The organism is Chryseobacterium indologenes, assembly GCF_002025665.1.
In the GTDB taxonomy this organism is placed as follows: Bacteria; Bacteroidota; Bacteroidia; order Flavobacteriales; family Weeksellaceae; genus Chryseobacterium; species Chryseobacterium metallicongregator.
The window spans coordinates 57,672-115,342 of sequence record NZ_CP018786.1; the positions used below are offsets into that span (position 1 = coordinate 57,672).

Below are 57,671 nucleotides of genomic sequence, written 5' to 3' on the forward strand. Positions count from 1 at the left end.
GATGTAGGTTCTATGCTAGTGTTCATTGCATTTTTCATCGCATTATATAGAGAAGGATTGAGTGGTCTTTTATTCGGTATAGGATTTATTTTCGCTGGAGTTTTTCTAATCTCCCTGGCTATTCCTCCCATTTATGTTGCGATCGCAGTTTTAGTGATTGCCGGTGTTCTGATCGCCATGAATTATCATAGAATGTCATGGGATGTAATTTCTATTTCAGGAATTGCAGGTTCTGTTCTTATATTGTGCGGACTGGCTTTCGGGTCTCCTTATATTTTAGAAAAACTGCCAAAACACCAGAGAGAAAGAATTGAGGTTCTTTATAAGGGTGAAAAGGCGTTCAGAGATACTTCCGGGTATAACTTATTATATTCAAAAACAGCCATCGGATCAGGTGGAATCTGGGGAAAAGGATACCGTGAAGGATCAGTTACCCAAGGGAAATTCGTTCCCGAACAGGAAACAGATTATATATTTTGTACCGTAGGAGAAGAATGGGGCTTTGTAGGAAGTGCAGTTCTTATCCTGTGTTACATGGTTTATATCGGACGAATCTACTATCTGGCAGAACAGCAGAAGTCTACTTTTAACCGGGTATTTGGATATTGTTTTGCCTCAATCCTGCTGATGCACTTTTCGATCAATCTAGGGATGGTTATGGGGCTTTTCCCTACCGTTGGGATTCCTCTTCCGTATTTCAGTTACGGAGGAAGTTCTTTATTGGCTTTCTCGATGATGACCTTTATCTTCTTTAAGCTTAATTATTCGGATAAGAATAGTTTGGTGTAAAGGAGTGAGGTTGGAAGCTGGATGATGGAAGTTTATCATTGTTCTGCTGACCATTCGTTTTCAAAATCAACTTCATCAACACATCTTTTATGAAACAATCCTATTTCTCAGACGAAGATTTCGAGAGCAAAGATTTTACACAACTTCCTTTAGAAAAAGGTGAGTACGAAAACTGTACGTTTAGAAACTGTAATTTTGAATACGGAAATCTATCCGGTTTCAGCTTTACAGATTGTGAGTTTATCGAATGTAACCTCAGCATGGCAAAATTGGTAAAAACAGCATTCCATAACGTGACCTTCAAAGAATGTAAAATGTTTGGGCTTCAGTTCAATGAATGTAATCCCTTCGGATTATCTTTTAGGTTTGATGGAAGTGCTTTGAATAATTCAGTTTTTTATCAGACATCCATTAAGAAAACAGGTTTCAAAAATTCCAAATTAATTGAGGTAGATTTTAGTGAATGTGATTTGTCCAATGCTGTCTTTAGTGGTTGTGATCTGTCAGGCGCTATTTTTGACGCTACAAACCTTGAGAAGGCAGATTTCCGAACATCGGTTAACTATTCGGTAGATCCGGCTTTAAATAAGCTTAAAAAGGCTAAATTTTCCCTTTCTGAAATCTATGGACTATTGTATAAATTGGATATTGAAATTGATAAGAACGGCTGATTTCTTGGAAGCTGCCATGATTAATTATAAAAATATAGGTATTGAATCAATAGGAGCGGGTTTTAGCCCGCTTTTCTCTTTAACAGCTATTTCCCATTGGTTTTAGCCAAAACTTACCAAAAATGAGTACATAAAAAAGCCATCAGATTTCTGATGGCTTCATTATTTAAATCAATTATTTATAAAATTAAAAATTTGCGGGTGTAGCAAGAGTAGTAGCTGCTAAGTTATTGTAAGCTTCTCCTTCTTCGTTGATCACTCTTTTTGCGAATCTGAATTTAGGTCCCCAATAAGAATCATTCAGTGAAGAAATCATTACTCCTTTTGATGTTGCTGCGTGGATAAATTTAATCTCACCCTCTTCAGTAACACTTTCTACAATACCTACGTGAGAAATTCTTCTTCCGTGAGAAAAGAAGATTAAGTCTCCTTTCTGTAGCTCTCCTTTTTCAATTCTTTCCCCTTCCTGAGCCTGAGAAGCTGCTACTCTAGGTAAGCTAAGACCTGCTGCTGCTCCGAATACAGAAAGAACAAAAGCTGAACAATCTATACCGTTTCTGGTTGTTCCTCCATATCTGTAAGGAGTTCCAAGGTATGTTTCAGCTTCTTCAAGGATACCGTCAATGGTTTTATTATGTTTGATTGCTTTTGCAATCTCAGAATTCTTAACTGCTTTTTTAGCACTAGCGATAGATGCTGCCTTTTCAGCAAGGAATGAATCGATAAGTTTTTGCTTATCCTGCTCCATTTTTTTGTTATCTATAGAAGCTAGTTTGGCATCTGTTTTGTATTCTTTTGTGTAAGTTGCTGGTTTTGAAACCACATAATTTGTAGCACACGATTGCAAAGAAACTGTAGTAACTAAAGCAACTAAATAAAACAAAACTCTTTTCTTCATATATATTTGATTATCCGTGTTAAAAAGGAATATTTATTTTCAAAAGCATTACAAAAGTAGAGATTCCGAGCAAAAGACCCCTGATATGATAATTGTCAGGATCTTATTTTAACACATTTTAACATATAATTTACATATGTTAAAGAAAAATAAACCGCAACAGCCTGTTTTTGGTAAGTGTGCGGTTTTTTTTATTAAGATTCTTTAACAAACTCAATCGATTTTCTTCTAGATATCAGGTTCTGTGATATAAGACTCTAATTTTCAGGGCTGTTAATAAAACAAAAAAAATTCCCCGGAAAACCGAGGAATTTAAACTAATATGGAACTTTACAGGACGTTATTTTGTAAACAACATTTCTCTGTATTTTGTCATCGGCCAAAGCTCATCGTCCACCATCATTTCCAATGCGTCAGATGCTTCTCTGATCGGGTCGAATAATGGTTTTACTTTATTACAATAGCTTTCTGCCTGTTTTTGGCTGTCTGAAATACCTTTGGCGGTTTCTCTGGCTTTTAGAAGTTCTTCAACACCAAGTTTAATTTTAGAAACATTTTCAGAAATGCTTGTAATTAAACTCATTTGTTCTTTTGCCAAAGATTTGAACTCTTTATCACCAAAGATTTCTTTAAGACCTTTTACATTTTCAATTAATCTGTTCTGATAATTTAATGCAGAAGGAATGATGTGGTTTCTTGCGATGTCACCTAATACTCTTGATTCGATATCAATTACTGTAGAATATTTCTCTAATTTGATTTCGTTTCTTGCCTCAACTTCTCTGTGGTTGAAAATTCCCATTTCTTCATATAGATCTAAGAATTTCTTATCCATTTCCTGTTTTAAAGCTTCAGGAGTTGTTTTAAGGTTGTTTAATCCTCTTTTCTTAGCTTCTTTCGCCCAGTCATCAGAGTACCCGTCACCTTCAAACATAATGTTTTTACACTGTTTGATGTATTCTCTCAATACATTGAAGATGGCTTCGTCTTTCTTAAGACCTGTTTCAATTAAAGCATCCACTTCTTTCTTGAAATCATTAAGCTGTTTTGCTGCAATAGTGTTCATTACGGTCATAGATTCTGCACAGTTTGCAGAAGAACCTACCGCTCTGATTTCAAATTTATTTCCTGTAAATGCAAAAGGAGAAGTTCTGTTTCTGTCAGTATTATCTAACAAAATTTCAGGAATCTTTCCAACTACATTTAATTTTAATTCTGTTTTCTCTTCCGGAGATAGTTTTCCGTTGGTTACTTTTTCAAGTTCTTCCAATACACTGAACAACTGACTTCCGATAAATACGGAGATAATTGCAGGAGGAGCTTCGTTAGCACCAAGTCTGTGGTCATTGCTTGCAGAAGCGATACTTGCTCTTAAAAGATCTGCATATTCGTGAACTGCTTTAATTGTGTTAACAAAGAATGTTAAGAACTGTAAGTTTTTCTTTGGATTTCTTCCCGGGCTTAAAAGGTTTTCACCAGTATCTGTAGCTAAAGACCAGTTGTTGTGTTTTCCACTTCCGTTTACTCCTGCGAATGGTTTTTCGTGGAAAAGAATGTGGAAGTGGTGCTTGTGAGCTACTCTCGCCATGATATCCATCAACAAAGAGTTGTGGTCTACAGCAACGTTCACTTCTTCAAACATTGGTGCAAGCTCGAACTGGTTAGGTGCAACCTCGTTATGTCTTGTTGTTGCTGGAATTCCTAATTTCATACATTCGATTTCCAGCTCTTTCATGAAGTTCATTACCCTTGTAGGAATAGAACCGAAATAGTGGTCATCCAGCTGCTGTCCTTTTGCAGGAGAATGTCCTAATAATGTCTTACCTGTTAGTACAAGATCCGGACGAGACTGATATAATGCTGAATCTACAAGGAAGTATTCCTGCTCCCAACCCAAAGTAGGAGTTACCTTCGTAACGTTTTTGTCAAAATACTGCATTACATTCGTTGCAGCTTCATCTACAGCATTCAAAGCTCTCAATAGAGGTGCTTTGTAATCTAATGTCTCTCCTGTATAAGAGATGAAGATAGAAGGAATACATAATGTAGTTCCCATAATGAATGCCGGAGATGTAGGATCCCAAGCTGTATAACCTCTTGCTTCAAAAGTATTTCTGATACCTCCGTTAGGGAAAGACGATGCGTCTGGCTCCTGTTGGATAAGCATATTTCCGCTGAATCTTTCAATTGCTCTTCCTCCTTCGATTGGGGTAAAGAAAGAATCGTGCTTTTCTGCAGTAGTACCTGTTAAAGGCTGAAACCAGTGCGTATAGTGGGTTACACCTTTGCTCATTGCCCAGTCTTTCATCGCTACAGCTACCTGATCTGCAATATGTCTCTGGATTTTAGTTCCTTTTTTAATAGCGTCGATAATAGAACCGAATGCTTCTTTTGTTAAATATTCTCTCATGGTTTCTTCTGAGAAAACATTTTTGCAGAATAGCTCTGATAATTTCGCAGGGATCTCAACAGAGTTGTCTTTTCTGAAATCCTTAAATGGAAGGGTTTCTAATGCTTTGAATCTTAAGGTTGACATAATTGGGTTGATTTTTTACAGGGCAAATTTACAAAAAAAATGAATTGAAAACATTTTGACCCTAAAAAATTTAGGGGTGTTTTGAAAATTTATATAATTTAAACGTGTGTTTGGCGTTTTTTTAACGGGGTGTTTTTTGATTTATTGTTTAAAACATGAGATTCTGAGCCCGTTTTCTAAGGTAGAAATATAAATGTGTTATATGGAGTACAATTTACAATAATTCTACGAGATTAAGCTACTTATTAAAAGACAGTTAAAATAAAGTGGGCAAAGATTTTGTATATTTGTGTGAAATTTATTTTATGACAAATTCTAGAGCAAGAGAAACCACAGAGGCTATTGAAAGACTATACATCTCTATGAGACACTTATTTTATAGAGGATTTTTCAAGCCGGGCGGAGTTTCAGGAGAGAGTATCAGAAGTTTGTTAAAGACCATCAATCCGGAAATTTACGGAACCATGAATATTCCAAGTAAATTAGAACTTGACGGTTTGATGTATGTATTAGACAGGCTTCCGGAAGGAATTGAAGAATGCGCTTTTATTCATCTTACATCTGATGAAGGGTTTGATAAAGGAAGTTTCGAACCTATTGTTCCCAAGAAAAGAAGAAGAAACTGTTATAGAATAGACGAACACCAGATGAATATTGAGGTTCTTTTGGGCCGTTCCGAAATTTATGACATTCTTACCCACCTTACTTTCCTTTTTATAGAAGCTGACAAAATCCGTAATCTGGCATTCATCCAGGACGAAAACTGGAAGCCGACACGTGCCTTCAAAATTATTGAAGAAGTAGTAAAGGGTGAAAAGAAATACAGCAGAAAAGAAAAAGAAGTAGCACTTATTCATCTTTCTTCTTTAATAGGAAGATCTTTTGATGAGACTTTAAGAGCTTATAATACTTTTGGTGATGATCACAATCCTGATCGTCTGTTCAAAATCATTTACAACTTAGCAAAAGTAAGTCTTGATGATGCAAAAGGAAGCAGAGAGAGAGAAATTCATTTCAGTTCTATATTAAAAGAAAGAGTGGGTCACCACTATTTTGGAGAAAAATGGGCAAACAAAGTGAAAGAAGTTTTATTTGAAAACAATCTTCACATGCGTCCGTTACATATTATTTCAGCCAATATGCACTCTGTGAAAAATATGCTGTATGCCAATAATGCACTTAAAAAGAAGCAGCATCATGAGGTGGATTATAAACTGTACGAAGAGATTTCAAACAAGAAAGAACTTCGTGATAAAGTTTTAAAATATGCTTTGGAGGAAGGAATGATCCATATTGCAGACAAGAGTGGAAGTAATATTGATGTTCAAATCATAGACCTTAGCAAAACAGACCTGAAGAATACACCATTTGCAGACTGCAAGTTCGGAGGAGATGATGTAGTAATGGTTTTTGACTATGCTTTCGGAGAACAGGCTTTTGAAGTAATGGATGAATTACTTAGACCTTTTGAACATAAAGGAGAAGTATATATGATGCATGTAAAATCTGTTTCCATTATGGGTAAAGCAGGTATTCTTACCGGAGAGAAAGGTGATATCATGATTCCTACTTCTCATATCTTTGAAGGAACTGCAGATAATTATCCTTTTGAAAATGCGTTAAAACTTGAAGACTTTAAAGATGATGAATTAAAAGCTTTTGAAGGGCCGATGATTACTGTTTTAGGAACTTCTCTTCAGAATAAAGATATTTTATTGTACTTTATGAATACTTCATGGAAAGCAATTGGTCTTGAAATGGAAGGAGCACACTACCAGAAAGCGATTCAGGTGGCATCCAAGATCAGACACCATATTTCACCGGATCTGTTTGTAATGTATGCTTATTATGCATCTGACAATCCATTGGAAACGGGAAGTACATTATCTTCAGGAGGGTTAGGTCTTACAGGAGTAAAACCAACGTATCTGATTACATTAAGAATCCTTGAAAAGATTTTAAGAAGTGGTAAGAAAGAAACTTCTGCTAAAAAATAATTGTAATTCAATATTATAATATCAACCTCAGATGTATTTTGCATTTGAGGTTTTTTTGTAATTAGTTAAACACGAATATCACAAATTTATTTGCACAAATTGCACTGTTTTATTATGTTTAAAATAATGGTTTTCATTGGTGTAATTTGTGTTTAAATAAAAACCTATCTTTAAGAAACATAAATAAAATATCCATGAGCTCAGTTTCACAACTTGCGAAAAGATTCAGAGAGGTTCTGCTGGATGGTTTCTGGATCGCTAATACGAATTTTAAAGATCAGCTTTCAGAGGTGAGCTGGGAACAGGCGGTAACAAAAGTAGATGCTTTCAATACCATTGCGATGCTCACTTTTCACATTGATTATTATATTGCAGGAATTGTCAATGTCTTTGAAGGAGGAGATCTTGAGATCAAAGATAAATTCAGTTTTGATCTTCCTCCCATAGAATCTCAACAACAATGGGAAGATTTGTTGAATAAACTCTGGACGGATTCTGAAAAGTTTGCTGCATTACTAGAACAAATGCCGGATTCTAAACTTGATGAGGTTTTCGTAGATGAAAAATATGGAACTTACCGAAGGAATATCGACGGAATGATTGAGCACAGCTACTATCATCTGGGGCAGATTACTTTAATTAAAAAACTGTTGAAAAGCAGATCAAACTAACCATTCATATTTTCAAAAAAGAATTTAACAACCCGAATTAAAATCCATCTAAAACCATAACAAACAGAATAAAACCTCAGAATAACTCCTATTTGAGGTTCTTATTTAAATTAACTACCTTTAGAAAAAATAAAATTTTAAATGAGAAAATCGGCTGCAATCATTTTTGCGTTTATCATTTCACAATTTCAGGCTCAGCAAGGAGCTTATTATCAGCAGGCTGCGAAGTACAAGATGGATATTGATGTCAATGCTGAAAAATTTACCTATCAGGGAAAACAAACTTTAGAATACACCAACAATTCTCCGGACGAGCTGAATGTGGTTTATTTCCACTTATACTGGAATGCTTTCAAACCTAATTCTATGATGGATCAGAGAGTAGCTTCCCAAGGCAAAAATGGTGATGGGAGACTGCAGAAAGACGGTATTTCAAGACTGGCTTCTATTCCTAAAGATCAGGAAGGAGCTCAGAATATCCACTGGATTAAACAAAATGGAAAAGACCTGAAATTTGAAGTTCAGGAAACCATTATGAAAGTATATCTGGCAGAACCTATCAAGCCAAATTCTACCACTACATTTACAATGGATTGGGATTCTGTAATCCCTCAGCAGATCAGAAGAAGCGGAAGAAACAACAGAGAAGGTATTGATATGACCATGACGCAATGGTATCCTAAAATTGCTGAATACGATTATGACGGCTGGGCAACTTTCGATTATCTGGGAAGAGAATTCCATGCGCCGTTCTCTGATTTTGATGTTACCATTAAAATCAACAAGGATTATGTAGTGGGAGCAGGAGGAATTCTGGAGAACCCAACAGAAGTAAAAGGCTATGATGCCAATGCAAAAATAAAAACAGAAAAAGATAAAAAGGCAATCTGGAAATGGACGGCAAAAAATATTCTTGATTTCGCATGGAGTGCAGACAGAGATTATTCTGTAGAAAGCTTCAATGTTCCGGAAGGTCCGAAAGTATATCTGGTTTATCAGAAAAATGATAAAACGAAGGCATGGGGAGAATCACAGCCTTATATCACGAAATATTTCCAGATCATGAATGCTCACTTTGGAAAATATGTGTATCCAACTTACGCATTTATCCAGGGAGGAGATGGCGGAATGGAGTACGGAATGTGTACCATGATTTTAGGAGAAGCTAAAAACGTTAAAGATTTAATGGGCTTAATGGCTCACGAAGGATCTCATTCATGGTATCAGCAGATGCTGGCTACGAATGAATCTGTACGCCCATGGATGGATGAAGGTTTTACAAGTTATGCAGAAGGCTATACTATGTATCAATTATTTCCTGAAGATCTGCCAAATCCTTTTATGGAAAGGCTCGATGCATACAGAAAATTTGTTAAAAAAGGAATCGAAGAACCGGCTGTTTGGTTAGGTGATCACCACGATAACGGGACGTCTTACACGTTTGCATCATATGTAAAAGGTGAGTTATACCTGGTACAGCTCGGATACATTATGGGAGAGCAGAAACTAGCAGAAACCTTAAAGCAATATTATGATCAGTGGAGTATGAAGCATCCTTCAGACAGAGATTTCCTTCACATTGCACAGAAAGTATCAGGAATGGATCTGAAGTGGTTCCATAACTATTGGATCAACACAACCAAGACGATCGATTACGGAATTAAGGATGTGAAATACGATGCCAAGTCTACTACCATTACCTTAGTCAACAATGGCCAGGTTCCGATGCCAATTGATTTTGGAGTGATGACTACGGATAAGAAAGTAATCACTTATCAGATTCCAATGAATATGACTCATACATGGAAAGAAAAAGACATCTACGGAGAGTTTAAAACAATGCCTTACTGGCCTTGGACTCAGAAAGAATATACGCTTACCATTCCCTACACAAAATCTCAGTTATCTGTTCTGGGAATTGATTTCAGCCAGAGAATTGCAGATGTGAATATGGAAAATAACTTTGTTGAAGTGAAATAACAATAGACCTATACAACGAAAAAATCCACAGACTTATCTGTGGATTTTTTTTATTTTATTCCAAATTGCTGTACCATCCAATGATTTGGATGATTTTGGGTAAGATCTTTCCTCAAAGCTTCATCTTTGGTATTTAAATAACTGTAAACCTTTAAAGGAACAGAATCCGGGTATTCTTTTAAGCCGTTTACAATTGTAGTTTGTGCTTCTTCTTTTTTTGAGCCGCTATCTAAGGCCTCTGCCTTAAAAATGTAAATAATTGCCGGGAGTTTTCCATATACTTCTTTTGTTTCACTTTCCAGAAGATGCATCGTTTCTATCTGAAACACAGGATTGGGGTTTTTTCCTTCTGCCACTGCCTGGCTGATGTGCTGCTGATACATCAGAAAAAGATAAAGCAGATGCATATTTTTGGTATCCGGATCAGAAACTGCTTTTTGAAATTTGTGGGTAAACTCGGGAGTTATTTCATCATTATCTGCCTGAAGATTTTTTTGATAAAACTCATCCATCAGATCATACACTGTCTTATCCTGAGTATCAATTTTTGACTGACTCTTTATTTTTTGTAAAATGCTTGCCATTGAATTGCCGGATTGTGCAAAAACAGAGATGCTGAGGCATAGTAAAGTACCGAGGATCAGTTTTTTCATGAGATAGTCAGAATAATTATATTGTGTTATTAAATATAGTGATTTGTTCCGGAGAAAGAAAAAATAAGTGAGCCATTGTAATTTAGTTTGATAATGGCAGGTTCTTTTTTTTAAAATTATTAAATTTATTGCCTCAAAATCAAGCGGGAATTTCAAGTAGATTTAATGAATTTCTTCTGAAAAATATGTCAATGAATTCAATTGTAATAAATGTAGGAAACAGCAATATCAGATTTGGTCTTTTCAATGGGGATAATTGTGATATTTCGTGGGTAATCAATACAAAGCCTTACAGAACGGCAGATGAACTTTATGTACAGATGCTGATGCTCTATCAAACCTATAAAATTGATCCCAAAGAGATTGATAAGGTAATTATAGGATCCGTAGTACCTCAGCTTACCAAAGTCATGAGTTCCGGGATCAAAAAAATTCACGGAACTACTCCTGTGATTGTTGACAGAAACACCCCTTCCGGAGTACAGGCAAAATCCAAGCAGATGGGAACAGATATCTATGCAAATCTGGTAGCTGCACACAATTTGTACCCGAACAGAAAGAAGATTGTCATAGATTTCGGAACAGCACTTACTGCAAGCTGTGTGACAGAAACAGGGGAAACCTTAGGGGTAATTATCGCTCCGGGAATTGTGACTTCTCTGAATTCATTAATTAACCAGACCGCACAGCTTCCGGATATCGAACTGAAGAAACCAAAATCTGTTTTGGGACTGGATACGGTAACGTGTATGCAAAGTGGTATGGTATATGGTTTTCTCGGTATGGTAGAAGGTTTTGTAACCCGTATCAATGAGGAAGTGAATGACGACTGTTTTGTAGTGGCAACAGGAGGTGTTTCCCATGTCTACAAGCCTTTGACGGATAAGATTCATGTGATGGACAGGCTTCACACCCTTAAAGGTCTTTATTTTCTTGGTAAGGATTTATAAATTACAGAGTAAGAGTCGAGTTGAATCAGGATACCTTAATTTTAGTATAATGAACAAGTTTCCTATAATAGAAACCGAAAGATTGACGCTTTCACAACTGGAAGAAAGAGATATTCCTTTTATAGTTGAATATCTTCAGCATAGAATTTTTTCTGATCTTACTTCCAATATTCCTTATCCATATGTGGAAAATGATGCGAGATCCTGGGTGAAAATGTCAAAAGAAGCTTTTGATAACCATACCGGATATACTTTTGCAATCCGGAATAAGGAAAGTCAAATCATAGGAGCTATCGGGCTGCATGACAGGGATGATGATAAAGCTGAACTTGGATATTGGATAGGAATTCCTTACTGGAATAAGGGATACGTTACTGAAGCTGCAAAAGCAATTGTAGATTTTGGTCTTAATGAAATGAGGTTTAACAAAATTTTTGCTACTCATTTCCTTCACAATCCGGCTTCCGGGAGAATTATGGAGAAGATAGGAATGGAGCAGGAGGCCATATTAAAACAGGAGATGAAGAAGGATGGTGAATATTTTGATATTGTGAGATATTCTATTTTTAAAGACTGATCAGAAGGAATATAAAAACTTTCGGATTTTATAAAAAAAACAAAAGCCAGAGAAAATTATTCTCTGGCTTTTTATATGTTATTATTCCAGCCCAAATACACTTGATTTTTTGAATGGATCAGGGTTATCTTTTATTTTTAAAAAAGTCTTTAACGATAGAAGAGCATTCGGCTTCCATAATTCCTGTGATAATTTCTGTTTTAGGATGCAGAGAAAGATGTTTATTGATAAAACCTCTTTGTTCATCCCGTGCTCCAATCACTACTTTCGAGATTTGAGACCAGGAAAGCGCGCCTGAGCACATCACACATGGTTCCATCGTTACATAAAGTGTACAGTCTTTCAGGTATTTTCCTCCCAGGAAATTAGCTGCTGAGGTGATGGCCTGCATTTCTGCATGGGCGGTCACATCATTTAATGTTTCTGTGAGATTATGAGCTCTTGCAATAATTCTGTTGTTGGAGACTACCACACATCCTATAGGAACCTCATCTTTTTCTAAAGCGGTTTCTGCTTCCTGCAGCGCCATTTTCATGTAATATTCGTCGGTAAACATTAGTCCGTTATTGTTAAAGTTAAAGGAAGTCTGAAATGATAAATGGTAGGGTTGCCTTTCAGTATTGCAGGAGAAAATTTTTCCGCCAGAGAATATAATGCAATTTCTGCCTGTCTGTTGAAGGTGAAATTATTTCCTTGCGCATGAACATTGCTGACAGTTCCATCTTTCTCAACAATAAAAGCGACATCGGTTTTCACCATTTTTTCTTCAGAATAGACACCGTCAACATACAAAAGATTGGCAACTTCCTGCCTCAAAGAATTAATTCCACCAGGATAATCTGCAATTTTTTCAGCATCTGAGAATTTTTCAGATGAGGTAAAGCTGGGATTTTTGATGGTCTGCAGATCTTCAAGGTTTCTGACTTTTAATAAAGCTCCAATCAGAGCATTATTTTCAATGCTGTCCATTTTTTTCATAAAAAAAAGAAAATCGCCTTTTATAGCAGCTTTTTTAACTGTATTGGATTCTGCATCAAATTTCTTTTTGAACTCTTTATTCAGCATATTTCTGTGCTGGTTATAGTAGCTCTTCACCAGTCTGAACTCTTCTTTCTGCTGTGCAAGAAAAAAGGAAGAGATAAAGCAGCTGATGCCAATGAATAAAGTTTTCAATAAGGGTTTATTTATGTAAATATAACAAAAAATATGAAATACTTTCTTTATGATCAGCTTTCAAGATAACGGTTTAAAGATTCCTGCAAATGATTGCGAATATCATCAACTAAACCTTTCGGTTCCAGAACGGTTACCTCTTTTCCAAATGAAAGAATTTCCTGCATGAAATCATAAGTAGGGTGGAGGAAGAACTCAAAATAGATCTCTTCCGGCGTTTCTTTGGTTTCTTTCTGGGATTGATGAAGAGGGAAACTTCTGATGTATTCTCCCTGATGGCGGCTGCATTTCAATACAATGTTTTGTGGTTTCTGTTCCGCAAGGTTCATCACTCCGAATGCATTTTTGAAATGCTCTCTGAAGTTGTATTTGTACTTCTCCCTGAACTGATTTTTGGCTACATCCAGATAGTTGATTCTGTCCAACCCAAATGATTTTAAAACTTTATCTTTTGTATCAATGGCAATAAGATACCATCGGTCTTTAGATTCTTTTAAAGCCAGAGGATGAACTTTTCTGGAGGTCATCAATTTGTTTTTATAATTGTAGTGTTCAAAACTTACAACCCTTTTATTTCTGATCGCGAAGAACAGATCATAAAAATGTTCTACACCGGTAGGTTTTCGACTTTCAAAAAAGATAAAATCTGAAAAATCGGGGTGGGTATTCATGGCGTTACTTACCTGGAAAGATTCAAGGAGTTTTTGGTTGTATTCATCCACTTCCATGATGGGGCGGCTCTCAATATAATATCGGTTGTCTCCCTTTTTTTTGTTGTGAATAGAAAGGTTGAAAAGATCGGAAATCTCCCGGATATCCCTCTGCAGGGTACGGATAGAGTAGCTCTTGATTCCTGCATCCTGGAATTCAAAAGAGTTTAAAAGATAGTCCTCCAGCTGTGAATAGGTCGCCGGAGAACTTTCTAATCTTTTAATTATTAAGGCATATCTTGTCAGATAAAAATCTTTCTTCATTTCTCTATTTTTAGGGTGCAGCAACGCTGCGTTTCATGGTAAAGTTTTATAAGACAAATATATGCGGTTCATGCGACAAAACGTGTCGTGTTTTATTTTTTGTTTTTAAATAGATCCTTTTAATAGGCATTTATTTTTGGTCTTCAATAGTAGCTACCGTAATATACAAAGGGAGACCTTCTTCGAAACTACTTTTTAGATGATTGTAAAAAAGTTGAAAATAATACAAGTTTTTATCTCTGACATTTTCCCGAATATTATAATGATATAATTCACCAAGGAATTCTTTTATATCTTCATAAAAAACAGAACGATTTGCAATGGGATCAAAATGTTCGTTTTTGTAAGTTTTCAAATATTCCATAGGATTTTTGGTATGCTCTTCCGGTACTTTTTTCATGGTTTTCAGCACATTTCTAATTTTATTCTCCAGTGCATCAACAACAAACTCCCATGTGTTGGGTTCATAGTAAGAGTCTTTCTTCCCAAAGCCTTCTCCTAAAAGCTCTTCAAAAACTTCTTTTTTGAAATCAAACTCATTCCATTCAGGATTTTCTTTATAGTTCTCCGTGCGTATATCAAAGCCTAGATAGGTGCCATATGGGTTATACAATCCTTTTTTTTTACATCTGTTAATGAAATTATGATTTTATCTATTTTTTCTTCTTTCATAATACAGTAATTTTTATAAGTCTCATCATATTCCACGTTATTATGGTGAAGACTTACCTTTTCAGTTTTAAATTTTTTTGAAATCCTGTTCTTGGAAGTCTTTATCATTAATACTATTGTAATTAATATTATGGCGTTTTAAATAATCAACTGCATCTTCCTTATTCCCTTTTATAATTGTTTTTCTCATTAAAAGATTCATTTGCCTATCAACCTTCTCATAAATAATAATTTCAAACTTATTTTTAGCGCTGTTAGAGGTTAATGATAAAGTGTTGTAGTACAATATATTGATTATTTTAAAATCTTTGTTAATATCAATATATTCATTAGATATTACATGGGTTTTGCATAGGAAACTTTTTGAAATCCATGTTTTTGTGTTATCATTATCACAGCTACTACTTAGCATAAAAGAGTTTAAATATGTATTAATATACTTAACTCCTGAATTATCTTTTTGTGATTGTATAAATAATTTATTTGTATCAATTTCTAAAAAATTCAAACAGTTTTCCTTGTTGTTCTCATATTGATCAAATTTGAATTTTATATTATATTGATTGGGGAAATCTTCAATTTTTATTGTGTAATTTTTATTTTTACTTTCTTTATGCTGAGTGGCAAACTTTAAAGGTAGAATATCAGACTGAATATATTCTTTGGAATTACTATTATAATTGGTTACAGCTTCTTGGAAAGCCTCATATAGAGAACCTTGAAAAACATAATTCACCTGTTTTTTAAAATCATATTGTAAAGCGCCTTGAGCTGAAAATTGTAATGGAATAAATATAGAAAGTATAAATTTAAATAGGGTTTTCATAATTTATTTAGAGTTTTGGTAATTTCATTAGCAAAAATAGTCAAAATTTTATCACTAGAATTTTTAATTTCTGAATAATCACCATTATATTTTTTTTCCATTGCTCTCATGAGGAAATCCATTAAATTTCTGCTATAATCCCACATATAACCTGTTTCTTTTGTGAAATCGATGAGGCCGGATTGGTTTCTGTCAGTATGTTGCTCAAAATTAAGTTCTGCAACTGTATTCACATGCGAAGAAACACTCTCTCTTATTTTATCCCATTGGTATTTAATAAAGGACCTTCTATCAGCATCACCATTTTTAGGGTAATCCATAATATTTTCAAGAGTTTTTTGCTGAGGAAGTTTCAGATCCCCTATTTGTGGACTGCTTCCTGAAATATCAAAAGTATGCCTTACACCGAAGCAGTGTGCAATTTCATGAGCTAAAGTCATTGTTTTTCCAATAGCATTATTGGGAATAATGATTTCTTTTGCATCGAGAAAAGCCATTGCTTCATCACGGGAAGTAGTTGAAGTAGTTGCTGTTGTAGTTGTAGTTACCTTTGTTTCGATGTTATGACATATAAATGCAAAAAGATAATTTATTTTAAATTCATGATGTAAATAACCATATAATCTATCTTTAATAAAATCATATCTTTTCATAACACTACCTCCTGAATTGAAAGGCTTTGTAATATCCAGGTCATCTAATGTTCCCTTTAGTGAGGAGGATGGATCAATTAGCTTTCTTGTAGCAGTTCCGTCATTTACATCGAGATTTTTTAATTCTGTTTCAGTATTTATTATAATTTCATTAATTATTTCTTCATAGAATCTGGACGTTATTATTCTTAAAGCTTTATTTAAATCATTGAGTTCATATGGCTTTCCAGCTCCCTTATTTGTCAAAATATTGGAAATTGGCTGCCCGTCATATTTTCCATCTACAAGTTCTTGATCATTAGCTTTAATAAACATTGTTTTATTTGCTCCTCCGGAAATTAATTCCACAGACGATTGATTTAAAGCTTTCATATTTAAATCATTTATCATTGTTGTACCATTGAAGGGAGCAGTTGGAGTCGTAGTATTATAAAAAACATCAATAAAGAAGGATTTTGCTTTTAACAATTGATTAGGTAATAGATTTATTTTGCCTATTTCCAATTCTTTTCCTGTGCCATCATTGATAAAAGCTGTTACTGTTGTTTTGTCAGCAATAAATTCGCTGGCCTTAGTTTTAATAATAAAATCTAAAACATCCTCATTATTATTAAATGTAAGAGAGGGGGTAAAAGTTTCAATACCTTTATTATTAGATAATTTGAATGAAACAATAGCACCTAATTTTGAAGCATTATCTGTGTCGAAAAATTTGGCAGACAATACGACTTGTTGACCTGGCTTAATAAGTACATTGGGAATATAATAACTGATATCTGTCATTTTTTTGTTCCTTTTTGATAATGTGTATGTTTCATCAATAAAGTAAGATACTGGCGGAGCTTTTGGGTCTTTTAATTCGTATGTAAGATTAGGATCTTTTTCATAAAAAGATTCAAGTTTTCCTACAATTTTTTCTCTTGATTTGTCGTCAACTGTTTTTCCGCCAACTACCTTTTTTTCATAGTATCCGTTTTTGTAGACATCAGTATTATTACCATATAGATGCTGGCAAAACATATCAAAACCAAATGATTGATTATATTTCATATCGTTGTTTTTACCAGATGAATCTTTAGGAAGACCCTTCGCCTGATCTGAAGATCTAAAAAACATTAATAATTTGGGAGATGTGGCACTAAATTTCCTATGATTAGCCTTATAAACATCTACATCTGCCACACCAATTTTCGCGAGGTTTCTAATATCTATATTTTTCATTTCTTAAGTTTTTTGAAATTAAAAATTGTAAAAAAAGCGGTGATATTTCACACCGCCATTAAGGTAAATTCTATCCAACAATTGTGGTAGGCAATGTCGTAGCCCCATCACTATGTGACAATTGTGCATCTTCATCTAATCTGAAGCTTGTTTCAAACTCCAATTCTGATGGGTTTTCACAATTTTTAGGATCATTTTCCGGGAAAATCGGTAATGGCTGATTTACCGGAAGTCCTGTAGATTTATCCTGAAGGATTGTTAAGGTAGTAGGGATTCTGGTAATCCAGTATTTACCTTGAGGTTCTCCGGTTGGCTGTCTCATTTCGTCCACGATACTCATGTACATTGGATCTCCGATTACCGGAACAGAACCGCCATTCCAGATTATTCCTGTTTCAAGGAAGAACTGAACGGCTGCTTCGAAACCTGGTTTTACGGTCACAATAATTCTTGCCATACCCGCCTGTAAGAAGCTTCTGAACAATGGATCCATACTTTCACTGATGTAGAATTCCTGCCAGCTCTTACGGTTAGCCCAATAGTATGGATAGAAGGTATAATCCATGATTTCCCATTCGAATGCCTGTTCCATAAACTTAGCAAGGGCTGTATATCTGTCCAGATTTTCATTCAGGTATACCTGGAAATTATCCATGGTTGTTTTCTCATCAGCACCGTTTGTTGTTTCCTGGCCAAGTGTATAAAGGTAATCCTGTAATAAATAAGCGATACAGTTGTGCTTTAAGACATCATGTTCCATATAACGATAGAAAGTATCCTGTCTTTCTTTAAGCTGAGCTTCTTTTTCTTTTTGCTCTGCGTCTAATCTGGCCTGATCTTCCTGGAATTTGGCATAAGCAGCTTCATAAGCTTTAATAATTTCGTTGAAGCTATCTGTTTTCCATTTATTGATGAAAGCATCACTTAATTCACAATTTACAACTACTTTGATGGTATAACTTCTTACATTGTGTCCTTTCACCTGGAAAGTTACATTACCTGTGATATTAAAACCGGATGATCCTTCGCTAAAAACAAGGTCTCCACCACGTTCAGAACGGCCAATCATATCTCCTTTTAAGTTAGAGAAGAGTACTTCAGAATAACGTGATCCTGACCATCCGCCACCTCTGTTTCTTGTTGATACGCAGTTGAAACTTGCATTTTTTCCGGCATAGTTATCCGGGATGGTAAATTGGGTATGATCAATTCCAAAATCGTCATTTGTCTGAGGAACGCTAGACGCAGTATGAATAACTTGTTTGGTTGCTTCCGGGAAAGCTTCTAAAGTTACTCCATATTCCTGAGCCCAATGCTGGATCTGTATAATCGTTGCAGATTTTGGATCTGCCATTAACCATGGTTCCGGTGCTTTTCTAGGATCTACAGGGGCTTTAAGTACCTGAGCTTTGGCAACAGTAAGAGCCAGACGGTGTAATCTTGAAGGTTCAGGAACCATAAATTCAAACATGGTACGTTTACCATAGTTGTAGATCTGGTTTTTCATTTTCTTGTCGATCCATCTGTAAACTCCGGTAATGTGCTTAGGCTGTGCTGCTTCAGCATTATCAGTATTGGTTACTTTTCCTCTGTTGTCATATTCATGAACATTGGTTTCTGTATATTCTTTGATGATTTTCTGAACTCTTTCTTCCGAAATTTTAGTAAGAACTCTTTCCATTGCTCTTTCCGTGATTTCCTGAGATTTCATCACAGCTTGTCTTGTACTGTCGTGCTGTGCCGTATTATTGGCATAGTCTGCTCCGATTTCAAACTTCATGGCACTGTCATTTCCATAGCTGAACCTTGTGTAGGCAGAAATACTTTGCTGCTTCTCAATTTCTTTAGCAACTTCGGTCTGCATATCTGTTCTTGACGTTTTGGAAGTATCAGACATCTTCTCTGTTTCCTGAGATTTGGAAGTTGTATCTGTAACTTCAGAATATTCTCTGGAAACGGAAGATTTGTGTCTCAGCTCACTTGCCATAACGTTCTCAATATTGGAAACCTCTCCAGGAACGTAAGCATGAACACTTTGCACTACTTTCATATAATCGGCTACTCCAAGTCTTTTGATCCCGAAATTTTTACGTTTTTGGATGGTACCTGGCTCAGGTGTACCTGGGTTTTCAACGGCTGCACGCTTCAATGTAAGCATTCCTGTAAGGTTCAGGTCTTCTTTTGGATATTGTGTAGCAATCTCTCCATAGGCTACGCTTCCGTTATCAAAAATGATTTCTATTTTGAAACTAAAACTGCCTCTGAATCTGTCTACTAAAGCTGCAGGTAAGGTAATCTTATTATCTATCACAGAAATATTGCTGTAGTTTTCTTCAAAGGTTCCGGCAGCATCTGTTGTGGCTGTAATTTTAGCATTAGCAACACTCCAAGAAACATCTTCGACTTCAAAAGAAAAATTAACAAATCCTCTGCTCCCTGACACCCTGTAAGAGCTGTGTGCATATAAGCTGTATGCCATCGGCGTTCTGGCTGTATTTTGAATAAGGGGAATTGAGGCTCCACCAATATTCGCGTACTGTTGTTCGGGAAGCGGACTGTTTTGAAGAGCAGTTTCCATGGAAGAAGAAATATTACTTTTTACAACAAGTAAAGCATCTGCATAGCTTTCTATCTCATCATCAAGAACAATAGTCTGAGCACCCATTCTCAAAGTATCATGTGAAAGGATCTGAAGACTGTCTGTATCTTCAGCCAGAGCAACTAATCCCGTTGTAGATTCACCGAAAAGCTCAACAAAAAGGTCGAAAGATTCCGGAGAAAGTTTTGCCTGCAAATCCTCTAAATTGATTTCATTTTTGTACGTAAATACAAACGGAATAACTTCATATTCCTTTAAAGTGCTGTAAAGACGTTCTTTTTCTTCCTCAGACATGTCCGGAGTAATTTTGCTGTCTACTTCGGCTAATTTTCTGTCATAGAGTTCTAAACGCTCTTTGTTTTCTTCCATATATCTTGAATACGCATCCTGATAGGCCTGATGTCTGGATTTATGGAATTTTTTCTGAAGTTTTTCCAGCTCGGAATTTAGTTTGCTCAAAGATTCTTTTCTGTGGATCGCTTTACTGGATACAAAAGAAGCTCTTGCTTCAGATTCTAATCTTTGAATCGTTCTTGCTGCCAAAGCTGGTTCAGAACCTTCAGTACTTCTTGAAGCCACTGAAGAAACGTTTTCGGTATCTTCTGAAAACAGGATAGTTGGTAATATAATTTTCCCATCCAATGCTTTTTCCAATGGTTTTTCTCCATTAATCTTGATAATTTCCTGATCCGTAAGATCCTGATTGCTGGCAAAACCAAGCTGAATAGCCATGAGAACGTGGCTGATTGCTTCTTTAATATAGAAATCTTCCTGGGTAACAATTTGATGAATATAATTATTCCAAAGCTGGGAAAATATAGCAATTCCTTCTGTGTTTAACTGTCTGTTGGTGTTAATAAGGCTTTTGTAATAATCTGTAACGAAAGCTAAGTCGGCACTGTCTAATGTTTCTTTTTTAGAAAGCTTTCTTCCAATCACAAGAAGATCTTTAAATGCACCTTCCTCAATTTTCTTTTCACTTTCGAACCCTACATTGTTAAACTCCCCTGCAACCCTTTTCATTGCAGCAAATTTTAACGTTTTGGCAGGTCTTCCTGCTACTGCTGTATCAAAAATACCCGTTACTCCCTTAGGTCTGTGGATAAATCCTAAGTTTTTATCTTTAGTTTCTGTTAATTGTGGGTTTCTCAGACTTACAAATCTGAAAAGTGATTGTGATGCGTTATTGGTTGTATTCATAGGGTTTGTTTCTTTATAATTAATAATTCCTTCTCCTACTAAGGATTTTCCAACGGTAAATGCGGATTTTGCTGTTGATGTATTGTTTGTTGGCATTTTGTTTTTATTTTTTTGTGTATTCGAGAGTTAGAGTAAACGAGTTGATAAGAGAATAATCGTAATCAGGTGTATTCAACAGTTCTATAATAGCTCTTTCTCTTTCGATTGTGATATAGGCTTTTGTTCTCCATTGGTTACCTGCAAATGCCGCTTTGAGATCATCCCATTCTGTAAACATTTCGTTGGAGATAATGGTTTCAAGGTCTGGGAATTCAGGTCTTAAATCAATTTCACCTGTTCTTGGAATCTGATCCAGATACAAGGTTTTTTTATAAACAGGCTTACCGTTGATCCATTTTCCACCTGTTAGCTCTTCTTTGGTACTGTAAGAATGCTGTTTGTCTGCATATTGTTTCTGGATGTAATCATTTTCCTGTGCATTGTCTCCGAAATAAGTTTTAGAACTTAATCCTCTGGCATTTGACACCTGATGTTCTACCATGACAGGTTCATCAGGATAATTACTTACCATAATTCCTTTTCCGTCAGAATGATCAGTGAAACTTGTTAAAGAAGCTCCGGCATTGCTTAAACTAAGTTTTGCACCATAAGCTCTTGCCAATACACCGTAATCTTTACTGACATCTAAATTCGATTGTATAGAATTATCTACACTGCCTGATGTGATCAAAACTCCACTTGGAAAGAAACCTACCTGGCTTTTAATTCCGTCCTGAGTATTTATTTTATAGAGAAGGGATTCAATTTCCGGTGCTTCGGCATTCTCAAATTGGATATGACCAGACACGGGATTGTTAACTTCTGTTCCTGTAAGCGGAATGCAGTTTTGGAAGTCAGAAAGATTCTTATATCCAAATACATTATTGGCATTTAGAACCGCTACTTTTGTATAGGTGTTATCTGCTAAAGGGGTTCTTTTTGCAGAAACCACAGCGTCAAAATCCAATGTTCTTGCAGCAAAGTCTCCACCGATTAAAGGCGTTACAAAATCATGACGTCTTGCTACCGGATTGGATTCAATAACCAACTTGTTGAATGTTGAACCTCCTAACGGTGCATTACAGCCGATAACTACATTGTTATCCCCCCAAACTCCCATAGCATGAGTTGTAGAGGCAGCATTATATCCAATAAAAGTGTTGTAACCCCATGCACCAGATCCTGTTGCTTTCCCATGAATATTTCCGGCAAAAGCACCTAAGAAAGTATTCTGAGTTCCATTAGTTAAGGAATAAGCGGCACCAAGACCAAGAGCCGTGTTATTGGTTCCGGTAATATTTTTGTTCCCTGCTTCATCTCCGATATATGTATTTCCGTTTCCTGTTGTTGTTTCAGTTCCCGCTTGTGTTCCGAAAAAAGCATTGAAATTACCCGTTGTAAGTTTAGTTCCACTTGAAACACCGGTTGCGGTATTCCATCTTCCTGTGGTGGTTTCATTTAAAGCATAAGAACCAAGGGCTACGTTATTTGATCCTGTGGTTAACTTTGATAATGTATTATAACCAATTCCCAGTCCGTAAGCTCCGGTGTGATCCGTGTTTAAATTTCCAAACCAAAAGGAATAAGTGGTAGGATTGAAGTTTATTTCACCTGCTCTGCCCTGGCTTGGCTGGAAAATAATAGGTTTGGTTGTTCCGTTGCCTCTGTCAATGACATTCTGTAAATTATCATTTCCGCTAAAAGTCGGTTTATCGGAAAGATCATTGTAACTGCCTGTTACAGCCACTTTTTTTACAGTGACTTTTTCCTGTCCTTCCTGTGATAATGTTACACTTCCATCAGCATTGGTTGTAGGAATGATGCTGAATTCCGAGAGATTGATGTGAAAGGCTGATCCGTCATTCTGGGTAATGATAATACTATTTTGAGACGCATCATATGAAGCATTCTCAATACTGATATCACGGGTTACCAAACTGCTTAAATCTACGGATTTGCTTTGCTGGACACCATTCTCACCCGTATAAAATACCGTTAAGATATTTCCATTTAATTGCGGAACCTGAATAGCTGTCTGAGTTTCAATTTTTTCTTTCCAAAGCTGAGCATTCTGCGGATTTATATTGGATGCATTTGCATCTGCTTTTTTAGACAAATCATAATCTAATTGATCTGCAGGAATCTTTTCATCTTTGTGCCAATAGGAATCATGCCACTCCCAGAATTCTTCCTGTACCGGAATATCTCCGTTTTCGAAATATTTTTTTAATTCTTGTTTTGTTTTCATTTGCTTAAAGTTTAATTGATCAGTTTTCCTCCTACAATTTCCACAGTACTGTCAAAAGAATAAGGAGTATAGGAGGTATCAGGTCCTAATGTTACTTTTGTAAGCTGGTTATCTCTGAAAGCATTGTTTTCAATCTTGAGGACACTATCGGGAATAATCACTGAGGTGAGCTGATTACTGACAAAGGCATCAGATCTAATTTCCGTTACTCCATTGGGAATCTCAACAGATGTCAGTTTATTGACAGAGAAGGCACCTTGTGAGATAATTGTTATTCCTTTAGGGAGACGGATTTCAGTCAGTTGGTTGGCTGTAAATGCTTGTATTCCAATATGGATAACGCTGTCCGAAATAAATAAAGATGTCAATTTGTTATTGTAAAATGCCCAATTGGGGATTTCCGTTACCTTGGGAGGAATTTTAAAGGTGGTCAAGCCGCCGTTACTAAATGCACTTTCCTGAATACTTGTTACGGAGTCAGGGATTTCTACATCAGTTACCTGCAGACCTGCAGTGAAATTTTTGGGAATAGTGAGTGTTCCTTCTTTTATTACAATTTTTCTTTTTGAAAAGAAGGTTAGTGAAGCATTTTTATCAGCATCCATTTCAGCATAAAGTATGTTGAATGTACCATTCTCCAGACCTGCAATCTTCCGCATGTCGATTTTTTCATCTTTATGCCAGTACGAGTCCTGCCATTCCCAAAAATCTTCCTGTTTTGGGATATCTCCATTTTCAAAATAGAGTTTTAATTCTTCTTTTGTTTTCATAAAACGTTGTGTGATGGGTTAATAAATTGGGTGCTGTGATCTGCTTTTATTGGAGCAGGCTCACTTTTGTGCTATATTTTCAGACATAGTTCTGGCTGTTCAGCATTTTGTGAATGGTGAATTCAAAGAAATTGAGAATGTTTAATGAGATTGCTGTACGGTTATTATAGAGATTTCAAAAATGATGTTGAACAGCGGCAGAACTTGTCGTGTATTAATTTTTATTTAAAAAATATCTTCTTCGGGTATTCCTTTTTCAAAATCTTCCCTGAAGAAGTTTTCAATGTCAATGAGATAGTTTTCATAGTCCATCTCAGCATTTTCGATATCGCTCCATTCTATCGTATAGAGATCTTCATTGAAGAGTATATCGGTATTGTGATCTGGTGTTTCCATGTTTTGTGGGATAAGGTGTTGGTTATATTTTTTTGAACATATTTCAGGCTGTTCAGCATAGGAGAATGTCGAATTCAAAGGCTTTTAAAAGTTTTTAAGGATTGTTGTTTTGTGTCTTTCTGATACTCCAAAAGTAGTGAGGCAAAGCGACAAAACTTGACGTGTTTTAAAAAGATTTTTTTAATTTTTAAATATAATCTTAATAGCTTATATGAGTGGGTTATAAGGTAAAAAGCTTATATTTTATTTTTAATGAGTTTCTGAACAATCTGGTTCAAAGTTTCTCTGTGATCATCAATATAACTCAATCCGGCTTGTATCAGATTTTCAATATTGGATCTTCTTACATTATCCATTGCAGGAGACGCATTTTTCAGTGAAGGATTCAATCGGTAATAGTTTTTTTGATTTCTAAGTCCCAGCGTCTGAAACATCTGTTCCAGCTGATAATCCACTGTTTCTGCGTTGGCAGACATCAAAATGTCGACGATTGGACTTACCCAGCCAATTTTTCCAGCCTTTTCCAGTTTTTTAAAAGAATAAGGTCTTGCTTCAATTCCTGTTCCGATAGAGACAATGATCATGTCATTTACGCTTGGATGATTGGCTTTCTGATGGTTTTTTAAAACTTCTGCAAAAGGAATCTTTCTTGCTTCTGCATAAGCACAAAGTGCGGGATTATTAGCAAACATTCCTCCATCAATCAAGCTGAAAATCTGCCCATACATGGATTTAATCTGAACAGGACTAAAATACGTAGGAGCCGCTGAAGTCGCTCTGCAGATATCTCTTACATAGAAATTGTCTGTGCTGAGGCTGGCTTTCCACGAGTTGAAAAGTTTTGCCCTTCTGTTCTCTATGTCATAACTTGTTATTAAACATGGTTTTATTAATTCTTTTAATTCTAAATTTCCAAAGAAATCATTTAAGTTTTTTTCAAGAGCTTCCTGAGAAATTCTTTCGTTCAATAATCCGAATGGATTGACCAGTTTTTCCCAAAAGGAAACCTGGAAGATGTCGCCGCCCTTTTCAGCATATAATTCCAACCCTTTTTGAATGGAATATTTTGCTTTTCGGGTTTCATCAGGAGAGAGAATAATAGAAGCAATCAGACCTCCGGTGCTGCTGCCCGCTACCAGATCAAAATAATCTCCGAGCTTGGCAGTCGGCTTATCATAATACTGAAGCTGTTCTTCTATGTAACGCAGAATAATGCAGGTTACAATTCCCCTTATTCCACCTCCGTCCAAAGAAAGAATGGTTGTCTTTTTCATGTGATATTTTTAATGGTTTGTTAAAAGGACACATGCAATCTTAAATCTATAGAACCCTATTGACTATTCAGAAAATGTAGAGATTCCATATTGAGATTTCATTGCTTTTTCTGTTGTTTTCTTATAAAGCAAAGGTAGTCTGAGGAGGCGACAGAACATGTCGTATTATATTTAATTTCAAATAAATGACACTAAAAAATAACGTAATTCTGTTGGTCTTTTGGCATCTTCAAAAGCGTTCTCCAACTGGTTTTTACAGAGCCTTTTTTAGAAGGAATTGTCTTCTTTTCGAAGTGGGGAAGGTCTTTAAATGTTTTCCAGTTTCCACCCCAATCCCAGCCGTGACGGGCAAAAATTTTCACACATTCGTACCAGTCTGCAACTTTGTCATTATCCCAGTCCTTTACGGTATCCCAGCTTGCGGTTTTTCCGTCAATCATCAGGCAGATGTCTACGGCAAGTCCATAATTGTGGATGCTTTGTCCTGCCTTTGCATTGGTTACCTTTTTTCCTGAAGTAATTCTTCCGATGGCATAAAGTTTTTCCTGCTCTTCAAAAGATCGTAATCCCTGAGTGATTCGTATCTTGGCTCTTCCTGTAAGGGCTTCGTCACATTCCTGTATAATTTGCTTCACTTCCTCTCTTACCAACGGGTGAAGTTTCTGAATCCTTTCTAAGGTTACTTTGTCCATATTTCTTATTTTGTTATAGAACAAAAGTATAGCGCAGAGGCGACGAAACTTGACGTGTTTTATTTAAAATTCTATAACATTCAACCTTAAGCAAAAACATAATAAGAAAAGAGATTTAACGACAGGTAAATTGATCTGTACACTTAAAAAAATGATAAAAAATTGGTTTTAAATTTTTAAAAATCAAATAGAAGTAGTAAATATGATGGATAAAACACAATAGTAAATGCATACGATCCTACCTTTTTTATTGGCCATGGTTGCAGCAATTGTACTGCTCAATATGTGGGCTACAAAATTAAAAATTGCTTATCCTATTTTGCTCGTTGTATTCGGGCTGCTTGTTAGCTTTGTACCAGGTCTTCCGGTGGTAAAGATCAATCCGGATCTTATCTTTTTTATTTTCTTACCTCCTCTTTTATTTGAGGCTGCATGGTCTATTTCCTTTAAAGAAATGAAACGATGGTGGCGCATTATCGGAAGTTTTGCCTTTTTAGTAGTCTTTTTTACAGCACTGGCAGTGGCGGTGACGGCCAATTACTTTATTCCCGGATTTACACTTGCTCTCGGGTTTTTGCTGGGTGGTATCGTATCTCCACCTGATGCAGTGAGTACAGGAGCGATCATGAAATTTGTAAAAATACCCTCTACTACTTCTGCTATTCTGGAAGGAGAAAGTTTATTGAATGATGCTTCCTCATTAATTATATTCCGTTTTGCTTTGATTGCTGTAGGAACCGGACAATTTATATGGCAGGAAGCTTCATTAGACTTTGTATGGATGATCATCGGAGGTGCCGGAATCGGTTTACTATTGGCATGGATCTTTGTACAGGTTCACAAAAGACTCCCTACAGAAGCTTCTTCGGATATTGCATTAACGATTATTGAACCTTATCTGATGTATTGGATAGCAGAACAGTTCCATGCCTCCGGAGTGTTAGCTGTAGTTTGCGGAGGTTTGTATATGTCCAGCAAACGATTGATATTTCTCAACAGTACCAGCCGAATTATGGGCTATAGTGTATGGCAGAGCTTTGTATTTATTCTGAATGGTATCGTTTTCTTAATCATCGGGCTTGAACTTCCTGAAATTGTTGGTGGGCTTCGGTCAGAAGGAATTCCTTTGAGAATAGCCATCCAATATGGAGTGCTGGTGACCGGTATTCTGATTGCCGCCAGAATCATAAGTTCTTATGCTGCTATGCTGGCTACATTGATTTTCCGGCCAAGTGTTGCTCCCCGTGCTTCTTCGGCAAGAAGACGGCTGTTGATGCCTTTGATGCTTGGATGGACCGGAATGAGAGGTGTTGTTTCATTGGCTGCTGCACTTGCCATTCCGATTACCCTTGAAAACGGACTTCCTTTTCCCAACAGAAATCTTATCCTCTTCATTACTTTTGTGGTGATTCTTCTTACATTACTTGTACAAGGACTTACCTTGCCATACTTCATCAAATATGGACATGTATTTGATGATTTTACAGATGAAGAGAAAGATAAAAAGGCCAGGGAAGAAATAAAACATCAACTGAAACAGCATGTTTATCATTTTCTTAAAAATAAGCATGAAAATGAACTGAACAGCCATGCAGGATTAGAAAGAATGCTGAAACAATGGGAGGAAAAGATCCAGACCAATAATACTGAATGGATGAATGAAAAGACCAAAGATATCTTTTTTGAAATGCTGGAAAGCCAGAGACAGTTTCTTTCAGAATTGAATAAAGATATTTCTGTCAACGAAGAAATTATCCGCCATCAGCTCTATCAGCTGGACCTTGAGGAAGAACGGTTAAGAATGATTTAAGCTATATCATGATTTTTGTTTTTGAAAACAAAACTACAGTGCTAATGCGACAAAACATGTCGTATTATAAAATTTTATTCATTTGTTTTTCAATGTGTTAAATGTGATGTTAATTGTGGCTTAAAAGATTATTTTATTCTTTAAAAACTATAATTTTGTATAGATTTTCCTATACAATTGTCATGTACGCTTTGGTAGATTGTAACAATTTTTTTGTTTCCTGTGAAAGGACTTTAGATCCTGATCTTGAAGGCAAGCCCGTTGTGGTTCTTTCCAACAACGATGGATGTGTTGTGTCCAGAAGTAAAGAAGCAAAAGATCTTGGAATTCCTATGGCAGCTCCTGCATTTAAGTACAAAGAGCTTTTTCAGAAACATGATGTGAAAAGTTTTTCTGCAAAATTTGAACTGTATAATTATAAAAGCCAGCAGGTTATTAATATTGCCAAATCGTATGTCATTGACCATGAGGTTTACAGTATCGATGAGCTTTTTCTCGATTTGACAGGATTCAAATATATTGATATGTATGAATATTGTCTTAAAATCAGGAATGAAATTGATGAGAAAGAAAATATTCCCGTAAGCATAGGAATTGCACCCACCAAAACATTATGTAAAGTGGCAAACAGAATCGTAAAAGAATTTCCGGATAATTTTAAAGGGGTGTATATTCTGGATACTCCTGAAAAAATTGAAAAAGCTCTGAAATGGCTCAACATAGGAGATGTATGGGGAATAGGACGAAGGCTTGCTGCCAAAATGAATGATAGTGGGGTGTATAAAGCATGGGATCTTCTTCAGAAACCTGAAATGTGGGTTCGAAAAGTGATGGGAATTCATGGCGTAAGAATGATTCATGAATTAAGAGGAATTCGGCAGTTGGAACTGGATGCTCCTTCTCCCAAAAAATCCATTGCAGTGACCCGAAGTTTTATGCAGATGCTTACAAAAAAAGAAGAAGTAAGGGAAAGAGTAGAAACGTTTGGAATGTATTGCTCGGAAAGACTGAGAAAGCAGAATACCTGCTGTAAAATGATTACTGTTTTTGTACAGACTAACCGATTCAGAAAAGATTTACCCGAATACAAAAACGCAATGACCAGAATTCTTTCAAATCCTACCAATTCGTCCATCTTAATTGGAAGAGTGGTCAATGAACTTTTTGAGGCGATTTACAGAGAGGGATTTCATTATAAAAGAGCAGGAGTAATGGTGAATGATTTTGTTCCTGAAGATCAGAGACAGATCGGCCTTTTCGAAGAAGATATTCAAAACCAGCATCTTCCTGTGATGAAAGCTATGGATGCGATGAACCGAAAATTTGGAAAAGATAAAGTACGCCTTGGAAGCATGAGCGGAGAAAATACTTTTGGACGTGCAAAACTCTCCCCGGAATATGAAGCTTTCCTGAAAAAAAATACATTACCGGAAGCGAATTTCAGATTTCATTAAGACTTAAATTTGTCTTCAAAAACATAAATTCTTTAAAAATTTCTATTGAAATGAGGGTTCGATTTTATTTTAAATAGTAAAATTCCGTATTTTGATAATGTAAAATACTGTTTTATTTTGTTGTTTATCAGTTGATTGTGTGTTTGTGGTAGAGGCGGGACTATTGCAGGAGATCTGCTTTTACATTTATCTTTGGCCAAGAATTGTACACGTTTTAAAACCACAAATTACATGAAAAATCTAAGTATTTTGATGAAGGGAATACTGTTTCCTTTGTGCTTCTCGATAAGTTATTCAAAAGCGCAGGTAGGTATTAATACTTCAAACCCTCAAACCACTTTCCATGTAGATGGAGCAAAAGATAATCCCTCATCCGGAGCTCCATCTTCTATCCAAATAGCTAATGATGTTACTGTCACTTCTGCCGGAGAAATAGGGATTGGAACCTTAACGCCAGCTGTTAAAATAGACACACGTTCAGCATCAAATTCAGACAACTCAATCGGAATAGGAGAGACCAGCCAGACCGCCTCAGCGGCAGGTGGAGGAGCTGTAAGATATAATCCGCTGAATGGTGGAAAGATGCAGTATTCCGATGGTGTGATATGGCAGGACCTTATTTCTTCCCCTACCAAAGCGGTAGTTGTTGCCAATCTTCAGGCAGCTAACTTTGCGGTAAAAATTCCCTATCAGGTTTCTACAGGTGTTGCGGGATGGACGGAAGTTTCCGATCCAACAGGAAATTTTACTCCCGGAACAGGTATTTTTATCGCTCCAAGAACCGGAGTGTATCTTATTTCTTTTACCTATGACTTTGTAAGGATTCCTATCGTTTCAGGCTACTTTTCCGAAGCAAGATATGTTGTGAATGGAAATACTACGGTAAAGAAATGCGTAAAATCTTATTCCAATATTTCAAAACAGGCACAGGTAGCCGGATCGTGTGTTGCCGGAGTTCAGCTGAACAAAGGAGATACGCTTCAACCTTATATCTATCAGTCTGTTTATAACGGAAACCTGAGCCTGAGAACAGATACATCTTCTGCAAGCAATGAATATGGCTTTGTAAACCTTTCTATTTTAGAACAATAACACATTTGAATATGAGAAAAATATTAGGACTGGCTTTCGTCATTTGCATTGGCATAGGGATGAAAGCACAGATAGGAATCAATATGTCTTCTCCGGAAGCAACAGTACATATAGACGGACAAAAAAATACAAATGTTTCAATACCTTCCAGCTACTACGATGATGTTGTCATTACCCAATCTGGAAATGTAGGGATAGGAACAAAATCTCCCAAAACAAGGCTTGACCTGAGATCAGGAGAACGTTTAAATGCAATAGGAATCGGAGGAACTTCACAGGCTGCTTCTGCAGCAAAGGCCGGAGCGATAAGGTATAATTCCGGAACTCAGGATCTGAGCTATTCTAACGGAACAACCTGGGTAACGCTGGCTCATAAAGCTCCTAATGATTTTGTGGATGCAGAAAATGCTTCCATACAAAGTTTTAGTGATGGAATACAGACAGCTGTTATCGGCTGGACTAAGAAAACAGATGTGAATAGCAGTTTTAATGCGACTACAGGAACTTTTACGGCTTCAAAAACGGGAGTGTACATCGTGTCATTTACCTTTTCACTGGCTTCCGGAAGCATTGCAAATGATTCAAGGTATGAAACGTTGATTCAGACTAATTCAGCCTCTTCTTCAACCAATAAGGTATTCAAATGTGTAGGAAGTTACCCTGGAAACAATACCATTGGAAACCGTGTTGCAGGAAACTGTTCCGGGATTTTTAACCTGAATCAGGGAGATAATATTACAGTAAGCCTGAATCAAAAACTGGGAAGTTCAAAAACACTGGACACGGATTCTACGCTTACTTCTTTAAGTATTTTCGGATTATAAAAAGATACATGATGAAAAAGAATTGTTTACTGATTTTAGTGACTTTAAGTTTCCAGTGTGCATTTTCACAAATTGGAATCAATACCTCAAACCCGCAAGGCATTTTACATATTGACGGGCAGAAAGATAATCCTTCTTCCGGATCAACATTTACTCCTGCTCAGCAGGCTAATGATATTCTTGTAAATAATACAGGGAAACTAGGAGTAGGAACTTTGAGCCCGGCCGTAAAAGTAGACGCCAGAAATTCCGGAAACGGAGCGATTGGTTTTGGAACTTCTACTTTAACAGCTGTTGCAGCAGATGAAGGTGCAGTACGCTATAACAGCGGCGTGGAATATTCTAACGGAAATGAGTGGCTTCCTTTGCTGACAGCTCAGCCTGCCAGTAATAAAGTAATTGTGATTGCAGCCAAAACGACTAATAACGTGAAGCTTGCAACCCCGGCCACACCCACGGTAACTGCCGGTTTGCAGAACAGGGCGAGTAACTACTTAGTAGACTGGAGTAAAACCTTTGAAAGTAACTCCGGGACTACTTTCAATGCCGGAACGGGTATTTTTACAGCACCCAGAAACGGAATTTATGTAGCCACATTCACCACGGACCTGGCTCCGTTAGCCATTAATTATACTACAGATCCTTTAAATCCTATTCAGATAGAAGCCATCTGGCAGCTTTATGATAGTACAACAGGATTGGCTGCCACCAATATTGTCAATACTGTGAAATGTGCCAATACCATGTCCTCAAACAGTGTCGGAAATATTGATGCTGGAAGTAACTGTACCGCTTCATTCTATATGACGGCAGGACAGAGACTAATGCCTTATATCTGGTTTAATTTGAATAACTCAAACGTTGCGAATTTCTCGCTTAATAATACGGGAGGTTATAATAATCTTACCATAGCAGAACAGTAATCAGGAGATCTCATCAAGGGTTTTAATAAAAGCAGAAGGATGCAGTCCTGTGATCTTCTTAAACTCAAGAGAAAAGGCGCTGTGAGAGGAATATCCCGTGATTTCAGCAAGATGATTGATCTTATATTTTCTATATTGAGGTTCGTTTTTCAACTGGGTGACAATATAATTGATCCTTAGATGATTAATGTACTGATTGAAATTGAATTTTTTATGTTTCTTAATAACCGTTGAAAGGTATTTTGTGTTGATATTCAACGTGTTTGCAAGGTTGTAACGAGAGATGTTTTTGTTGTTAAACTCAAGGTTTTCTTCAAAAATTTTTAATCCGTTTAGTATGTTTTCCTCTACTTCAGGTGAAATTTTTATTTCTATCGGAGTAGAGGTGTTTTTTGTCTGAATATCCTCAGAAACTTCCTGTGGATCTTCCTCATAAACAACAGGTGAAATCCCATCTTTGTAAATTTTAGCAACTGCTTCTTTATGTTTTTTACGGAGACGAAGGGTATTGAAAATTACAGCGCCTAAAACAATGATCAGAGTAAAACAGGCTATAATAAGTCCTTTTGAAATGCTGTGGCTTTCGTTGAGCTGTTGATGGAAGCTTTCCTCTTTTTTGGATAAAGTTTTGTTGACGGCCATGGCTTTGTTGTAAGCAATGCTGTCTTTTAAGGTAAGGTTTTCTATTTTATATTTTTCGGTATTAGACTCGTCGTGGAGCTGGGCGTAAGCTTCTTCAAGATTCTTGGTCACTTCAATCTTTTTTTCGTTGAAACCATACTGATCTACAATGGCAAGAGATTTCTGATAATACAGGATCGCACTGTCCGGTTTATTCTGTTTTGAAAAAGAAAAACCAATATCATTAAGAATGTTGGCCTGAAGATAATAATTGCTTTTTCCCACTAATGAAAGAGCATTAGCAAAATAATATTTGGCTTCCCTGAATTTTTTTACTTCAGATAAATTATACCCCATATTGGTGTAAGCAGAAATCAGCAATTCATTTCGCCTGGCAGTATTTTTTAGCTTCTGAAATTCCTGAATGGCACTTTTAGAATAAAATGCCTTCTCTTTGTACTGATCCTTATTGAGAAGAATCAAAAAAGAATTAAAGATCATGCCTTTCAGTTCATGTCCTTCTTCCGTACTATTGGTTTTTACTTCTGCCAGAGCATTTCTAAGACTTGTAGAAGATTCTTTAAGCAATCCGAGTTTTGCATACTGAGTTCCCTGCATCCTGTACGCCAGTGCCTTCCCAATGCTATAATTGCTTTGCGTAGCTATTTTAAGTGCCTTATCGGCAAAATCAAGACTTTTTTCAGCATCTGATTTTAAATAGCTGTTGAAAGACTTTAAATAATAAGCCTTTGCAAGAAATTCCTGGTGGTTTCTTCTCTGGGCAGAATCAATGATCTTATTCAGAATAATTTCTGAGCTGTCAGGATTTTTAGAAGAAAGCATGCGGGCATACTTATATTGTCCCTCAAAATCAAATGATTGAGCGAGTGTAAAAATTGAAATAATAAGGAAGAAAAAGAGAATAATTTTTTTCTTCATTGGGTGTGTTTTTTATTTTTTCTGGTACTTCCAGTTGCGGCTTTTACCTTCAGCAATCCATTCCAAAGACTGTTCCAGTCTCTTGTTTCTGGTAGCTTCTGTTTTAGCCTCGGAAACCCATGCAATATACTCTTTTCTGAAAGAGGGCGAAGCTTTTTCAAAAAAATCTTTTGCTTTTGGCTGGGCATTTAAAGCAGACTGAAAATAATCAGGAATTTCCATTTCTGTTTTGGAGGGTGCTGCTTTTTTCATGGTAACGCCCATATCCGTAAGCTCCATAGCCTCTGTAATTGCTTTTTTCAGCTGAGGTTTAGAGGGAAGATCTCCGACCTGCGTAATTTTTCCTAAACTGAACATCGAGTTTTTCTCAATATCCTGAGTGATCTCCTGCATGGTTTTCATTTCCTTTTCCAGCCAGAATCCAAAAGTACAGTGCTGTTTGAAAGAAGCCATAGCACAAAGATTTTTCCCTTTATAGATAAAATGGGGAAAGCTCCACTTCATGGTTTCTTCGGCATCAGGGCAGCATTCGTGAACGGTTTCACGGATGTAATGCAGGATAGGTTTTGCAAAATCCTGTGATTTTTCAATATATGCGTCAATTTTCGGGCTGTATTTCTCCATCGTATTTATTGGAATAATTGTACAATTTCATTAACAAGGAATTTCACCTGATCGGGTCTTCCTCTGTCATTTTTAGGGTTGTTGGAATAACTTCCGGTTTTTACAATAACTATATTGTGCTCCGGAACCATAATGATATATTGACCCTGTAATCCCAGGAAATAATAATGTTTGATAGGGTTATCGTGATTAATCCAAAGTCCCATTCCATAAATGTTTTCAGACTTTTCTGTAGGAGTTCTCATCTGTTCAACGAAGTCTGCATTGAGGATCTGTTGGTCTCCGGCTTTTCCGTCATCCAGAAATAACTGTCCCAGCTTGGCAAAATCTCTTGCATTGGAATGGATACAGCAATAGGTTTTTTCCATTCCATGATCATCTGTAGTCCATTTAGCATTCTGTTCCATTCCCAGAGGAGTCCAGAACTTTTCTGATAAATAAGTTGCCAATGGTTTATCAAGAGCCTTACGCAGGGCGAAACCAAGAAGTTGTGTAGAACCGCTTTGATATTCAAATCTGACTCCTGGTTCTTCTTTGAATTTTCTTGTGAATACAGCTTTTACAAGACTTTTTCCATAATAGGCTTTAGCATTGGGAAGAAATGGATTGTTGTAATTTTCATCCCAGTCTAATCCGGCTTCCATTTGGGCTAAATTTTTAAGGGTAACCTGATTTCCAAATGTTTTATTTTTAAATTCAGGATAAAAGTCAGAAAGCTTTTCATCAATGGATGGGATAATCCCTTCTTCCAGTGCTTTCCCTAAAAGCATTACAGTCACTGCTTTTGCCATTGAAAAAGAATTAGTCTGCGAAAGCTGATTGTAGCCATCCCAATATTGTTCGTGAAGAATTTTCCCGTTCCTTATCACGACTAAAGCTGCTGTTCTGGAGTATTTTAAATTATCAACTAAATATTTAGGTAAGCCTTTTTTGTTATACTCAGCATCCTCTTCCCAGAGCCTGGGCTCTTCCGTCGCAATAGGGTTGCTTGGGAAAAGATCTCCATCGTCAATGTATGCACTTGACTTTCCTTTAAGGTAGGTTTTGGAAATACCACTAAATAAATAATCATATCCAAAAAAATAAGCTGCTGCTGCACCTGCTACAGCTCCACCTATCATATACTTTAGTATTCTCATTTTTTCCTGAATGGGTCTTTAACAAATTTAAAATAATTTGGTTATAAAATTTAAAATGAATCAGCAAATAAGTTAATTTTGTTCTTATTGAAGAAAACTATGACCAGAAAACTTTTTGTATTGGGGTGCCTCCTATTTTCAATCATGGGAATAGCCCAGATTTATAAACCAATAGATACCGCGGATTATATACAGAGAAAAGCATTTTTAAAGAGTTTTGAAGGAAATAATGAAGCAACTGTAAAGAGATTAAAGTCTCAATATTCCGGGAAAACAGGTTCTGAATTATCCAAAATTTATAAAGAATTCGGAACTGACTTTGAAAAGCAGGTGAAGAATAAGGATTTTATCTTTAAATCTGAATTTGAAACCAGTATACAGTCTATGATTCAACGTCTTAAAAAGAATAATCCTACAATTCCTCAGGACCTGAAAATTCTGATTGCAAAAGACAACACGCCCAATGCCTATTGTCTTGCCGATGGAACCTTTGTGATCAACATGGGGCTTTACAGCTGGCTGAATAATGAGGAACAGATTGCTGCGGTGATTGCCCATGAGCTGGGACATAAAATAGAGGAACATTCCCTGAAGACTTTTTTGAAAATTATCGAACAGGATAAACAGGATAAAGTGGTGGTGCAGAATATAAAATCTACTACAACAAGCAGAAGCCAGAGCCAGAATCAAAAGGCTTTCGATATTTTTAAAAATACAGCCTACAAGAAAGGAGTAGAAAGAAGACAAAGCGAAATGCAGGCTGATTCTCTCGGGTATGTCATCTTTAAAAACAGTGATTTCAAGAAAGCAGAATTTATCAACGCTCTTCAGAGATTACAGGATTTTGATACCATTTCACCAAGAGAATTGAAGGTAGAAACGTATAAAAAACTTTTTAACCTTCCCAGGCAGGCATTTAATGAAAAATGGATGAAGAAGGAAGATTTCTCTCTGTATAATTATAATTTCTATAAAGAAAAGCTGAATAAAGATTCTCTTGCTTCTCACCCTGAAGTTTCCAGAAGACTAGAAGTGCTTAAAAAGACTTTTGCAGAGCTTAAAACTCCTGTTAGTGCGGAAAAACCCTCAGATCTGTTTTTAACATTAAGAAAAACGGCGAGGATGGAGATTTTACCCAATTATTTTCATTCTGAAGATTATGGACTGGGGATTTATGCTGCCATGCAGTTTTTGCAGGATGAAGAGGAAGAAAAATATTATAAAAGCTGGCTGGGAAGATGTTTTTCCAAAATATATGAAGCAAGAAAAAACTATAATCTGAACCGATATCTGGATCGTATAGAGCCCAAAAATCAAAGTGAAAGCTATCAGCAGTTTCTGAACTTTATGTGGAACTTAAGTCTTGATGAAATAAAGAATATAGCAGACTTTTATCAGGCGAATGGGACCTTCGCTAAAATAGATTGATTAAGCAGATTAAAAAACTAATTACAGTTTTAGGTGTTACATCCTAAATACATCAAGCTATTACGTGTTTTCCGGTGATTATGGCATCGACATAAATGGAATATTCCAAAAGATCGGCGTTCAAACCCTATTGTAAATACTGACGTAATTGATTTCCGTGAAATAAAGAATTTAAATTTTTAATAATAAAGTAAAATACCATGAAAAAATTCATTTTAACTACCATAGTTTTATCTTCAATTGTAACAAGTTGTTCTAAAGAAGAAGGTACGACAGAAAATATAAATGATAAAGAAGTGTCCAAATCATCCATTTTAAATAACAATAATTCATCTGGAAAGACAGCCGGAAAAGAGTATACACAGCAATTACCCTATCTTGATGCTCATACCGACTTTATGGTTTTCAATGTTGAAAATGATCTGGCCCATAAGATGAATGATCCCAAAGTTGATTGGAAAACCCTCAATGCGCTTTATAGTACAGACTTAAGTACTGCTTCAAAACAATATCTGATTTATATATTATTGGCGAAAAAAGATTTACTAGGTATTCAAAATACTGCACCCACCGCAGACCAAGCTAAATTAATAGCACAATATGCTCAGGAATTGGTCAATACAAAGTATCCCGGATATTGCCTGCTGTATAACACATTATTAACCTTGAATTCTACGGAATATGCACCGTTATCGAAAACGCTTGCAACTCAAATTGTTTCAAACTCAAAAACGGAGGTTTTCCACTCAAATTTTCTGAACAGGCCAGAAGGAAGAGATCCTTATCTAGCAAAGGTTAAAGAAGATTATACCTATTTAGATAAAATTAAAACCGAATTCTAAATAAAAGAATTTAGAGTAAACAAAATATCGTTAGTCTGTATTCAAAAGTCAAAGAAAAACCCTGATGTTTAGTCAGGGTTCTTTTTGTATTAATAATTTAATTTTTCCAGACGGATCTTATTAAACTTTTCTTTTTCATTATACTCACGAAGCAGGATGTAGCCTTCTTTTCCAACGTATGGCGTTACTGCATAATTGTCTTTTTCAGAAATTGGAATAATCTCCTGTTTGAATTTTCCATCAATAATGGTATTGATAAACAAATTCCATCTTTTCTGCCTGGTAACTTCGTCTTTTTGATAGTCGCGGTAGAAAAATACTACATCTTTTCCACCGTTGAGGTATTGTGAGAAGAGATAATCACTGTTGACCCATTTTGATTTTTCCTTTTCAAAAACCTGAACATTTTTCACTTTGAAATCTTTATCCGTGTAGATATACACAAGGTCGGTGGTTTTCGGAGCGTTGTATTGCCCTGCCGGTTTATATTTTTCGGATAAAATACCCACACTTCCATCGTTCATAAAGTACATATCTTTGGTCTGAAGCATATAACCGCTTTCTACCATTCCATATTTGTCGACCTTTGGAAGAAAAGCAGAAATATTGGGTTCATAATTGATTGCTTTCATATCTACCGAAAAATCAGATTTGTTGAGGATCATTCTTGCAAATCCTACTGATTCTGAATCATCATAGTTTCTTCCCAGCAGAACTACTTTATCATCAAACGTTTTATCATTATCAAGTTTTCTGTAGTTGGAGTAGAAGGATTCAATATTGTCTATTGTATCATCAGATAATCCGGTAATCGGTTTGTTGGATGTTTCTTTTCCGGTTTTCATGTCAAGAACCATGAGATTGAATGTCTTCTGCTTGTCATTCACTTTCTTCAGAATACAGTACATATAATTTTCGTCTCTTTCCAGAACGGATAAAGTGGTGTACAGTTTTTTACTTCCGTCCGTGTTGTATTTGTATCTCCAGATTTCCTTTTTGTTGTCATCAAATCTCATGAGGCTGTTGCTGTTTTCGTACTTACCATAATCTTTGTATTCAACAGCAAAATAACCACCTTCTTTCAGCTCACCTACCGCAGAAACATAGTTGTAGCCTTTCTCTTTTTTCTCATCACGGTTTTCCTTACGTTGTTCTTTCCAGCTCTTCGGTTCGTTGATTTCTTTGAAAGTACCATTTTCCAGGTAGTCGTAATATATTTTTCTGGTAATAGAGTTGGTTTTAGGATCTATCACCATAGAAACGGGAGTAAATACTTCTCTGGTTTTTACCAGGGAATAGTCCATCATGGAAGGTTTTAAAATAATCTGTCCTTTAAAATCTACATATCCCAAATAAGAAGCAGCTGTTATATCTCCTTCAAACTCTTTATTGGCAACAGGGTTGAGGTTTTTGTCAAGGATGACATATTCAAACTTCTTGGTCTTGTCACTGGATTTACCGTAAGAATATAGAGAAACGTAGCCGTAAAGATTGTCTTTATCATCGAATAGAGCATTCATTCCCACGTGATCGCCGGCAGCGAGTGTCGTGAGGTCCTGAGTTTGAGAAAATGCAAATGTCTGGATGAGCCCAAACATCATCAGCGTTATTTTTTTCATGGTTAAAATTTGAGGGATAAAAGTAATAAATTAACCCATATGTTGCGAAAAATAAAAAAGCCCTGAAAATAATTCCAGGACTTGCTATCTAAAATATAAAATAATTAATAGTATTCGTAAAGCCAGTTATGAGTACTTGTTCCATAACCTGAACTTTCATAAGTAGTAACAGCTTTGGTAGGATAGTTATCTCCGTTAAGCGTGTAAACGGCAGTGATTTTGTTCGTTCCATTGGATGAACCGGAATAACTCTCGGTTTGATTCAATAAATTATTATAGCCTATTTGGCCATCACTTACATCAAATAAATTGATCTTAACAAAACCTTTTATACCTTTCATCGGACTATTGAAGGTGTCATAAGTATTGGTGATATTGTAGGTAACTCCGTTATAAGTATATTTGGCTGAAGCCACATTTCCGGCATTGGTTAAATTAACATCCACCTGTGCAAATACAAGATTGGAATATGTTCCTGTCGCAGGATTATAAGTTCCGCTTTTATACTCATCAAACTGAACATGGGTATCACTGAGATACTGATAGATTTTGGTATAGGTAAGGGTTCCCTGCTCTTTATCAGTTATCTTTTCCGTTGAAAGCCTTCCATTAGAATAGGTGAATTCTCTCATAAGAACCAGAGCACCACCAATAAATTCTTCTGTTTTAGCAATATAATCTCCACTGTAAGTATAAACAACTCTATCATCATCCAGTGCATTATAAGTTTCTGCAAGTTTATCGCCATTGTATTTGAATTCAACCACATAGGGCTGACCTCCCGGATTGACGTCCGTTGCTTTTTTTAAGAGATGAAAAGGACCGTTATTATTGTTCTGAGAATTATTGCTGTTGTCTCTGTGGTCGGCCGGATTATCATTAGACACACAACTTGAGAGCAATGCCACAGCAAGTGATGAAAACATCAGTTTTTTCATGGTTATTATTAGTTTAGTTTTTAGTCCGCTAAAAATAATCATTTTTATGGTATGTTGATCCGGAATGTCCTAAAAATAAAAAAGCCCTGAAAAACAGGGCTTTTTATTATAATTGAGAAAGTAAATTTCTGAAGTTTGTTTTCTCATCAATGATTCTTCTCAACTCTGAAACAGGAACTCTTTCCTGCTGCATTGTGTCTCTGTCTCTGATGGTTACCGTGTGATCAACTAAAGAGTCGTGATCTATAGTGATACAGTATGGAGTACCAATGGCATCCTGTCTTCTGTAACGTTTTCCGATTGCATCTTTCTCTTCGTAGAATAAGTTGAAATCATATTTCAGGTCATTGAAGATCTTTTCTGCATATTCTGCTAAACCGTCTCTCTTCATCAATGGAAGAATAGCAGCTTTAATTGGTGCCAATGCCGGAGGTAACGATAAAACTGTTCTTTCTGAACCGTCTTCTAATGTTTCGTCTTTTAAACAATGAGAGAATATGGAAAGGAATAATCGGTCTAAACCTACAGAAGTTTCCACTACATAAGGAACATAATTTTCGTTTCTCTCAGGATCAAAGAACTGAAGTTTTCTTCCGGAGAATTCTTCATGTGCTTTTAAGTCGAAATCCGTTCTTGAGTGAATCCCTTCCAGTTCTTTAAATCCGAATGGGAAGTTAAACTCAATATCAGCGGCAGCATTCGCATAGTGAGCAAGCTTTTCATGATCATGGAATCTGTAGTTCTCATTACCCAAACCTAAAGCTCTGTGCCAGTTCAGACGTTTCTGTTTCCACTGCTCGTAGAATTCAAGTTCTGTACCCGGAGCAACAAAAAACTGCATTTCCATCTGTTCGAATTCACGCATTCTGAAAATAAACTGTCTTGCAACAATCTCGTTTCTGAAGGCTTTACCAATCTGTGCAATACCGAAAGGAAGTTTATGACGTGAAGTTTTCTGTACATTCAGGAAGTTAACGAAGATACCCTGAGCTGTTTCAGGTCTCAGATAAAGATCCATTGCACTGTCTGCAGAAGCTCCCAGCTTTGTTCCGAACATCAGGTTGAACTGTCTTACTTCTGTCCAGTTTTTAGAACCTGTATCAGGATCTGCAATTTCAAGCTCTTCAATCAAAGCTTTTACATCAGCAAGGTCTTCATTTTCCAGAGATTTAGCCAGTCTTGAAAGAATTGCTTCTCTTTTTGCTCTGTATTCCAGAATTTTTGGATTCGTAGCAACAAACTGATCTTTATCGAAAGCCTCACCGAATCTTTTCGCTGCCTTTTCGATTTCTTTATTCTCTTTATCTTCAATTTTAGCACAATAATCTTCCACCAAAACGTCTGCTCTGAAACGTTTCTTAGAATCTTTATTATCAATCAATGGATCGTTGAAAGCGTCTACGTGGCCTGATGCTTTCCATGTTGTTGGATGCATAAGGATCGCTGAATCAATGCCGACAATATTTTCGTTAAGCTGTACCATAGCTTTCCACCAATATTGTTTGATATTATTTTTAAGTTCGGCACCGTTCTGTCCATAATCATAAACAGCGGATAAACCATCATAGATCTCACTCGATGGGAAAATAAAACCATATTCTTTAGCGTGAGAAATCACTTTCTTGAAAACATCTTCTTGCTTTGCCATAATTTTTTAACGTCTGATATGCAAAAATAATGTTTTTTATTGGGAAAATATTAATACCTGTAAGAACCTACATTAGAGATGGTCATCAAAAAGCATCCTCCCACACCAATGATAAATAAAATACCGGCAATAATAAACAGTAATATCTTTGTTATTCTGTATTTTTTTAAGGGAACAAAAAGAATTGTAGTAATCGTTATAACAACAGCGATCACAATTAATTTCACAAAAAAACCAAAATAGTCTGTCATTTTTTTAAATTAAAGTAAAACCTTTTACTAATATACCCCTTTTATTTGAAGTGTAATGAAGGAGCCGGGAACCTGCTTTTCACTCTATCTTTTGCGTTGCAAAAGGATGCCGTTACAATCAGGGCTAAATAGTAACAGCATAAAAAATCTTTCATTATTATCTTGTTTTGAGACAATTTACCGACATTTGGTTTACCTAAAATATCACAATGAAAAAATCAGGATTCCTATTGGTAATGTTTGTCTTGTTGGCTCAGTTTTTATGGGCACAAAAAATTCCTGAAGGAAAGGTGGTGACAACCTATATTACAGCCAAAACTTTACAGAATAAAGTGGGTGAAAATCCCAGACGCAGAGTATCAGTCTATCTTCCCCCGGATTATGAAAAATCTTCAAAAAGATATCCTGTTATTTATTTTTTGCATGGCTTTTTCTGGAATGACAGTTTATTGGTCAGCAGAGATAAGATGAATCATATTATTGACCGGGCTGTCAGCTCTAAAAAAATAAAACCCGTTATTATGGTAATGCCGGATGAGAGCACCGTGTTTAAAGGAAGCTTTTATACCAATTCAAAATCTTCAGGAAACTGGTCAGATTTTACATCCATTGAGCTGGTAGATTTTATTGATAAGAACTACAGAACCATTGCCGATAAAGACAGTCGGGGAATTACCGGGCATTCAATGGGAGGAAATGGAGCTTTGCGGAATGCTTTTCTGCATCCTGAAGTCTTTTCTTCTGTTTATGCACTTTCTCCCGGAATTATTGATGCCCAATTTTTTACACTCAATGAAATTGATTTGTATAAAAACATGAACAGTATTAAAGATATTACCGATCTTTCAAAACGAGAACATGCAAGAACTAATATTATTTTCGCCATTGCAAGAGCTTATAACGGAAACGAAAATAAACCTCCATTCTATGCAGATTTTCCTTATTCTTTTGAAGGAAATGATTTGAAAGTTAATGCTTCTGTCGTTCAGGAATTAAAAAAAAATTCTACCTCTGAATTAATTTTTTCACATTACGACAACATTAAAAAACTGAAAGCCATAAAATTTGACTGGGGTAGGAATGATGAGTTAAAACACATTCCCATAAGTTGTATGAATTTGAGCAAAAATCTTGAAATGCTGAAAATAAAACATGAAGCAGAAGAATATATAGGCACGCACGGCAGTGAGGTCAGTAAGGAAAACGGAAGAATTGAAAATCAAATGCTGCCATTTTTTAATGAACATCTGATATTTGAGGAATAATCAAAAAACCTCTACTTTTGCATCATGTTAGAAATTCTTTATCGTGACGAACATATTATAGCCATTAACAAGCCCAGCGGATTACTGGTTCATAAATCTTTCTATGCGGGAGAAGCTGATACCTATGCTATTCAGGAATTGAAGAAGCAGATTGGGCAAAAAGTGTATCCAGTACATAGATTAGACCGGAAAACGTCAGGTGTTCTGCTGTTTACTTTAGATAAAGATACTCTTAGAATCATGAGTGAACAGTTTGCATCACGAGAAGTGGAGAAAAAATATCTGGCCATTCTTCGTGGCTGGACAAAAGAAGAAGAAACCATTGATTATGATTTAGTTAATGAAAATGAGGTTAAACAAAACGCCATTACTAACTATCGCCGTTTGCAGACTTCAGAAATAGATTTACCTTTTTTAAAACATCAGACTTCAAGGTATTGTCTGGTAGAAGCCATTCCTGAAACAGGAAGATTTCATCAGTTGAGAAAACATTTTAAACATATTCTCCATCCTATTTTAGGTTGCAGAAAGCACGGCTGCAATAAACAAAATAAACTGTGGCTCCAAACATTTGAGATCAGCAAAATGACGCTTCACGCCCATCAGTTGATTTTTAATCATCCTGTTTCTAACGAAAGAATTACCGTAAATGCGACTATTGATGAAGAGTTCAAAAGAGTAGGGGATATTCTGAAGTTTGATCTGAGTGCTTATTCTTAATGTTATTTGTAAATATTTTTTAACGCAATGTTCACTAAGAATGTATTTAAATGTTTACTTTTCGAACGTTAAGGCACTTTGTTCAGCAAAAACTAATAGCGTGTACTTCGCTTAGTGAAACGCCCTTGCGAACCAAAATGTTTTCAGGATGGTCATCTTTCTTTGCGGTCGTAGCGTTAAAAAATCCCACTGATTGTTGAATATATAGTTGTTTTCCAGCTTATAGATACTATAGATCAGACATTTTGATAAAATATCATAGGTTAATCAAGTATTAATTTTAAAATGAGTATTTTTGTAAAACTTTTTTTCAATGTACAAATCGCTCATTCGTCCGATCCTTTTCAAATTTGATCCTGAAGAAGTTCATCATTTTACATTTTCAATGCTTAAAAATTTTGGATTTCTTACTAAATTATTTTTCCCCAAACCTATTGAAGACAAACGTCTGGAAAGAGAAGTTTTCGGATTGAAATTTAAAAATCCTGTAGGACTGGCGGCCGGTTTCGATAAAAATGCAGTGTTATTTAACGAATTGGGAGATCTTGGTTTTGGATTTGTAGAAATTGGAACGGTTACCCCAAGAGCTCAGGCCGGAAATCCCAAGAAAAGATTGTTCCGTCTTATTGAAGATGGTGGAATCATCAACAGAATGGGATTCAACAATGATGGTCTTGAAGCAGCTATTGAAAAACTGAAATCCAATAAAGGGAAAATAATCATCGGAGGAAACATCGGGAAAAATACAGACACAAGTCCGGAAAATTATACCCAGGATTACTTAGACTGCTTTGAAGGTCTTCATCCTCATGTAGATTACTTTGTCCTGAATGTAAGCTGCCCGAATGTTGGAAGCCACGCCAAGCTTGAAGACGTAGACTATCTGAGAGAGCTGATTACAGAAGTGAAAAAAATAAACCAGTCAAAATCTGTACAGAAACCTATACTGCTTAAAATTGCACCGGATTTGAATAACAATCAATTGGATGAAATCATTGAACTGATCGCAGAAACAAAGATTGATGGTATCGTAGTGTCCAATACTTCAGTAAACAGAGAAGGGCTGAAAGCTTCTCCTGAAGTTTTAGAACAGATAGGAAATGGTGGATTAAGCGGGAAACCTATCCGTGAGAGAAGTACCAAAATGATCAAATATCTTGCTGATAAAAGCAACAGAGCATTCCCAATCATTGGAGTAGGAGGAATCCACTCTGCTAAAGATGCGATGGAGAAGTTAGATGCAGGAGCTACACTGGTTCAGTTGTACACAGGATTTATTTATGAAGGTCCGGAACTGATCAATGAAATCAATCAGGAGCTTCTGAAAAGAGCAAGCAGATTACCGAGATAAAAATAAAAGAGAGTTCATTGGACTCTCTTTTTTATTTTGATTTTACAACGGATGCATTTTTTAAATCTACGGCAAGCGTATGGGCAGGAGTGCTTTCTGACTTGTTGATTTTATATTGAATCGTTTGTTTGTCTTTGGATTTTGTTTTGGTAACATCATAAATATTTTCCCAACAGCTTTCAATCAGGAATTCCTCATAGTTTTTATAGTTCCAGTCTTTTGTGAAATAGATAACTCTATAGCCTTTTTCTCCATTGCTTGCCCCACATTGCCCACAGGCATTAAAATTTGATATTTGCTCAAAATAAAGCAAAACCCTGTTTCCATTTTCCCCTGAAGAATAGGAGATCAGTTCATTTCCGCCTGCTTTATTAATGAAATCATAGGTATTGATCTTTTTATTATTCGGTAAAAACAGATAATTGTTAAGACGGTAAATCATCGTATTGCCTGTAAATAATTTTGCAGACTGGGATTTTTTGCCCAAATAAAAATGTCCGGGAATTGGGTTATTTTTAAGAGTTGATTGATCAAATATAATAGACTCATTGGGTGTTAATTTTTGAGCTATTTCATCAGTCTTTTCTACTTTCTGAAGAGAAGTAATCTGTTCTTTTAAAAGCTTCGAATTCTGTTTTTGTTTTGTTCCAAAGTTATACAGCAACAGACTTCCATAATAGTCATATATTCCGGTAAGCGGGATTTTCTTTTTGTATTTATCATAATAGTACCATCCATCCACATAATGCTGATACTGATTGCAGTCTACAACGCCTGTATAATTGAGTTCTATGGTAATAGGCACTCCGTTGATCTCTCCGGTAAAAGTCTGCGAAGAATCGGTTACTTTCTTTAATTCAACTTTTTGACCGAGAAAAAATGTGAGGAAAAAGAAAAAGAAGACACTGAAAATTTTTTTCATGGTTGAGTTATCGTGGATTTTAGTTTTTTTAAATGAAGAAGTGTGCGATGGTGTAGATAATCAATCCTACCAGTCCACCTACCAGTGTTCCGTTGACTCTGATAAACTGCAGATCTTTTCCTACTTCCAGTTCCAGCTTTTCACTGAGTTCTTTTCCCTGCCAGTTTCCAACAGTAGTACTGATGAGGTTTCCGAATTGATGGGTGTTTTTCAGAATATATTTATAAGCCGTCACCCGAACCCAATGATCAATTTTATTCTGAAGGCTTTCATCGGTTTTTAAATTCTGGGCAAACTCATTCAAATTTTTAGTAAGATAGTTTTTCAAAGCCGAGTTTTCCTCTTGAAGTTCTTTCATCAGCGTTTTTTTGATGGAGACCCAGATGTCATTGGAATATTCATCCAGTTTGTCATTTTTCAGAAGCCCGTTTTTGATGGTTTTAAACTCTTCATCCCATTTTGGATCTTCTTTCAGATCAACGGAGAATTCATGAATTTTCTGGGTAATTAATCCTCTTACTTCGTGTTGAGGATCTTCTTCTATTTCTTTGAAAAAATCAGAAAGCCCGTCAGCAATTTTATCTGCAATTTTAGTATCTATAAAAGATGGGATGAATGAATAGCTTCCTTTCTTTACCCGCTCCTGAATCATTTCATCGTTTTCAATGATGTAATCCTTGATCTGTTTCGAAAGATTGGTGATAATTCTCTGATGGTCATTTTTTTCCAGTATATAACCGATTCCGTTTCCCACCACTTTATTAAGCTTAATATCATCTGTCATTTCAGAAACCTTTTTACTGATAAACTGGCTTACCGTAGAGTCATCAAGTTTATTAAGAATGTCAAGAACAATATCAGAAAGATTTTTAATCAAAATGTCCTGACTTTTTTCCTTCCCTAGCCATTCTCCGACAAAATTGGAAACTTTGAGTTTTTGGATGTAAGGACGTATATTCTGAGGGGAAAGGAAGTTACCCACTACAAAACTTCCAAGGTTGTCTCCCAGTCTCTGTTTACTGTTTTCAATCAGGTTGGTATGAGGAATAGGAAGCCCGAGAGGATGACGGAACAATGCAGTTACCGCAAACCAATCCGCAAGTGCTCCCACCATTGCCGCTTCAGCAAAAGCCCGTACATAGCCAATCCAATGAGAGTTATTAGACTTCTGTAAAATAGTGGTAACAATGAAAATAACAGCCATCAGGACAAATAATCCTGTAGCAAATGCTTTATATTTTCTGAGTTGTTTTCTTTTTGCTTCGTCATTCATATTCTCAAATTTACTAAATTTGGTTATGAAACCATTCGTGGTTAAAGAATTAAAATTTACCATGAAATTTTTAATTTCAATAATCATATTAATTATTCTGCAGGCATGCACGCAGAAATACGAACCCATTAAAACCCTTCCTATGGAAAATACAGAAGCAAAAAACAATCCATACTATTCCAGAACCGATACTACCAAACTCAATGTTTCCAATGAAGAATGGAAAAAACTCCTGGCTCCTGATCTCTATGCCATTGCCAGAGAAGCAGCTACAGAAAGAGCTTTTACAGGAAAATACAATGAATTTGATGAGGTGGGTGAGTATTATTGTGGTGTGTGTGGAAATCATTTGTTTCGCTCTACATCAAAATTTTCCAGCAGTTGCGGATGGCCGAGTTTTTTTGAAGCTGATAAAGAAGGAGTCTATTATGTGAGAGATCAGTCTTATGGGATGGACAGGGTAGAAGTGCTCTGCAAAAGATGCGATTCCCATCTGGGGCACGTTTTCGATGATGGTCCGAAGCCTACAGGATTGAGATATTGTATGAATTCTATAAGTCTGGAATTTGTTCCGGATTCTCAAAAATAACCACTTTAATTCACAAAATCAGGACGTTAAAGTTTCTTAAATAGCGTTAAACTTTTTAGAGTTATAACCCTTTGGTAATTATGTTTTTATAATTTTGCCCCACTAATTTGGATTTATATAGTATTGAATGAAAGGATTTTATAGTGTATTAGGCCTTGTTTACATGGTGACGACTTCATTCTACATTTCCCCAAAAGTGGTGGCGAAAAGTGAGAATGTAAAAACAACGAAAACTGAAAAAGTAGCTGAAACGAAATCTGAGAAGAGCACAACAGCAGTATCTTCATCAGAAGCATTATACCAATCTATTGCCTTTGATCCGGAACATGAATTGAACTATGAAGTGTTCTCAAAAGCATTAACTGGTTATGAAAATTTAAAAAAAGCAGGATTGCTTACCCAAGACTCGCATTTATTAACGATCTGCGATTTTTCTATGTCTTCTAATACAAAAAGACTTTGGATTATTGACCTGGAAGACAAAAAAGTTCTGTTCAACTCATTAGTAGCACACGGAAAAAATACAGGCGAAGAATTTGCGACGAATTTTTCTAACAAGGAAAGTTCGCTGCAGAGTAGTCTGGGATTTTATATCACGGATGCAACTTATCAGGGTGATAACGGATACTCTCTGAAGTTATTGGGAATGGATAAGGGCTTTAATGATGCTGCATACAGAAGAGCAATTGTAATGCATGGTGCGGATTATGTAAGTGATGCATTTGCTGCGATGCACAAAAGAATTGGAAGAAGCTGGGGATGCCCTGCCGTCCCAAGAGAACTGACACAGTCTATAATCAACACGATTAAAGGAAAAAACTGTCTGTTCATTTATTATCCCGATCAGAATTATCTTTCTTCCTCAGAATGGTTGAAAGCATAAAAATAAAAGCAGTCATTTTTTTGACTGCTTTTTTCTTTTGAAGAAATTATTGTAAATATTCTTTAATAATTGTTCTTGCCTCCTCAATGCTATTGCTTATTCGGGCAATTATTTTTCCGTTTTCATCGATGATAAAATGAAGAGGGTAGCTTGTAGCATTCACTTTCTTTTGAAAGTCTTTGTTTACATCAAAGAAATTAACCCAATTCGCATTATTTTTCTTTAAAATATTCCTGGCAACCTCCATTCTATTAGATTTTTGCTCGTCTGTAATGGTAATAAAATTTACATTTTGGCCTTTATATTCATTGTACAGATTCACAATTTCTGGCATTCCTTTTATGCAGGGAGCACAAGTTGTTGACCAATAATCGATAAAGGTTAATTTATATTTCTTAAAGTCTTCAGAAGTCAATTTATTCTGCTTGTCAAAATAGATATCAGGTATTTTTTGTCCGATGGATGTAGATTGTTCTGCTTTTAAACGAGCTTCAACACCTTTGTATAATTTGCTTTGCTTAAATTTTGCAGAAAATAAATTCAAGTTTTCCAAGTAAGCAGGATGGTAATCGTTAAGAGTATAATCATTCACAATTTCCCATAATGCTACATATGAATCTGGATTTCTCCTGATATATTCTCTTAAAAATTCCTGTTTTTTGTCCATATTGATCAAACTGTCAAGCTGGTGAGGACTTTTTGATTTTATATAAAACGGTTCCAGTGATGTTTGTAAAATCTTATATTCTCTGTTAGTCGGGGAGTCTATATTAAGTTCTACATTATGAATGTCTTTGGGTAAATCAATTTTATATTTTCCTTTTTCTAAGAAAAATACTTTTGTACTATAGGCTGCTTCACCCTTTTTTACCATATAGCCAAAAGCTACAGGCTGAGGGTATTCTATAAAACCATTGACAATATTTTTCTTTTGAATTTTAAAATAATAAATGGAATGATCCATCCTCATCTTTTTTCCAAAATCAGAAATATTGTTGTTCGGCTGGATTTTGAATGTATAAAGGTCTCCAAATCCTTTTCTCGTTATTGGAGCTCCCAACATGAGACTGTCATTAATGTATGAATCTGAACGGAGATCAATTTCAAAATTATTCTGAGAATAAATACAATTTGAAATGAGAATTAACACTGCATAGAAAAGTTTCTTCATAAAATATTTTGTAGGGGAACTAACTTACAAAAACTTTCATACATAAAAAATCCCTGTACTTTAAAAAACACAGGGATTGTAAATATTTTATTAAAGATCTTTCTACATTTTGTCCTTAGGACTAAGCAAGAATCTATTAGTAAATTTCAGATATAAAATCACTAGAAATGCATTTTAAAAATTAAGAAAATTTCTTAAAAATTAAAGTGGCATTATGGCCTCCAAATCCAAAAGCATTACTTAAAGCATACGTAATATCTTTTTCCTTTGCTTCTCCAAAGACGATATTGATATCCTGAGGAATATTCTCATCAATACTGTGAAGATTGATTGTTGGAGGAATAATTCCATTCTGAATAGCCTTGATTGAAAGAATGGCTTCCACTGCTCCGGCAGCACCCAACAGGTGACCAGTCATTGATTTCGTTGCACTGATATCAAGGTTTTTGCTTCCTTTAAATAATTTATTAATTCCGTTCAGTTCAACCAGATCTCCCAGTGGGGTAGACGTAGCATGTGGATTAATATAATCAATATTATCTACATTGATTTCTGCTTCATTAAGAGCTAACTGCATTGCTTTGATGGCTCCAACACCATCAGGATGAGGTGCTGTCATATGATAGGCATCTGCTGTCATCGCTGCACCTACCAGTTCTGCATAGATTTTTGCTCCTCTTGCTTTGGCGTGCTCATATTCTTCCAGGATCAGAGTTCCCGAACCTTCACCCATTACAAAACCATCTCTGTCTGCATCATAAGGACGGCTTGCTGTTGCAAAATCATCATTTCTTGTAGACATGGCTTTCATAATAGAAAATCCTCCGATAGAGGCAGGAGAAATGGCAGCCTCAGAGCCACCGCTTACAATCACTTTTGCTTTTCCTAGTCGAATATAATTGAAGGCATCCATTAATGCCGTATTTCCGGTGGCACATGCAGAAACAGTTGTATAATTGATTCCCTGAAGACCATATTTCATAGAAATCATTCCTGATGCCATGTTAGCAATAAATTTCGGTACAAAGAAAGGATTGAATCTTGGAGTTCCGTCCCCAGCCGCAAAATTCATGACCTCACTTTCGAAAGTCCACATTCCGCCTTGTCCTGTTCCCCAGATCACACCAATGTCAAATGGATCCATGTTTTCCAGCTCAAGCCCTGAATCTTTTAAAGCTTCTGCTGTGGAATACATTGCATATTGTGAAAATAAATCACTTCTTTTAATTTCGTTGTGGGTTAAATGTACTTTTGGATCAAAATTTTTAACTTCACAAGCAAAATGTACTTTAAACTTTTCTGTGTCAAAATGGGTGATTTTGTTTGCTCCACTCACTCCATTGATGCTGTTTTGCCAAAATTCTTCGACATTATTTCCCAAAGGCGTCACTGCGCCAAGACCTGTAATGACAACTCTTTTCATACTTAGTTATTGATTTTGAATAAATTCGAGGTTCCTCTCGCTATTAGGCGGGTCTTATCTGCATTCCATATTTCGCACTGAGCGTTTACAAACTGCTTTCCTCTTTTAATGATTTTAGTTTCGGCTACAATATTATCATTTTCTTTTGCAGTTGAAAAATAATCAATGACATTATTTATGGTGGTAATGAAAGAATTTTCATTTAAAGAAAACATGGTGGCACCAATGATGTCGTCTACTATTGCGGCTGTAACTCCACCATGCAGGTTTCCTATGGGATTCAGCCATTCCGGTCTTACCGTATACTGAAATGACAGTTGTCCCTCATCTGCCGAAAGAACGATGGGATTCAGCCATTTCATAAAAGGGGATGGTGACTGATCGAATTCTTTTCCAATGAATTGCTGTAATTGTGCTAATCTATCCATATTTAATTTTTACTTTTCTAAAATCATGGTTACTCCCTGTCCACGGGCTGCACAGATGGATATAAATCCTTTTCCGCTGCCTTTTTCATGAAGAAGTTTTGCCAGTGTTGCGATAATTCTTCCTCCTGTTGCGGCAAAAGGATGGGCGGCGGCAAGGCTTCCTCCTTTTACATTCAGTTTACTTCTGTCTATTTTTCCGAGGGCTTTTTCCAGCCCGAATTTTTGCGCAAGCTCCTCATTTTCCCAGATTTTGATGGTAGCTAAAACCTGTGCTGCAAAAGCTTCATGAATTTCATAATAATCAAAGTCAGAAAGATTCATCCCTGCTTTTTTAAGCATTCTCTCTGCGGCAAAAACAGGAGCAAGAAGAAGATCCTGTTTATTTTCAACATATTCTATTCCTGCCAGTTCCGAAAAACTGATATAAGCTAAAACAGGAAGGTTGTTAGCTTTTACCCACTCTTCACTGGCCAGCAAAACTGCGGAAGCTCCGTCCGTAAAAGGGGTAGAATTTCCTGCGGTTAACGTTCCGTTCTGTTTATCAAAAGCAGGTTTTAGTTGTGATAGTTTTTCAATACTGCTGTCACGTCTCAGATTATTGTCTTTATCTAAGCCAAATGCAGGAGTAATCATATCATCAAAGAATCCTTCATCATAAGCTTTAGCCATATTCTGATGACTTTTTAAAGCCAGTAAATCCTGTTCTTCTCTGGGAATATTGTAGTATTTGGCAGTAATTTCTGTGTGTTCACCCATTACCAGACCTGTTTTAGGCTCCTGTCCTTTGTAAGGAATAGGCATCCAGTCTTTCAGTTTCGGACTTAAAAGCTGTTTTATTTTTCCAAAAGCAGACTTTTCTTTATTGGCTTTTAAAAGCGCTTTTCTTAATCTTGGTGAAGACTCAAACGGGATGTTGCTCATTGCTTCCACACCGCATGCAATCCCTGATTCTATCTGGCCCAATGCAATTTTATTTCCGATATAAATAGCTGCTTCAATTCCTGTATCACATGCCTGCTGAAGATCACAGGCAGGAGTTGCAGGATCAAGTGTGGTATTCATCACTGTTTCCCTGATGAGGTTACTTTCAGAAATGTGTTTAATGACTGCGCCGCCAGCAACTTCTCCGAGCCGTTTTCCTTTTAAATGATAACGATCTATTAATCCGTTGAGAGAAGCAAGAAGAAGCTCCTGATTACCCTGCTCTGAATAAGCGGTATTCATTCTGGCAAAAGGAATTCTGTTGTATCCTACAATAGCCACTTTTTTTGTTTCCATATTGTATAATTTATGATGGAAGAATATTGAGTTCATGATCAATCATATGACTGACTTTGTCTAAAGCGTGGTTTAGAAAACTTTGGTCACCCATTGTTTTTGAAAGCAGGATTCCGCCTTCAATAAGCATGATGAATAGAGATGCGAATTGCTCAGCATTGACTTTTTTATCAACTTCACCTTTACTTTGCCCTTCTGCAATGGCATTTGATATTTTTGTCATCCATTGTTCAAAAGATTTTTTAACCTGAGTTTTTAAAGCAGGAAAAGAATCATCAGCTTCAGTTGCAGCATTCATTAACGGACAGCCGCCGTTGGCAAAAACAAACTTCCAGTTTTTCCGGTAAAAATCTACAAAAGCATGCAGTTTATCCAGTGAGGTTGGATACTCTTCACCAAAAGAACGACTGAGTGTTTTGCTCAATAATCCGGAATTGTATTTGTAAACTTCAATTGCTACTTCATCTTTGTTTTCAAAATTTCCATAGATACTTCCTTTCGTCAGTCCGGTGGCCTGAGTAATGTCGGATAATGAGGTGGAAATATAACCCTTCGTATTAAAAAGAGTAGCTGTTTTCTCAATGATATGCTGTTTTGTTTTTTCTGCCTTCGACATTTAAATGCTTAATTATATGCAAATATACAAAAATATACCATTCGGTATATTTGTTTGAAGATTTACTTGATGCACCTATTTTGTGGCTTTAAGTTTTGGCTAAAGCCAATCGAATTGTTTTTAAAATAAAAAACGGGCTAAAGCCCGTTCCTATTGATATTGAAATTAAGATTTTTAATTTTCTAAAGTAGCATTCAATGTAATCTCAAAGTTGAATGCTGCACTTACAGGACATCCTTCTTCAGCGATTTTAGCAAATTTCTGGAATTCTTCTTCAGAGATTCCCGGAACCTTAGCGGTCAATGTCAGCTCAGATTTTGTAATCTTTCCAATATTAGGATCAAGAGTGATGACCGAAGTTGTTTTTAATTCTTCAGGATTATAACCTGCCTGAGATAATTCTGCATCCAGTTTCATCGTGAAGCATCCAGCATGAGCTGCTGCCAGTAATTCTTCAGGGTTGGTACCTACACCATCCGCAAAACGGCTGTTGAAAGAATATTGAGTCTGGTTTAAAGTTGTACTTTGTGTTGTTAAATGTCCTTTTCCTTCTTTGATAGTACCGTTCCAAACGGCTGTTGCGTTACGTCTCATAATGTTTGTTTTTGTATTTAGTATTGTTGTTTGATTTTGATGTTACAAAGGTATGTCTGTGACGGGGAGTATTCAATAGATAAAATGATTTAAATATTGTACTTTTTTCCCGAAGTGTAATTTTTTTTGAAATTTGCAGGAGTGCTTCCTGTTTTGTTGGTGAAAAGACGGTTAAAATAAGCCGGATCTTCATAACCAAGACCGTAAGCAATTTCTTTCACAGGTTTATCCGTATAAAACAGTAACCTCTTTGCTTCTAATAAGATTCTGTTGATGATAAACTGATTGGGTGAGTCCAGATTTAAATTTTTAAATTTATGAGTTAATGTTTTCGGAGCTATATGAAGCAGCTCAGCGTATTCTGCTACATTATGCTTCTCTCTGAAATGAATTTCAAGGTGTCTGCTGAAATCCCGGAAAATATCAAGCTCACTGCCTGGTATTCTGAGTGTATCATTATCCAGATTTTGTTTCTTCCATTTGCGGGTAGCCCTGATGATGATCTGTTTTACATAGGTTCTGATCATTTCCTCTGCGGAAGAATCTTTCCATTCAAGTTCTTCCTGAATATTCTGGAACAAACTTTTTATAAGAGAGGTTTCAGAATCATCAAGCTCTACAAAAGGAATTTCAAATACATTATGAAAGAGAAGGCCGTCGCAAGCCACTTCTTTATCATGGATCTGAATACAGTAAAAATCCCGGTTGTAGAAAAGAAGAATAGATTCATCTTTCCCTTTTTGGATACTCAAATGTTGGTTGGTGAGGAAGAAAAGTGAAGGCTTCTTTGTTTTATAATGAGTAAAATCTATTGTAAGTTCATATTCTGAAGGAATAAAAAATACTTTAATATCTGCAGAGAACCGATTCCCGTTGAAATTCTCCAGATTTTCTTCTGAAAATACTTCCAGTCCGAATCTTTTATAATGATCTTCAAAAATAAGCTGTTGTGGCATCCTTTAACTTTAGTTTAAAGATACAAAAAAGCATGATTTGAGCTGCATTAAATTATTGAACCTATGATTTCTTATGTTTGATATATAAAATTGAAATAAAATAAATCGGAAATATGTTTTTACATTGATATTATTTTATCATTTTTACAAAGATTTGTATTGTGACCTAAAAGTATTAACCTTTTTTCATAACTGCCTGTATGAGCGAATTAGAAAATATTCTGAGAGAAATAACTCCACTATCTCCTGAGGATAGTTTTCTCGTATTTGACAGGATTAAGGCCTCCTTCGACTTTCCGTACCACTATCATCCGGAAATTGAAATCAATTTTATCTACAAAGGGAAAGGGTATAGAAGAATGATTGGAGACCATACCGGAGAGATCGGAAATATAGAGTTGGTGCTGGTAGGACCCAATTTACCACACTGTTGGGCAAATTATAGATGTAAGAACAGAAAAACCCACGAAATTACTATACAATTTAATCAGGATTTCTTCCATCAGTCACTAATGGAAAAAAATATTCTGAAACCTATCAATAATCTGATGAAAGACTCCATCAGAGGAATTCTTTTTTCTACAGAAACGGCTGAAAAACTAAAAGATTCGTTTCTCAATCTTTCCAAGATGAACAGTTTTGAATCTTTTATAGAAATTATGAAAATTCTGAATGAATTGGCTGTAGCAGAAAATAAAACACTTTTGTCTTCATATAGTATTGAGCTTGAGTCTTTTGCGGATAATGATAAAATGAAGGTTGTTCATGATTTTGTTCATAAAAATTTTGAGAACAAAATAACGCTGGATAATGTAGCATCATTGGTGAATATGAGCAATGTGACGTTTAACAGATTTATCAAAAAAAGAACAGGGAAAACTTTTGTTAACTATCTTAATGAGATCAGAATCAGTTATGCTGCACGCTGGTTGATGGAAAAGAATCTTACAGTCTTTGAAATTGCTTTTGAAGCCGGATTTAATAATATTGCCAATTTCAATAAGGTATTTAAGTCCATCAAAAAGACAACTCCAACTGAATTTAAAGAGCAGTTTAAAGGAGTTAAAAAGATTGAATAATACGTATTAAAAATTTACATTTTTCTGTTTTATATCTTATCTGGCGTCCTAAAATTCCGTCCGAAAATCTATTTTTTTTTTGTTAAAATACCGGAATAAATCCCCTTTTTTTAATTGTCGGGGAAGTGTTGTATTTTACTGATATTTAAAGCGTTAATGGCTTTTAATTTTGATTGCTGAAAAAATAATATCGTTTTATGATAAAATAGTATTATATCAGACTGACTACAAAATTTAGATTTGTGAATGTGAATTAAATCTTAACAAAACTTTAAATTATTTAATACATAAACGGCAAAATTTTGCTGAAAAAACAATAATTTTTTTTGTATTAAAAAATAAAGTAATGTCACTGATTCTCAATTAAATCTAACGAATCTATACCTTATGAGAAAAGCAGTTATACCCGTTCTGTTCGTTTTTTCACTTACTGCGAATGCACAGGAGAAAAAAGCGGCCGACACTACGAAGACAACCAGTATTGAGGAGGTTGTGGTCACCTCTTTGGGGAT

52 protein-coding genes (2 of these 52 cut by a window edge) are annotated in these 57,671 nt (G+C 36.0%); 21 read left to right on the forward strand and 31 right to left on the reverse strand.

The window, feature by feature from the left end; genetic code table 11:
• Positions 1-789 carry the 3' portion of a rod shape-determining protein RodA gene (gene rodA, locus BUE84_RS00265; RefSeq protein ID WP_079240033.1) on the forward strand. 441 nt of this gene lie to the left of the window's left edge, so 789 of the gene's 1,230 nt are visible here — the last part of the coding sequence; its start codon lies beyond the left edge, outside the window; it ends in the stop codon at positions 787-789.
• Between the two features lie 89 nt (positions 790-878).
• The gene (locus BUE84_RS00270; RefSeq protein WP_079240034.1) at positions 879-1,460 is read left to right on the forward strand and encodes a pentapeptide repeat-containing protein; all 582 of its coding nucleotides are present in this window, start codon (positions 879-881) and stop codon (positions 1,458-1,460) included.
• Between the two features lie 187 nt (positions 1,461-1,647).
• Here the strand turns inward: BUE84_RS00270 and BUE84_RS00275 are convergent, their stop codons facing one another.
• On the reverse strand, positions 1,648-2,358 hold the full coding sequence (locus BUE84_RS00275) for a C40 family peptidase (protein WP_079240035.1): 711 nt from the start codon (positions 2,356-2,358) through the stop codon (positions 1,648-1,650).
• Between the two features lie 340 nt (positions 2,359-2,698).
• Positions 2,699-4,894 (reverse strand): glutamine synthetase III, encoded by a 2,196-nt coding sequence (locus tag BUE84_RS00280; protein WP_034691727.1) that lies wholly within the window; start codon positions 4,892-4,894, stop codon positions 2,699-2,701.
• Between the two features lie 305 nt (positions 4,895-5,199).
• Between BUE84_RS00280 and BUE84_RS00285 the strand changes: the two genes are divergently transcribed.
• The 3 genes from BUE84_RS00285 (at position 5,200) to BUE84_RS00295 (ending at position 9,542) form a co-directional block, all read left to right on the forward strand.
• Positions 5,200-6,891, forward strand: coding sequence for a DUF6909 family protein (locus tag BUE84_RS00285; protein ID WP_079240036.1), 1,692 nt, complete (start codon positions 5,200-5,202; stop codon positions 6,889-6,891).
• A gap of 194 nt (positions 6,892-7,085) precedes the next feature.
• Positions 7,086-7,562, forward strand: a complete 477-nt coding sequence (locus tag BUE84_RS00290; RefSeq protein WP_079240037.1) for a DinB family protein — start codon at positions 7,086-7,088, stop codon at positions 7,560-7,562.
• A gap of 141 nt (positions 7,563-7,703) precedes the next feature.
• Positions 7,704-9,542 (forward strand): M1 family metallopeptidase, encoded by a 1,839-nt coding sequence (locus BUE84_RS00295; RefSeq protein WP_079240038.1) that lies wholly within the window; start codon positions 7,704-7,706, stop codon positions 9,540-9,542.
• A gap of 50 nt (positions 9,543-9,592) precedes the next feature.
• Here BUE84_RS00295 and BUE84_RS00300 read toward each other — a convergent pair whose 3' ends face one another.
• Entirely contained in the window at positions 9,593-10,195 is a 603-nt protein-coding gene (locus BUE84_RS00300) for a hypothetical protein (protein ID WP_145953190.1), read from the reverse strand.
• 191 nt (positions 10,196-10,386) lie between these two features.
• On the opposite strand from BUE84_RS00300, the gene BUE84_RS00305 reads away from it, so the two are divergent.
• Both BUE84_RS00305 and BUE84_RS00310 read left to right on the forward strand, forming a co-directional pair.
• Positions 10,387-11,145 carry a type III pantothenate kinase gene (locus BUE84_RS00305; protein ID WP_079243820.1) on the forward strand — a complete coding sequence of 253 codons (759 nt, stop codon included), beginning with the start codon at positions 10,387-10,389 and terminating at the stop codon, positions 11,143-11,145.
• A gap of 49 nt (positions 11,146-11,194) precedes the next feature.
• Positions 11,195-11,722 carry a GNAT family N-acetyltransferase gene (locus tag BUE84_RS00310; RefSeq protein ID WP_079240040.1) on the forward strand — a complete coding sequence of 176 codons (528 nt, stop codon included), beginning with the start codon at positions 11,195-11,197 and terminating at the stop codon, positions 11,720-11,722.
• Between the two features lie 124 nt (positions 11,723-11,846).
• Here BUE84_RS00310 and BUE84_RS00315 read toward each other — a convergent pair whose 3' ends face one another.
• The 12 genes from BUE84_RS00315 to BUE84_RS00375 all read right to left on the reverse strand — a co-directional run bounded on the left by BUE84_RS00315 (position 11,847) and on the right by BUE84_RS00375 (position 26,459).
• On the reverse strand, positions 11,847-12,278 hold the full coding sequence (locus BUE84_RS00315; RefSeq protein WP_079240041.1) for a nucleoside deaminase: 432 nt from the start codon (positions 12,276-12,278) through the stop codon (positions 11,847-11,849).
• A complete protein-coding gene (locus tag BUE84_RS00320) occupies positions 12,278-12,895 on the reverse strand; it encodes a hypothetical protein (protein WP_238594336.1) in 618 nt (205 codons plus the stop codon). The genes BUE84_RS00315 and BUE84_RS00320 overlap by 1 nt, the downstream gene beginning before the upstream one ends.
• 53 nt (positions 12,896-12,948) lie before the next feature.
• Positions 12,949-13,869, reverse strand: a complete 921-nt coding sequence (locus BUE84_RS00325; protein WP_034691697.1) for a helix-turn-helix transcriptional regulator — start codon at positions 13,867-13,869, stop codon at positions 12,949-12,951.
• A 130-nt stretch (positions 13,870-13,999) separates the two neighbouring features.
• On the reverse strand, positions 14,000-14,482 hold the full coding sequence (locus tag BUE84_RS00330; protein WP_079240042.1) for a hypothetical protein: 483 nt from the start codon (positions 14,480-14,482) through the stop codon (positions 14,000-14,002).
• A 126-nt stretch (positions 14,483-14,608) separates the two neighbouring features.
• Positions 14,609-15,367 carry a hypothetical protein gene (locus tag BUE84_RS00340; protein ID WP_079240044.1) on the reverse strand — a complete coding sequence of 253 codons (759 nt, stop codon included), beginning with the start codon at positions 15,365-15,367 and terminating at the stop codon, positions 14,609-14,611.
• Complete coding sequence (locus tag BUE84_RS00345) at positions 15,364-17,241, reverse strand: hypothetical protein (protein ID WP_079240045.1); 1,878 nt, start codon at positions 17,239-17,241, stop codon at positions 15,364-15,366. Before BUE84_RS00345 ends, BUE84_RS00340 begins: the two co-directional genes overlap by 4 nt.
• 70 nt (positions 17,242-17,311) lie before the next feature.
• On the reverse strand, positions 17,312-21,136 hold the full coding sequence (locus BUE84_RS24065; RefSeq protein WP_099049826.1) for a hypothetical protein: 3,825 nt from the start codon (positions 21,134-21,136) through the stop codon (positions 17,312-17,314).
• Positions 21,137-21,143: 7 nt separating this feature from the next.
• Entirely contained in the window at positions 21,144-23,327 is a 2,184-nt protein-coding gene (locus BUE84_RS24605; protein ID WP_079240046.1) for a hypothetical protein, read from the reverse strand.
• An 11-nt stretch (positions 23,328-23,338) separates the two neighbouring features.
• Positions 23,339-24,097, reverse strand: coding sequence for a leucine-rich repeat domain-containing protein (locus tag BUE84_RS24610; protein WP_079240047.1), 759 nt, complete (start codon positions 24,095-24,097; stop codon positions 23,339-23,341).
• A 225-nt stretch (positions 24,098-24,322) separates the two neighbouring features.
• A complete protein-coding gene (locus BUE84_RS24295) occupies positions 24,323-24,493 on the reverse strand; it encodes a hypothetical protein (protein WP_158521333.1) in 171 nt (56 codons plus the stop codon).
• A 236-nt stretch (positions 24,494-24,729) separates the two neighbouring features.
• Positions 24,730-25,767 carry a patatin-like phospholipase family protein gene (locus BUE84_RS00370; protein WP_079240049.1) on the reverse strand — a complete coding sequence of 346 codons (1,038 nt, stop codon included), beginning with the start codon at positions 25,765-25,767 and terminating at the stop codon, positions 24,730-24,732.
• Positions 25,768-25,958: 191 nt separating this feature from the next.
• A complete protein-coding gene (locus tag BUE84_RS00375; protein WP_079240050.1) occupies positions 25,959-26,459 on the reverse strand; it encodes a M15 family metallopeptidase in 501 nt (166 codons plus the stop codon).
• A 226-nt stretch (positions 26,460-26,685) separates the two neighbouring features.
• Here BUE84_RS00375 and BUE84_RS00380 point away from each other — a divergent pair, with 226 nt between their 5' ends.
• The 5 genes from BUE84_RS00380 to BUE84_RS00400 all read left to right on the forward strand — a co-directional run bounded on the left by BUE84_RS00380 (position 26,686) and on the right by BUE84_RS00400 (position 32,562).
• Positions 26,686-28,269, forward strand: a complete 1,584-nt coding sequence (locus BUE84_RS00380) for a Na+/H+ antiporter (RefSeq protein ID WP_079240051.1) — start codon at positions 26,686-26,688, stop codon at positions 28,267-28,269.
• A 155-nt stretch (positions 28,270-28,424) separates the two neighbouring features.
• Complete coding sequence (locus BUE84_RS00385; protein ID WP_238594337.1) at positions 28,425-29,723, forward strand: Y-family DNA polymerase; 1,299 nt, start codon at positions 28,425-28,427, stop codon at positions 29,721-29,723.
• Positions 29,724-29,954: 231 nt separating this feature from the next.
• Positions 29,955-30,815 carry a hypothetical protein gene (locus BUE84_RS00390; RefSeq protein ID WP_079240053.1) on the forward strand — a complete coding sequence of 287 codons (861 nt, stop codon included), beginning with the start codon at positions 29,955-29,957 and terminating at the stop codon, positions 30,813-30,815.
• An 11-nt stretch (positions 30,816-30,826) separates the two neighbouring features.
• On the forward strand, positions 30,827-31,639 hold the full coding sequence (locus tag BUE84_RS00395) for a hypothetical protein (RefSeq protein ID WP_145953191.1): 813 nt from the start codon (positions 30,827-30,829) through the stop codon (positions 31,637-31,639).
• Between the two features lie 8 nt (positions 31,640-31,647).
• The gene (locus tag BUE84_RS00400; RefSeq protein WP_079240055.1) at positions 31,648-32,562 is read left to right on the forward strand and encodes a hypothetical protein; all 915 of its coding nucleotides are present in this window, start codon (positions 31,648-31,650) and stop codon (positions 32,560-32,562) included.
• Here the strand turns inward: BUE84_RS00400 and BUE84_RS00405 are convergent, their stop codons facing one another.
• The 3 genes from BUE84_RS00405 to BUE84_RS00415 are packed head-to-tail and all read right to left on the reverse strand — an operon-like array spanning position 32,563 to position 35,885.
• Positions 32,563-34,122: a helix-turn-helix domain-containing protein gene (locus tag BUE84_RS00405; RefSeq protein ID WP_079240056.1), complete on the reverse strand. Its 1,560-nt coding sequence runs from the start codon at positions 34,120-34,122 to the stop codon at positions 32,563-32,565.
• A gap of 12 nt (positions 34,123-34,134) precedes the next feature.
• The gene (locus tag BUE84_RS00410; protein WP_079240057.1) at positions 34,135-34,746 is read right to left on the reverse strand and encodes a YdeI/OmpD-associated family protein; all 612 of its coding nucleotides are present in this window, start codon (positions 34,744-34,746) and stop codon (positions 34,135-34,137) included.
• A 5-nt stretch (positions 34,747-34,751) separates the two neighbouring features.
• Positions 34,752-35,885, reverse strand: coding sequence for a serine hydrolase domain-containing protein (locus BUE84_RS00415; protein ID WP_079240058.1), 1,134 nt, complete (start codon positions 35,883-35,885; stop codon positions 34,752-34,754).
• A 99-nt stretch (positions 35,886-35,984) separates the two neighbouring features.
• Between BUE84_RS00415 and BUE84_RS00420 the strand changes: the two genes are divergently transcribed.
• Together BUE84_RS00420 and BUE84_RS00425 are read left to right on the forward strand one after the other, a co-directional pair.
• Positions 35,985-37,313, forward strand: a complete 1,329-nt coding sequence (locus BUE84_RS00420) for a M48 family metalloprotease (protein ID WP_079240059.1) — start codon at positions 35,985-35,987, stop codon at positions 37,311-37,313.
• A 200-nt stretch (positions 37,314-37,513) separates the two neighbouring features.
• Complete coding sequence (locus BUE84_RS00425; protein WP_079240060.1) at positions 37,514-38,155, forward strand: hypothetical protein; 642 nt, start codon at positions 37,514-37,516, stop codon at positions 38,153-38,155.
• A gap of 89 nt (positions 38,156-38,244) precedes the next feature.
• Here BUE84_RS00425 and BUE84_RS00430 read toward each other — a convergent pair whose 3' ends face one another.
• The 4 genes from BUE84_RS00430 to BUE84_RS00445 all read right to left on the reverse strand — a co-directional run bounded on the left by BUE84_RS00430 (position 38,245) and on the right by BUE84_RS00445 (position 42,611).
• Complete coding sequence (locus tag BUE84_RS00430; RefSeq protein ID WP_079240061.1) at positions 38,245-39,774, reverse strand: hypothetical protein; 1,530 nt, start codon at positions 39,772-39,774, stop codon at positions 38,245-38,247.
• Between the two features lie 104 nt (positions 39,775-39,878).
• Positions 39,879-40,712 carry a hypothetical protein gene (locus BUE84_RS00435; RefSeq protein ID WP_079240062.1) on the reverse strand — a complete coding sequence of 278 codons (834 nt, stop codon included), beginning with the start codon at positions 40,710-40,712 and terminating at the stop codon, positions 39,879-39,881.
• Positions 40,713-40,818: 106 nt separating this feature from the next.
• Entirely contained in the window at positions 40,819-42,360 is a 1,542-nt protein-coding gene (locus BUE84_RS00440; RefSeq protein WP_079240063.1) for a glycine--tRNA ligase, read from the reverse strand.
• 50 nt (positions 42,361-42,410) lie between these two features.
• The gene (locus BUE84_RS00445; RefSeq protein ID WP_079240064.1) at positions 42,411-42,611 is read right to left on the reverse strand and encodes a hypothetical protein; all 201 of its coding nucleotides are present in this window, start codon (positions 42,609-42,611) and stop codon (positions 42,411-42,413) included.
• A gap of 209 nt (positions 42,612-42,820) precedes the next feature.
• Between BUE84_RS00445 and BUE84_RS00450 the strand changes: the two genes are divergently transcribed.
• The 3 genes from BUE84_RS00450 (at position 42,821) to BUE84_RS00460 (ending at position 45,947) form a co-directional block, all read left to right on the forward strand.
• Positions 42,821-43,876 carry an alpha/beta hydrolase gene (locus BUE84_RS00450; protein ID WP_202971505.1) on the forward strand — a complete coding sequence of 352 codons (1,056 nt, stop codon included), beginning with the start codon at positions 42,821-42,823 and terminating at the stop codon, positions 43,874-43,876.
• Between the two features lie 24 nt (positions 43,877-43,900).
• Positions 43,901-44,596, forward strand: a complete 696-nt coding sequence (locus BUE84_RS00455; RefSeq protein WP_079240065.1) for a pseudouridine synthase — start codon at positions 43,901-43,903, stop codon at positions 44,594-44,596.
• Positions 44,597-44,909: 313 nt separating this feature from the next.
• Positions 44,910-45,947: a quinone-dependent dihydroorotate dehydrogenase gene (locus tag BUE84_RS00460; protein WP_079240066.1), complete on the forward strand. Its 1,038-nt coding sequence runs from the start codon at positions 44,910-44,912 to the stop codon at positions 45,945-45,947.
• A gap of 31 nt (positions 45,948-45,978) precedes the next feature.
• On the opposite strand, the gene BUE84_RS00465 is transcribed toward BUE84_RS00460, so the two are convergent.
• Complete coding sequence (locus tag BUE84_RS00465; RefSeq protein WP_079240067.1) at positions 45,979-46,869, reverse strand: hypothetical protein; 891 nt, start codon at positions 46,867-46,869, stop codon at positions 45,979-45,981.
• Positions 46,870-46,897: 28 nt separating this feature from the next.
• Entirely contained in the window at positions 46,898-48,142 is a 1,245-nt protein-coding gene (locus BUE84_RS00470) for a DUF445 domain-containing protein (protein WP_079243823.1), read from the reverse strand.
• A 61-nt stretch (positions 48,143-48,203) separates the two neighbouring features.
• On the opposite strand from BUE84_RS00470, the gene msrB reads away from it, so the two are divergent.
• Both msrB and BUE84_RS00480 read left to right on the forward strand, forming a co-directional pair.
• On the forward strand, positions 48,204-48,731 hold the full coding sequence (gene msrB, locus BUE84_RS00475) for a peptide-methionine (R)-S-oxide reductase MsrB (RefSeq protein WP_079240068.1): 528 nt from the start codon (positions 48,204-48,206) through the stop codon (positions 48,729-48,731).
• A 127-nt stretch (positions 48,732-48,858) separates the two neighbouring features.
• Positions 48,859-49,614 carry a murein L,D-transpeptidase catalytic domain family protein gene (locus BUE84_RS00480; RefSeq protein WP_079240069.1) on the forward strand — a complete coding sequence of 252 codons (756 nt, stop codon included), beginning with the start codon at positions 48,859-48,861 and terminating at the stop codon, positions 49,612-49,614.
• A 46-nt stretch (positions 49,615-49,660) separates the two neighbouring features.
• Here the strand turns inward: BUE84_RS00480 and BUE84_RS00485 are convergent, their stop codons facing one another.
• The 7 genes from BUE84_RS00485 to BUE84_RS00515 form a co-directional block, all read right to left on the reverse strand.
• On the reverse strand, positions 49,661-50,785 hold the full coding sequence (locus tag BUE84_RS00485; RefSeq protein WP_079240070.1) for a TlpA family protein disulfide reductase: 1,125 nt from the start codon (positions 50,783-50,785) through the stop codon (positions 49,661-49,663).
• A 181-nt stretch (positions 50,786-50,966) separates the two neighbouring features.
• Positions 50,967-52,208 carry a beta-ketoacyl-ACP synthase II gene (fabF, locus tag BUE84_RS00490; protein ID WP_079240071.1) on the reverse strand — a complete coding sequence of 414 codons (1,242 nt, stop codon included), beginning with the start codon at positions 52,206-52,208 and terminating at the stop codon, positions 50,967-50,969.
• Between the two features lie 2 nt (positions 52,209-52,210).
• Complete coding sequence (locus BUE84_RS00495; RefSeq protein WP_079240072.1) at positions 52,211-52,636, reverse strand: PaaI family thioesterase; 426 nt, start codon at positions 52,634-52,636, stop codon at positions 52,211-52,213.
• Between the two features lie 9 nt (positions 52,637-52,645).
• Positions 52,646-53,914 carry an acetyl-CoA C-acetyltransferase gene (locus tag BUE84_RS00500; protein WP_079243824.1) on the reverse strand — a complete coding sequence of 423 codons (1,269 nt, stop codon included), beginning with the start codon at positions 53,912-53,914 and terminating at the stop codon, positions 52,646-52,648.
• Between the two features lie 10 nt (positions 53,915-53,924).
• Positions 53,925-54,530, reverse strand: coding sequence for a TetR/AcrR family transcriptional regulator (locus BUE84_RS00505; protein ID WP_079240073.1), 606 nt, complete (start codon positions 54,528-54,530; stop codon positions 53,925-53,927).
• A gap of 174 nt (positions 54,531-54,704) precedes the next feature.
• Positions 54,705-55,124, reverse strand: coding sequence for an OsmC family protein (locus BUE84_RS00510; protein WP_002982623.1), 420 nt, complete (start codon positions 55,122-55,124; stop codon positions 54,705-54,707).
• Positions 55,125-55,213: 89 nt separating this feature from the next.
• Positions 55,214-56,080, reverse strand: coding sequence for a helix-turn-helix domain-containing protein (locus BUE84_RS00515; protein WP_079240074.1), 867 nt, complete (start codon positions 56,078-56,080; stop codon positions 55,214-55,216).
• A 200-nt stretch (positions 56,081-56,280) separates the two neighbouring features.
• Here BUE84_RS00515 and BUE84_RS00520 point away from each other — a divergent pair, with 200 nt between their 5' ends.
• Together BUE84_RS00520 and BUE84_RS00525 are read left to right on the forward strand one after the other, a co-directional pair.
• Positions 56,281-57,159 (forward strand): AraC family transcriptional regulator, encoded by an 879-nt coding sequence (locus tag BUE84_RS00520; RefSeq protein ID WP_034691624.1) that lies wholly within the window; start codon positions 56,281-56,283, stop codon positions 57,157-57,159.
• A 387-nt stretch (positions 57,160-57,546) separates the two neighbouring features.
• A protein-coding gene (locus BUE84_RS00525; RefSeq protein WP_079240075.1) for a SusC/RagA family TonB-linked outer membrane protein crosses the window boundary here: on the forward strand, positions 57,547-57,671 show its 5' portion. It continues 2,842 nt past the right edge of the window; only the first 125 of its 2,967 coding nucleotides appear in the window; its start codon is at positions 57,547-57,549; its stop codon lies off the right edge, out of view.

Bases quoted from the DNA above. Each gene is read 5' to 3' on its own strand.
- BUE84_RS00270 (WP_079240034.1), top strand. From the start codon at position 879: ATGAAACAATCCTATTTCTCAGACGAAGATTTCGAGAGCAAAGATTTT.
- BUE84_RS00275 (WP_079240035.1), bottom strand. From the start codon at position 2,358: ATGAAGAAAAGAGTTTTGTTTTATTTAGTTGCTTTAGTTACTACAGTT.
- BUE84_RS00280 (WP_034691727.1), bottom strand. From the start codon at position 4,894: ATGTCAACCTTAAGATTCAAAGCATTAGAAACCCTTCCATTTAAGGAT.
- BUE84_RS00285 (WP_079240036.1), top strand. From the start codon at position 5,200: ATGACAAATTCTAGAGCAAGAGAAACCACAGAGGCTATTGAAAGACTA.
- BUE84_RS00290 (WP_079240037.1), top strand. From the start codon at position 7,086: ATGAGCTCAGTTTCACAACTTGCGAAAAGATTCAGAGAGGTTCTGCTG.
- BUE84_RS00295 (WP_079240038.1), top strand. From the start codon at position 7,704: ATGAGAAAATCGGCTGCAATCATTTTTGCGTTTATCATTTCACAATTT.
- BUE84_RS00300 (WP_145953190.1), bottom strand. From the start codon at position 10,195: ATGAAAAAACTGATCCTCGGTACTTTACTATGCCTCAGCATCTCTGTT.
- BUE84_RS00305 (WP_079243820.1), top strand. From the start codon at position 10,387: ATGAATTCAATTGTAATAAATGTAGGAAACAGCAATATCAGATTTGGT.
- BUE84_RS00310 (WP_079240040.1), top strand. From the start codon at position 11,195: ATGAACAAGTTTCCTATAATAGAAACCGAAAGATTGACGCTTTCACAA.
- BUE84_RS00315 (WP_079240041.1), bottom strand. From the start codon at position 12,278: ATGTTTACCGACGAATATTACATGAAAATGGCGCTGCAGGAAGCAGAA.
- BUE84_RS00325 (WP_034691697.1), bottom strand. From the start codon at position 13,869: ATGAAGAAAGATTTTTATCTGACAAGATATGCCTTAATAATTAAAAGA.
- BUE84_RS00340 (WP_079240044.1), bottom strand. From the start codon at position 15,367: ATGAAAACCCTATTTAAATTTATACTTTCTATATTTATTCCATTACAA.
- BUE84_RS00345 (WP_079240045.1), bottom strand. From the start codon at position 17,241: ATGAAAAATATAGATATTAGAAACCTCGCGAAAATTGGTGTGGCAGAT.
- BUE84_RS24065 (WP_099049826.1), bottom strand. From the start codon at position 21,136: ATGCCAACAAACAATACATCAACAGCAAAATCCGCATTTACCGTTGGA.
- BUE84_RS24605 (WP_079240046.1), bottom strand. From the start codon at position 23,327: ATGAAAACAAAACAAGAATTAAAAAAATATTTCGAAAACGGAGATATT.
- BUE84_RS24610 (WP_079240047.1), bottom strand. From the start codon at position 24,097: ATGAAAACAAAAGAAGAATTAAAACTCTATTTTGAAAATGGAGATATC.
- BUE84_RS24295 (WP_158521333.1), bottom strand. From the start codon at position 24,493: ATGGAAACACCAGATCACAATACCGATATACTCTTCAATGAAGATCTC.
- BUE84_RS00370 (WP_079240049.1), bottom strand. From the start codon at position 25,767: ATGAAAAAGACAACCATTCTTTCTTTGGACGGAGGTGGAATAAGGGGA.
- BUE84_RS00375 (WP_079240050.1), bottom strand. From the start codon at position 26,459: ATGGACAAAGTAACCTTAGAAAGGATTCAGAAACTTCACCCGTTGGTA.
- BUE84_RS00380 (WP_079240051.1), top strand. From the start codon at position 26,686: ATGCATACGATCCTACCTTTTTTATTGGCCATGGTTGCAGCAATTGTA.
- BUE84_RS00390 (WP_079240053.1), top strand. From the start codon at position 29,955: ATGAAAAATCTAAGTATTTTGATGAAGGGAATACTGTTTCCTTTGTGC.
- BUE84_RS00395 (WP_145953191.1), top strand. From the start codon at position 30,827: ATGAGAAAAATATTAGGACTGGCTTTCGTCATTTGCATTGGCATAGGG.
- BUE84_RS00400 (WP_079240055.1), top strand. From the start codon at position 31,648: ATGATGAAAAAGAATTGTTTACTGATTTTAGTGACTTTAAGTTTCCAG.
- BUE84_RS00405 (WP_079240056.1), bottom strand. From the start codon at position 34,122: ATGAAGAAAAAAATTATTCTCTTTTTCTTCCTTATTATTTCAATTTTT.
- BUE84_RS00410 (WP_079240057.1), bottom strand. From the start codon at position 34,746: ATGGAGAAATACAGCCCGAAAATTGACGCATATATTGAAAAATCACAG.
- BUE84_RS00415 (WP_079240058.1), bottom strand. From the start codon at position 35,885: ATGAGAATACTAAAGTATATGATAGGTGGAGCTGTAGCAGGTGCAGCA.
- BUE84_RS00420 (WP_079240059.1), top strand. From the start codon at position 35,985: ATGACCAGAAAACTTTTTGTATTGGGGTGCCTCCTATTTTCAATCATG.
- BUE84_RS00425 (WP_079240060.1), top strand. From the start codon at position 37,514: ATGAAAAAATTCATTTTAACTACCATAGTTTTATCTTCAATTGTAACA.
- BUE84_RS00430 (WP_079240061.1), bottom strand. From the start codon at position 39,774: ATGAAAAAAATAACGCTGATGATGTTTGGGCTCATCCAGACATTTGCA.
- BUE84_RS00435 (WP_079240062.1), bottom strand. From the start codon at position 40,712: ATGAAAAAACTGATGTTTTCATCACTTGCTGTGGCATTGCTCTCAAGT.
- BUE84_RS00440 (WP_079240063.1), bottom strand. From the start codon at position 42,360: ATGGCAAAGCAAGAAGATGTTTTCAAGAAAGTGATTTCTCACGCTAAA.
- BUE84_RS00445 (WP_079240064.1), bottom strand. From the start codon at position 42,611: ATGACAGACTATTTTGGTTTTTTTGTGAAATTAATTGTGATCGCTGTT.
- BUE84_RS00450 (WP_202971505.1), top strand. From the start codon at position 42,821: ATGAAAAAATCAGGATTCCTATTGGTAATGTTTGTCTTGTTGGCTCAG.
- BUE84_RS00455 (WP_079240065.1), top strand. From the start codon at position 43,901: ATGTTAGAAATTCTTTATCGTGACGAACATATTATAGCCATTAACAAG.
- BUE84_RS00460 (WP_079240066.1), top strand. From the start codon at position 44,910: ATGTACAAATCGCTCATTCGTCCGATCCTTTTCAAATTTGATCCTGAA.
- BUE84_RS00465 (WP_079240067.1), bottom strand. From the start codon at position 46,869: ATGAAAAAAATTTTCAGTGTCTTCTTTTTCTTTTTCCTCACATTTTTT.
- BUE84_RS00470 (WP_079243823.1), bottom strand. From the start codon at position 48,142: ATGAATGACGAAGCAAAAAGAAAACAACTCAGAAAATATAAAGCATTT.
- msrB (WP_079240068.1), top strand. From the start codon at position 48,204: ATGAAATTTTTAATTTCAATAATCATATTAATTATTCTGCAGGCATGC.
- BUE84_RS00480 (WP_079240069.1), top strand. From the start codon at position 48,859: ATGAAAGGATTTTATAGTGTATTAGGCCTTGTTTACATGGTGACGACT.
- BUE84_RS00485 (WP_079240070.1), bottom strand. From the start codon at position 50,785: ATGAAGAAACTTTTCTATGCAGTGTTAATTCTCATTTCAAATTGTATT.
- fabF (WP_079240071.1), bottom strand. From the start codon at position 52,208: ATGAAAAGAGTTGTCATTACAGGTCTTGGCGCAGTGACGCCTTTGGGA.
- BUE84_RS00495 (WP_079240072.1), bottom strand. From the start codon at position 52,636: ATGGATAGATTAGCACAATTACAGCAATTCATTGGAAAAGAATTCGAT.
- BUE84_RS00500 (WP_079243824.1), bottom strand. From the start codon at position 53,914: ATGGAAACAAAAAAAGTGGCTATTGTAGGATACAACAGAATTCCTTTT.
- BUE84_RS00505 (WP_079240073.1), bottom strand. From the start codon at position 54,530: ATGTCGAAGGCAGAAAAAACAAAACAGCATATCATTGAGAAAACAGCT.
- BUE84_RS00510 (WP_002982623.1), bottom strand. From the start codon at position 55,124: ATGAGACGTAACGCAACAGCCGTTTGGAACGGTACTATCAAAGAAGGA.
- BUE84_RS00515 (WP_079240074.1), bottom strand. From the start codon at position 56,080: ATGCCACAACAGCTTATTTTTGAAGATCATTATAAAAGATTCGGACTG.
- BUE84_RS00520 (WP_034691624.1), top strand. From the start codon at position 56,281: ATGAGCGAATTAGAAAATATTCTGAGAGAAATAACTCCACTATCTCCT.